At 73.1% G+C, this 54403-nt stretch carries 59 protein-coding genes, 1 pseudogene and 1 riboswitch (2 of these 61 only partly in view); of the genes and pseudogenes, 35 read left to right on the top strand and 25 right to left on the bottom strand.

The window, feature by feature from the left end; genetic code table 11:
• From QP089_RS04510 to QP089_RS04480, 7 genes are all read left to right on the top strand, one after another.
• A protein-coding gene (locus QP089_RS04510; RefSeq protein WP_285909982.1) for a UDP-glucose dehydrogenase family protein crosses the window boundary here: on the top strand, positions 1-420 show its final stretch. Its footprint begins 912 nt before the window's first position; the window shows 420 of its 1332 coding nt (coding positions 913-1332); the start codon falls outside the window, past its left edge; the stop codon is at positions 418-420.
• An 83-nt stretch (positions 421-503) separates the two neighbouring features.
• A riboswitch (guanidine-III (ykkC-III) riboswitch) is annotated at positions 504-571 on the top strand.
• 31 nt (positions 572-602) lie between these two features.
• Positions 603-926 (top strand): DMT family transporter, encoded by a 324-nt coding sequence (locus QP089_RS04505; protein WP_285909981.1) that lies wholly within the window; start codon positions 603-605, stop codon positions 924-926.
• Between the two features lie 110 nt (positions 927-1036).
• Positions 1037-1822 (top strand): sporulation protein, encoded by a 786-nt coding sequence (locus QP089_RS04500; protein ID WP_285909979.1) that lies wholly within the window; start codon positions 1037-1039, stop codon positions 1820-1822.
• 78 nt (positions 1823-1900) lie between these two features.
• Positions 1901-3376 (top strand): hypothetical protein, encoded by a 1476-nt coding sequence (locus QP089_RS04495; protein WP_285909978.1) that lies wholly within the window; start codon positions 1901-1903, stop codon positions 3374-3376.
• A 51-nt stretch (positions 3377-3427) separates the two neighbouring features.
• Complete coding sequence (locus QP089_RS04490) at positions 3428-4183, top strand: SDR family oxidoreductase (protein ID WP_285909977.1); 756 nt, start codon at positions 3428-3430, stop codon at positions 4181-4183.
• 9 nt (positions 4184-4192) lie between these two features.
• The gene (gene sigJ, locus QP089_RS04485; protein WP_285909976.1) at positions 4193-5119 is read left to right on the top strand and encodes an RNA polymerase sigma factor SigJ; all 927 of its coding nucleotides are present in this window, start codon (positions 4193-4195) and stop codon (positions 5117-5119) included.
• 4 nt (positions 5120-5123) lie between these two features.
• The gene (locus QP089_RS04480; RefSeq protein WP_285909975.1) at positions 5124-6281 is read left to right on the top strand and encodes an FAD-dependent oxidoreductase; all 1158 of its coding nucleotides are present in this window, start codon (positions 5124-5126) and stop codon (positions 6279-6281) included.
• Positions 6282-7529: 1248 nt separating this feature from the next.
• Here QP089_RS04480 and QP089_RS04475 read toward each other — a convergent pair.
• Complete coding sequence (locus QP089_RS04475; RefSeq protein WP_285909974.1) at positions 7530-8201, bottom strand: rhomboid family intramembrane serine protease; 672 nt, start codon at positions 8199-8201, stop codon at positions 7530-7532.
• Between the two features lie 107 nt (positions 8202-8308).
• Between QP089_RS04475 and QP089_RS04470 the strand changes: the two genes are divergently transcribed.
• The gene (locus QP089_RS04470) at positions 8309-9235 is read left to right on the top strand and encodes an NADPH:quinone oxidoreductase family protein (RefSeq protein WP_285909973.1); all 927 of its coding nucleotides are present in this window, start codon (positions 8309-8311) and stop codon (positions 9233-9235) included.
• On the opposite strand, the gene QP089_RS04465 is transcribed toward QP089_RS04470, so the two are convergent.
• Positions 9232-9561 carry a WhiB family transcriptional regulator gene (locus QP089_RS04465; RefSeq protein ID WP_285909972.1) on the bottom strand — a complete coding sequence of 110 codons (330 nt, stop codon included), beginning with the start codon at positions 9559-9561 and terminating at the stop codon, positions 9232-9234. The genes QP089_RS04470 and QP089_RS04465 overlap by 4 nt on opposite strands.
• 157 nt (positions 9562-9718) lie before the next feature.
• Between QP089_RS04465 and QP089_RS04460 the strand changes: the two genes are divergently transcribed.
• The 3 genes from QP089_RS04460 to QP089_RS04450 all read left to right on the top strand — a co-directional run bounded on the left by QP089_RS04460 (position 9719) and on the right by QP089_RS04450 (position 12415).
• Complete coding sequence (locus tag QP089_RS04460) at positions 9719-10171, top strand: GNAT family N-acetyltransferase (RefSeq protein WP_285910351.1); 453 nt, start codon at positions 9719-9721, stop codon at positions 10169-10171.
• Between the two features lie 175 nt (positions 10172-10346).
• Positions 10347-11435: an NsdA family TPR-like regulatory protein gene (locus QP089_RS04455; RefSeq protein ID WP_285909971.1), complete on the top strand. Its 1089-nt coding sequence runs from the start codon at positions 10347-10349 to the stop codon at positions 11433-11435.
• Positions 11432-12415: an NsdA family TPR-like regulatory protein gene (locus tag QP089_RS04450; RefSeq protein ID WP_285909970.1), complete on the top strand. Its 984-nt coding sequence runs from the start codon at positions 11432-11434 to the stop codon at positions 12413-12415. The genes QP089_RS04455 and QP089_RS04450 overlap by 4 nt, the downstream gene beginning before the upstream one ends.
• Here the strand turns inward: QP089_RS04450 and QP089_RS04445 are convergent.
• Complete coding sequence (locus tag QP089_RS04445; RefSeq protein WP_285909969.1) at positions 12412-13122, bottom strand: hypothetical protein; 711 nt, start codon at positions 13120-13122, stop codon at positions 12412-12414. The two genes, QP089_RS04450 and QP089_RS04445, sit on opposite strands and share 4 nt — an antisense overlap.
• A gap of 318 nt (positions 13123-13440) precedes the next feature.
• Between QP089_RS04445 and QP089_RS04440 the strand changes: the two genes are divergently transcribed.
• Positions 13441-14070: an HNH endonuclease family protein gene (locus QP089_RS04440; protein ID WP_285909968.1), complete on the top strand. Its 630-nt coding sequence runs from the start codon at positions 13441-13443 to the stop codon at positions 14068-14070.
• Between the two features lie 56 nt (positions 14071-14126).
• Entirely contained in the window at positions 14127-14573 is a 447-nt protein-coding gene (locus QP089_RS04435; protein WP_285909967.1) for a GNAT family N-acetyltransferase, read from the top strand.
• Here QP089_RS04435 and QP089_RS04430 read toward each other — a convergent pair.
• From QP089_RS04430 to QP089_RS04415, 4 genes are read right to left on the bottom strand one after another with little or no spacing between them, the layout of a single operon-like run.
• Entirely contained in the window at positions 14570-15112 is a 543-nt protein-coding gene (locus QP089_RS04430) for a GNAT family N-acetyltransferase (protein ID WP_285909966.1), read from the bottom strand. The two genes, QP089_RS04435 and QP089_RS04430, sit on opposite strands and share 4 nt — an antisense overlap.
• Positions 15113-15151: 39 nt before the next feature.
• A complete protein-coding gene (locus tag QP089_RS04425; protein ID WP_285909965.1) occupies positions 15152-15553 on the bottom strand; it encodes an ester cyclase in 402 nt (133 codons plus the stop codon).
• A 32-nt stretch (positions 15554-15585) separates the two neighbouring features.
• Positions 15586-16245 (bottom strand): TetR/AcrR family transcriptional regulator, encoded by a 660-nt coding sequence (locus tag QP089_RS04420; protein WP_285909964.1) that lies wholly within the window; start codon positions 16243-16245, stop codon positions 15586-15588.
• A gap of 46 nt (positions 16246-16291) precedes the next feature.
• On the bottom strand, positions 16292-17224 hold the full coding sequence (locus QP089_RS04415; protein ID WP_285909962.1) for a zinc-binding dehydrogenase: 933 nt from the start codon (positions 17222-17224) through the stop codon (positions 16292-16294).
• A gap of 95 nt (positions 17225-17319) precedes the next feature.
• On the opposite strand from QP089_RS04415, the gene QP089_RS04410 reads away from it, so the two are divergent.
• Positions 17320-17967: a TetR/AcrR family transcriptional regulator gene (locus QP089_RS04410; protein ID WP_285909961.1), complete on the top strand. Its 648-nt coding sequence runs from the start codon at positions 17320-17322 to the stop codon at positions 17965-17967.
• Here the strand turns inward: QP089_RS04410 and QP089_RS04405 are convergent.
• The gene (locus QP089_RS04405; RefSeq protein WP_285909960.1) at positions 17964-18662 is read right to left on the bottom strand and encodes an HAD family hydrolase; all 699 of its coding nucleotides are present in this window, start codon (positions 18660-18662) and stop codon (positions 17964-17966) included. The genes QP089_RS04410 and QP089_RS04405 overlap by 4 nt on opposite strands.
• A gap of 109 nt (positions 18663-18771) precedes the next feature.
• Between QP089_RS04405 and QP089_RS04400 the strand changes: the two genes are divergently transcribed.
• The gene (locus tag QP089_RS04400; RefSeq protein WP_285909959.1) at positions 18772-20283 is read left to right on the top strand and encodes a CYTH and CHAD domain-containing protein; all 1512 of its coding nucleotides are present in this window, start codon (positions 18772-18774) and stop codon (positions 20281-20283) included.
• A gap of 10 nt (positions 20284-20293) precedes the next feature.
• Here QP089_RS04400 and QP089_RS04395 read toward each other — a convergent pair whose 3' ends face one another.
• The 3 genes from QP089_RS04395 to QP089_RS04385 all read right to left on the bottom strand — a co-directional run bounded on the left by QP089_RS04395 (position 20294) and on the right by QP089_RS04385 (position 24036).
• Positions 20294-21202 carry an NUDIX hydrolase gene (locus QP089_RS04395; protein ID WP_285909958.1) on the bottom strand — a complete coding sequence of 303 codons (909 nt, stop codon included), beginning with the start codon at positions 21200-21202 and terminating at the stop codon, positions 20294-20296.
• Entirely contained in the window at positions 21195-23282 is a 2088-nt protein-coding gene (locus tag QP089_RS04390) for an RNA degradosome polyphosphate kinase (protein ID WP_285909957.1), read from the bottom strand. Before QP089_RS04390 ends, QP089_RS04395 begins: the two co-directional genes overlap by 8 nt.
• A 205-nt stretch (positions 23283-23487) precedes the next feature.
• A complete protein-coding gene (locus QP089_RS04385; protein WP_285909956.1) occupies positions 23488-24036 on the bottom strand; it encodes a hypothetical protein in 549 nt (182 codons plus the stop codon).
• A gap of 194 nt (positions 24037-24230) precedes the next feature.
• On the opposite strand from QP089_RS04385, the gene QP089_RS04380 reads away from it, so the two are divergent.
• Both QP089_RS04380 and QP089_RS04375 read left to right on the top strand, forming a co-directional pair.
• Entirely contained in the window at positions 24231-25769 is a 1539-nt protein-coding gene (locus QP089_RS04380; RefSeq protein ID WP_285909955.1) for a pentapeptide repeat-containing protein, read from the top strand.
• A gap of 84 nt (positions 25770-25853) precedes the next feature.
• Positions 25854-26240, top strand: a complete 387-nt coding sequence (locus QP089_RS04375) for an HMG-box domain-containing protein (RefSeq protein WP_285909953.1) — start codon at positions 25854-25856, stop codon at positions 26238-26240.
• 126 nt (positions 26241-26366) lie between these two features.
• On the opposite strand, the gene QP089_RS04370 is transcribed toward QP089_RS04375, so the two are convergent.
• Complete coding sequence (locus QP089_RS04370) at positions 26367-27542, bottom strand: CU044_5270 family protein (RefSeq protein WP_285909952.1); 1176 nt, start codon at positions 27540-27542, stop codon at positions 26367-26369.
• Complete coding sequence (locus tag QP089_RS04365; RefSeq protein ID WP_285909951.1) at positions 27539-28231, bottom strand: RNA polymerase sigma factor; 693 nt, start codon at positions 28229-28231, stop codon at positions 27539-27541. The genes QP089_RS04370 and QP089_RS04365 overlap by 4 nt, the downstream gene beginning before the upstream one ends.
• Positions 28232-28424: 193 nt before the next feature.
• On the opposite strand from QP089_RS04365, the gene QP089_RS04360 reads away from it, so the two are divergent.
• From QP089_RS04360 to QP089_RS04350, 3 genes are read left to right on the top strand one after another with little or no spacing between them, the layout of a single operon-like run.
• Positions 28425-29624 carry a PP2C family protein-serine/threonine phosphatase gene (locus QP089_RS04360; protein ID WP_285909950.1) on the top strand — a complete coding sequence of 400 codons (1200 nt, stop codon included), beginning with the start codon at positions 28425-28427 and terminating at the stop codon, positions 29622-29624.
• Complete coding sequence (locus QP089_RS04355) at positions 29624-31420, top strand: ATP-binding protein (protein ID WP_285909949.1); 1797 nt, start codon at positions 29624-29626, stop codon at positions 31418-31420. The genes QP089_RS04360 and QP089_RS04355 overlap by 1 nt, the downstream gene beginning before the upstream one ends.
• Positions 31413-31850, top strand: coding sequence for a response regulator (locus QP089_RS04350; RefSeq protein WP_285909947.1), 438 nt, complete (start codon positions 31413-31415; stop codon positions 31848-31850). The genes QP089_RS04355 and QP089_RS04350 overlap by 8 nt, the downstream gene beginning before the upstream one ends.
• On the opposite strand, the gene QP089_RS04345 is transcribed toward QP089_RS04350, so the two are convergent.
• Positions 31847-33127 (bottom strand): PP2C family protein-serine/threonine phosphatase, encoded by a 1281-nt coding sequence (locus QP089_RS04345; RefSeq protein ID WP_285909945.1) that lies wholly within the window; start codon positions 33125-33127, stop codon positions 31847-31849. The genes QP089_RS04350 and QP089_RS04345 overlap by 4 nt on opposite strands.
• A gap of 75 nt (positions 33128-33202) precedes the next feature.
• Here QP089_RS04345 and QP089_RS04340 point away from each other — a divergent pair, with 75 nt between their 5' ends.
• From QP089_RS04340 to QP089_RS04330, 3 genes are all read left to right on the top strand, one after another.
• Positions 33203-33688 (top strand): MarR family transcriptional regulator, encoded by a 486-nt coding sequence (locus QP089_RS04340; protein ID WP_285909944.1) that lies wholly within the window; start codon positions 33203-33205, stop codon positions 33686-33688.
• Positions 33689-33960: 272 nt separating this feature from the next.
• Positions 33961-34779, top strand: a complete 819-nt coding sequence (locus tag QP089_RS04335) for a protein-sorting L,D-transpeptidase LdtCP (RefSeq protein ID WP_285909942.1) — start codon at positions 33961-33963, stop codon at positions 34777-34779.
• Between the two features lie 73 nt (positions 34780-34852).
• The gene (locus tag QP089_RS04330; RefSeq protein ID WP_285909941.1) at positions 34853-35506 is read left to right on the top strand and encodes a choice-of-anchor P domain-containing protein; all 654 of its coding nucleotides are present in this window, start codon (positions 34853-34855) and stop codon (positions 35504-35506) included.
• 77 nt (positions 35507-35583) lie between these two features.
• On the opposite strand, the gene QP089_RS04325 is transcribed toward QP089_RS04330, so the two are convergent.
• The 4 genes and pseudogenes from QP089_RS04325 to QP089_RS49110 all read right to left on the bottom strand — a co-directional run.
• Entirely contained in the window at positions 35584-36018 is a 435-nt protein-coding gene (locus QP089_RS04325; RefSeq protein ID WP_285909940.1) for an ATP-binding protein, read from the bottom strand.
• Between the two features lie 89 nt (positions 36019-36107).
• On the bottom strand, positions 36108-36488 hold the full coding sequence (locus tag QP089_RS04320) for a hypothetical protein (protein ID WP_285909939.1): 381 nt from the start codon (positions 36486-36488) through the stop codon (positions 36108-36110).
• 73 nt (positions 36489-36561) lie between these two features.
• Positions 36562-36870 (bottom strand): 4a-hydroxytetrahydrobiopterin dehydratase, encoded by a 309-nt coding sequence (locus QP089_RS04315; protein WP_285909938.1) that lies wholly within the window; start codon positions 36868-36870, stop codon positions 36562-36564.
• A gap of 74 nt (positions 36871-36944) precedes the next feature.
• Positions 36945-38075 (bottom strand): annotated as a pseudogene (locus QP089_RS49110) (NsdA family TPR-like regulatory protein); the annotation flags it as partial.
• Between the two features lie 202 nt (positions 38076-38277).
• Here QP089_RS49110 and QP089_RS04305 point away from each other — a divergent pair.
• The 4 genes from QP089_RS04305 (at position 38278) to QP089_RS04290 (ending at position 40343) form a co-directional block, all read left to right on the top strand.
• The gene (locus QP089_RS04305) at positions 38278-38523 is read left to right on the top strand and encodes a hypothetical protein (RefSeq protein WP_285909936.1); all 246 of its coding nucleotides are present in this window, start codon (positions 38278-38280) and stop codon (positions 38521-38523) included.
• The gene (locus QP089_RS04300) at positions 38523-38849 is read left to right on the top strand and encodes a hypothetical protein (RefSeq protein ID WP_285909935.1); all 327 of its coding nucleotides are present in this window, start codon (positions 38523-38525) and stop codon (positions 38847-38849) included. Before QP089_RS04305 ends, QP089_RS04300 begins: the two co-directional genes overlap by 1 nt.
• Before the next feature lie 85 nt (positions 38850-38934).
• A complete protein-coding gene (locus QP089_RS04295) occupies positions 38935-39480 on the top strand; it encodes a glycine-rich domain-containing protein (RefSeq protein ID WP_285909934.1) in 546 nt (181 codons plus the stop codon).
• 26 nt (positions 39481-39506) lie between these two features.
• On the top strand, positions 39507-40343 hold the full coding sequence (locus QP089_RS04290) for a phosphotransferase family protein (protein WP_285909933.1): 837 nt from the start codon (positions 39507-39509) through the stop codon (positions 40341-40343).
• Here the strand turns inward: QP089_RS04290 and QP089_RS04285 are convergent.
• Genes QP089_RS04285 through QP089_RS04275 form a run of 3 tightly spaced genes read right to left on the bottom strand, consistent with a single transcriptional unit; the run spans position 40340 to position 42712 of the window.
• Positions 40340-41494: an acyl-CoA dehydrogenase family protein gene (locus QP089_RS04285; RefSeq protein WP_285909932.1), complete on the bottom strand. Its 1155-nt coding sequence runs from the start codon at positions 41492-41494 to the stop codon at positions 40340-40342. The genes QP089_RS04290 and QP089_RS04285 overlap by 4 nt on opposite strands.
• Complete coding sequence (locus QP089_RS04280; protein WP_285909931.1) at positions 41494-42135, bottom strand: carboxymuconolactone decarboxylase family protein; 642 nt, start codon at positions 42133-42135, stop codon at positions 41494-41496. Before QP089_RS04280 ends, QP089_RS04285 begins: the two co-directional genes overlap by 1 nt.
• On the bottom strand, positions 42119-42712 hold the full coding sequence (locus QP089_RS04275; protein WP_285909930.1) for a VOC family protein: 594 nt from the start codon (positions 42710-42712) through the stop codon (positions 42119-42121). The genes QP089_RS04280 and QP089_RS04275 overlap by 17 nt, the downstream gene beginning before the upstream one ends.
• A gap of 185 nt (positions 42713-42897) precedes the next feature.
• On the opposite strand from QP089_RS04275, the gene QP089_RS04270 reads away from it, so the two are divergent.
• The 5 genes from QP089_RS04270 (at position 42898) to QP089_RS04250 (ending at position 47750) form a co-directional block, all read left to right on the top strand.
• Entirely contained in the window at positions 42898-43530 is a 633-nt protein-coding gene (locus QP089_RS04270) for a TetR/AcrR family transcriptional regulator (protein WP_285909929.1), read from the top strand.
• A gap of 10 nt (positions 43531-43540) precedes the next feature.
• Positions 43541-44881 (top strand): phosphotransferase family protein, encoded by a 1341-nt coding sequence (locus tag QP089_RS04265; RefSeq protein WP_285909928.1) that lies wholly within the window; start codon positions 43541-43543, stop codon positions 44879-44881.
• A 68-nt stretch (positions 44882-44949) separates the two neighbouring features.
• The gene (locus QP089_RS04260; RefSeq protein WP_285909926.1) at positions 44950-45894 is read left to right on the top strand and encodes a hypothetical protein; all 945 of its coding nucleotides are present in this window, start codon (positions 44950-44952) and stop codon (positions 45892-45894) included.
• Positions 45836-45997: a hypothetical protein gene (locus tag QP089_RS04255; protein ID WP_285909925.1), complete on the top strand. Its 162-nt coding sequence runs from the start codon at positions 45836-45838 to the stop codon at positions 45995-45997. The genes QP089_RS04260 and QP089_RS04255 overlap by 59 nt, the downstream gene beginning before the upstream one ends.
• A gap of 181 nt (positions 45998-46178) precedes the next feature.
• Complete coding sequence (locus tag QP089_RS04250; RefSeq protein WP_285909924.1) at positions 46179-47750, top strand: purple acid phosphatase family protein; 1572 nt, start codon at positions 46179-46181, stop codon at positions 47748-47750.
• Between the two features lie 74 nt (positions 47751-47824).
• On the opposite strand, the gene QP089_RS04245 is transcribed toward QP089_RS04250, so the two are convergent.
• The 3 genes from QP089_RS04245 to QP089_RS04235 form a co-directional block, all read right to left on the bottom strand.
• Positions 47825-48427, bottom strand: coding sequence for a cysteine hydrolase family protein (locus QP089_RS04245; protein WP_285909923.1), 603 nt, complete (start codon positions 48425-48427; stop codon positions 47825-47827).
• Between the two features lie 79 nt (positions 48428-48506).
• Entirely contained in the window at positions 48507-49481 is a 975-nt protein-coding gene (locus tag QP089_RS04240; RefSeq protein ID WP_285909922.1) for a GlxA family transcriptional regulator, read from the bottom strand.
• A 78-nt stretch (positions 49482-49559) separates the two neighbouring features.
• Complete coding sequence (locus tag QP089_RS04235) at positions 49560-50753, bottom strand: MFS transporter (protein ID WP_285909921.1); 1194 nt, start codon at positions 50751-50753, stop codon at positions 49560-49562.
• Positions 50754-51042: 289 nt separating this feature from the next.
• Here QP089_RS04235 and QP089_RS04230 point away from each other — a divergent pair, with 289 nt between their 5' ends.
• Positions 51043-52251 carry an MBL fold metallo-hydrolase gene (locus QP089_RS04230; protein ID WP_285909920.1) on the top strand — a complete coding sequence of 403 codons (1209 nt, stop codon included), beginning with the start codon at positions 51043-51045 and terminating at the stop codon, positions 52249-52251.
• 75 nt (positions 52252-52326) lie between these two features.
• Here the strand turns inward: QP089_RS04230 and QP089_RS04225 are convergent, their stop codons facing one another.
• Positions 52327-53226 (bottom strand): hydroxymethylglutaryl-CoA lyase, encoded by a 900-nt coding sequence (locus QP089_RS04225; RefSeq protein WP_446474001.1) that lies wholly within the window; start codon positions 53224-53226, stop codon positions 52327-52329.
• A gap of 61 nt (positions 53227-53287) precedes the next feature.
• Here QP089_RS04225 and QP089_RS04220 point away from each other — a divergent pair, with 61 nt between their 5' ends.
• On the top strand, positions 53288-53923 hold the full coding sequence (locus tag QP089_RS04220; RefSeq protein ID WP_285909918.1) for a GntR family transcriptional regulator: 636 nt from the start codon (positions 53288-53290) through the stop codon (positions 53921-53923).
• A protein-coding gene (locus tag QP089_RS04215) for a CaiB/BaiF CoA transferase family protein (RefSeq protein WP_285909916.1) crosses the window boundary here: on the top strand, positions 53920-54403 show its 5' end (the start). The gene runs 707 nt beyond the window's last position; 484 of the gene's 1191 nt are visible here — the first part of the coding sequence; the start codon lies at positions 53920-53922; the stop codon falls past the right edge of the window. Before QP089_RS04220 ends, QP089_RS04215 begins: the two co-directional genes overlap by 4 nt.

Here is a 54403-nt window from a genome sequence, read left to right as displayed (position 1 = left end):
CGGCGCGCCCGCACCGTCGACCTCGTCCGGGAGATGCTCGGCGGCATCTCCGGCAAGCGGATCGCGGCGTGGGGCGCGGCGTTCAAGCCGAACTCCGACGACATCCGCGACGCGCCCGCGCTCGACGTGGCGCGCACCATGCACGGGCTCGGCGGTCACGTGCGGGTGTTCGACCCGGCCGCGCTGGACAACGCGCGGCGCGCCTTCCCCGAGCTGCGCTACGGCGACAGCGCGATCGACGTGGCGCGGGACGCCGAGGTCGTGGTGCTGCTGACCGAGTGGTCGGAGTTCAAGGAGATCGACCCGGACGCGCTCGCGCAGGTCGTCAAGGACAAGCGGATCGTGGACGGCCGGCACGCGCTGGACGCCGACAAGTGGCGCGCCGCCGGCTGGGAGTACCGCGCCCTGGGCCGCTCCTGAGGCCGGCCTTGGGGCCCCGATGTTCCCGCCGGTGAGATGGGCCACCGGCGGGAACACCCCGCCCCGGACCGCCGTTGTCGCGGATGAGGGCCCCGCATGCGGGTCCTCCCGGACGAGGTGCGCCGTACCCGGTGGGCGAAGACGACGCGTGACCGTGCCGTCTCACGCATCCGGGAGTCACCATGGCGTGGATCCTCGTCATCCTCGCGGGCCTGTTCGAGGTCGCGATGGCGCTGTGCCTGAAGGCCAGCAAGAACTTCTCCGAATGGCTGCCGTCCGCCGGGTTCCTCGCGTTCGCGGTGACCAGTTTCGGCCTGCTCAGCGCCGCGCTGCGGTCGCTGGACGTCGGCACCGCGTACGCCGTCTGGGTCGGGATCGGCGCCGTCGGCACCGCGACGCTCGGGATGGTGCTGATGGGCGACCAGGTGTCCGCGGTGAAGATCGGCGCGCTGCTCTGCATCGTCGTCGGCGTCATCGGCCTGAATCTGGCCGGTGGGGGCCACTGACGGCCTGCCCATTCGCCGGACTACCTGCCCTAATGGAACGTAGGCTCCCGTAGTTGCGTCTATCGGACGACGGGAGCACCGGGGGTGCTCGGGATACAGGAGGTCTGACCTTGGTCTTCAAGAAGCTGCGGCAGGCGATGGGCATCGGCGGCCCGTCGATCGAGACGACCCTGCACGACCCGAACACCACTCCGGGCGGCGTCGTCACCGGGGAGGTCGTCATCATCGGCGGCCAGTACAACTCCGACATCAAGGCCGTGAACCTGGCGCTGCGCACCCGGGTCGAGGTCGAGACGAGCGACAGCGAGTACGACACCAACATGGAGTACTCCAAGATGCCGGTCGCGGGCGGCTTCAAGCTGGAGGAGGGGATGCGGCACAGCGTCCCGTTCCAGTTCCCGATCCCGTGGGAGGCGCCGCTCACCCACATGTACGGGCACCAGCTGCACGGCACGACCGTCGGCATCGCCACCGAGCTGGAGGTCGCCGGCGCGCTCGACCCGGGCGACCTCGACCCGATCGCGGTGCACCCGCTGCCGGCGCAGGAGCGCATCCTGGCCGCGTTCTCCAACCTCGGCTTCCACTTCCGCAACGCCGACTGCGAGAAGGGCCGCATCTGGGGCGTCCACCAGGAGCTGCCGTTCTACCAGGAGATCGAGTTCCACCCGCCGCACCAGTACGGGCACGGCATCAAGCAGCTCGAAGTGACGTTCGTGTCGTACCCGCAGTCGATGGAGGTCGTGCTGGAGCTGGACAAGCGCGGCGGCGTCTTCACCGAGGGCCACGACGCGTTCAGCCGGTTCACCGTCGACTACGCGACCGTCGGCCGCACCGACTGGGAGCGCGAGCTGGACGGCTTCCTGCGGGAGGCCGGCCGCCGCCGGGGCTTCTTCTAGAGCCTGACCTGGGGGAACGACGCGGACCCCCGCCGCGGTGTTGATCGCGGAGGGGGTCTCCCCATAGAAAGGGTTCCCGTGTCCCGACCCCGCGGCCCCAGCGAACCCCCCGGCCTCAGCGCCGCCGAACGCCGGCTGTGGGCCGCGTTCCCGACCGGCGAGCGCGTCGTCCTCGGCGACGACCGCCCCGCCGGGCCGCTGCCCGACCGGATCGTCCGCGCCGAGATCATCAGCCGGCTGCTGCTCGGCGCGGCCGAGACCCGCACCGGCCACGTCGCCGCCGTCCGGCTGCGCGGCGCGTACGTAACCGGGCGGCTGGACGTGTCGGGCGGCACCGTCGAGCACGAGCTGCGGCTGGAGCGGTGCCGGCTGGTCGAGGAGCCGCGGTTCTCCAACGCCCGCACCCGCCAGCTGCGGTTCGGCGACTGCCGGATGCCGGGCTTCGACGGCGGCGGGCTCCAGGCCGACGGCTACCTCAGCCTGTCCGGCTCGCAGATCGAGGGCGAGGTGCGGCTGCCGCGCGCGCAGCTGCTCGGCGGGTTCCGGATGAACGGGACGCGGATCACCGCGTCCGCGCCGGACAAGTGGGCGCTGTTCAGCGGCGGGCTCGTCGTCGAGGTCGGGGCGTTCATCCGGGAGGCGGACATCACCGGCGGGGTCCGGTTCGTCGGCGCGAAGATGAGCGGCGGGCTGTTCATGGAGGGCACCGTGCTGTCCAACCCGGGGCGGATCGCGCTGGACGGGCAGAACATGGTGGTCGACAACACCTGCGAGTTCAGCCACGGCTTCCACGCGATCGGGACGGTCCGGCTGCGCAGCGCCCGCTTCAACGGCATCCTGTCGTTCTCCAAGGGCCTGCTCGACTCCGGCGACCCGGCGCGGATGGCGCTGCACGCCAGCCACATGGTCTGCGACGAGCTGCTGCTGTGGCCCGCGGAGAAGATCAAGGGCCGGGTGTCGCTGTCGTACTCGAAGATCGACCTGATCATGGACCATCCGGCGATCTGGCCGGACGAGCTGTTCCTCAACGGCACCACCTACCAGACGCTGCGCGGCGGCGAGTTCAAGGACCGGCTGAGCTGGGTGTCGCGCGACCCCGAGTTCCACCTCCAGCCCTACGAGCAGCTCGCCGCCTGGTACCACGGCATCGGCCACGACGACCTGGCCCGCAAGGTGCAGCTCGCGAAGCTGCGCGCCCGCCGCCGCAAGGTGAACCCGGTCAGCCGCGCGTGGAACCACGTCCTGGACTGGACGGTCGGCTACGGCTACCGGCCGTGGCTGGCGTTCGCGTGGTTCGCGGTCCTGCTCGCCATCGGCACCGCGGTGTTCTCCGTCGACCCCCCGAAGGGCATCAAGCAGCCGGCCGAGCAGCCGCACTTCCACGCGCTCGTCTACGCCCTCGACCTGCTGATCCCCATCGACACGTTCGGGCAGCAGCAGGCGTTCGACCCGCAGAACTGGTCCCGGTGGGTCGCCTACGCGCTGATCGCGACCGGCTGGGTGCTCGCCACCGCGCTCATCGCCGGCGTGACCCGCGTCCTGCGGCCGAACTGATCCGCCGCCCCGCGCCCATCCGGGTGGGGAGATCGAGGAGAATGGGGCCCCATGGGCACGTATCTGATCACGGGGGCGACCGGCGGCATCGGCACCGCGGTCGCGGAGCTGCTGCGCGAGCGCGGCCACGACCTGATCCTCACCGGCCGCTCCTCCGACCGGCTGGACGCGCTGGCCGGCAAGCTGCGCACCGGTGCCGCGCACGCCGCCACCCAGTCCATCGCGATCGCGCCCGGCCCGCCGCCGGCGGCCGCGCGGGGCGCGTCCATCACCACGGTCCGGCTGGACCTCACCGAGCCGCGCCGGATCGAGGCGGTGCTCGCCGGCGCCGAGCTGCCCGACCGGCTGGACGGCGTCGTCCACGCGGCCGGGGTCGTCCACCTGTCGCCGGTCGCCGAGCTGGAGGCGGACGAGTGGATGGACCACCTGTCGGTGAACCTGGTGTCGGCCGCCGAGGTGACCCGGCTGCTGCTGCCCGCGCTGCGCGCCGCCGAGGGCCACGTCGTGTTCGTCAACTCGACCGCCGGGCTGCGCGCCAACCCGGAATGGTCGGCGTACGCGGCCAGCAAGTTCGGGCTGCGCGCCCTCGCCGACTCGCTGCGCGCGGAGGAGCCGTCGCTGCGCGTCACCACCGTCTACCCGGGACGGACGGCCACGGAGATGCAGCGCAAGGTGCGCGCCCAGGAGGGCCATCCCTACGCCGAGGACGACTTCGCCGCGCCCGGCACGGTGGCCCGCGTCCTGGTCGCCGCGCTGGAGACGCCGCGCGACGCGGTCGTGTCCGACGTGACCGTCCGCCCGAACTAGCCTTCGCCGATGACCGCCGGTGAGGACGCCTTCCTGGCCCATCGCGACCTGCTGATGGGGGTCGCCTACCGGGTGCTGGGCAGCGTCGCCGACGCCGAGGACGTCGTCCAGGAGGCGTGGCTGCGCTGGTCGAAGGCCGACGCCGCTCAGGTGGACAATCCGGAGGCGTTCCTCGTCACGGTCACGACCCGGCTCGCCCTCGACCGCCTCCGGCGCCTGCGGACCCGTCGCGAGACGTATGTGGGCGAGTGGCTGCCCGAGCCGTCGCTGACCGCCGACGACGCCGGCGACGCCGCCGACCGGGTCGTCCGGCTGGAGTCGCTGTCGATGGCGCTGCTGGTGGTGATGGAGAGCCTGTCGCCGCTGGAGCGGGCGGTGTTCGTCCTGCGGGAGGTCTTCGCGTTCTCCTACGCCGAGATCGGCGCGGCCCTGGAGAAGAGCGAACCGGCCGTGCGGCAGCTCGCGGCGCGGGCGCGCGGCCATGTGCGCGAGCGCCGCCCGCGCTTCGAGGTCGACCCGGTGGTGTGGCGCGAGGTGACCGACCGGTTCTTCGCCGCCTGCCTGACCGGCGGTCTGGAGGGGCTGATGGACCTGCTGGCCCCGGACGTCCGGCTGATCGCCGACAGCGGCGGCAACGCGGTGGCGCCGCGGCGGGTCGTCACGGGCCGCGAGCAGGTGGCGCGGTTCGTGCTGTCGATCATGCGGCTGCGGCGGTCGTTCACCGACTCGGCCGGCGTCGCGCCGACCGCGCACATCGACTACCGGATGGTCACGGCGAACGGCGGGCCCGCCCTGCAGGTGACGGCCGACGGCCGCCCGTTCGTCCACTTCCAGGTGCAGGCCGCGGACGGGCTGGTCAACGCGTGCTACCTGGTGGTGAATCCGGAGAAGCTCGCGGGCTTCATGTCACAGGACGGACCGGTGCTGCGTCCTTGACGGCATGACGACCACCACCTCGACGATCACCGTCATCGGCGGCGGCCTCGCCGGGCTCACCGCGGCCATCGCCTGCGCCGAAGCCGGCGCGTCCGTCCAGCTGTACGAGGCGCACCGCACCCTCGGCGGGCGTGGCCGGGCCACGCCCCCGCCGTACGTGGCCCACGACGGGGCGCACGTGTTCTATGCCGACGGCCCGCACTACCGGTGGCTGGCCACGCGCGGCTTCGTCAAGGGCCTGGGCTGGCCCTCCCCCGCCGCCCTCGCCGGTGCGCGGTTCCGCGCCGGCGGGCGCCTGCGCCTGATGCCGCCGGTGGCGATGCTGCGCGCCCAGGCCCGCTTCCGGCTCAAGGCCCCCGTGGACGAGGACTTCCACACCTGGGCGTCGCGCCGCTGGGGCGCCGCGACCGCGCGGCACATGGCCAACGCCATCAGCGTCGTCACCTACGACGCCGACACCGGGCGCCTGTCGGCCGCGTTCGTCTGGGACCTGTTCCAGCGGGTGCTCGGCCCGCACGTGCCCGCGATCCGCTGGGTGCGGGGCGGCTGGCAGACGGTCCTGGACCGGATGGCCGCGCACGCCGCCGACCTCGGCGTCAAGATCGAGACCGGCTCCCGCGTCGACGCCCTGCCGGACGGCGGCGGCCCGGTCATCGTCGCCACCGACCTGGCCTCGGCGGGCCGGCTGCTCGGCGAGGACGGCCTCGCGTGGACCAGCGGGCACTGCGTCCTGCTCGACGTCGCCGTCCGGTCCCGGCGCGGCGACCGGACGCTCGTCTTCGACCTCGACGAGGGCGGTTTCCACGAGAGCTACAGCATGCAGGACGACTCGACCGCGCCCCGGGGCGAATCGCTGTACCAGCTCCAGATGCCGGTCCGGGAGGGCGAGTCCCATGAGGAGGCGCACCGGCGCCTCCGCTCGTTCGCGGACTCGCTCCTGCCCGGCTGGCAGGAGCGCGCCACCTTCCACCGGACGGCCACCGCGAAGGGCCGCACGGGCGCGCTCGACCTGCCGGGCCGCACCTGGCAGGACCGTCCCGCGATCGACCGCGGCGACGGCGTCTACCTCGCCGGGGACATGGTCGCCGCGCCGGGGATGCGCGGGGAGATCTCGATCAACAGCGCCGTGACCGCCGCGCGGCTCGCCACCGGACGCGTATAGCTCGTCCTAATTGTTCGTTATCGATGCGCATGAGCCGCTTGTCCGCCTCCGAGGCGGGCAGGCGAGCGACGTGACGCAGAGGTATTCGGACGCCGAGGACGCCGAGGACGCCGAGGACATCGAGGGCGCCGAGGACATCGAGGGCGCCGACCGCCCGGAAGCGCCGCCGCCGCGGCCCCGCCCGCGCGACCGGCGCTGGGCGCGGGCGGCGGCGCTCGTGGCGATCGCGGGACTGCTCGGGTCGGGGCTGTGGCTGCTGCGGTGGTCGGGCGCCGCCTCGACCGCCACGCCCGACACGTTCTGGTACGCGCGCGACGCCCTGAAGTACGCGGGCCGCTCGGAGGCGGACGCCGACCGCACCGCCGCGAAGATCACCTGCGGTGCGATGGCGCGGGGCCATCCGCGCCCGCCGCTGACCCACGCCGAGTGCCTGAGCTACCGGACGAGGCTGCCGCGCGAGGCGCCCGACCGGTTCCAGCGCATCTTCACCTCGCGTCCGGGCTACCCGCTGCTCGCGGCGCCGTTCGTCCGGGTGATGGGCGCGACCGGGCTGGCCGCCGCGACGGCCGCGCTGGGCGTCGCGTGCGGCGTCGCGGTCCTGGTGCTCGCGCTGGCCATCGGGTTCGGCCCCCTCCGGGCGCTGCTGGCGGAGGCCCTGTTCTACCTGCTGCCGACGGGACTGTGGGGCAGCAGGATGCTGGCCGAGGCGCCGATGATGCTGTGCCTGCTGGCCGCGCTGACCGGGACGGTGCTACTGCTGCGCGGGCGCGCGGTGGCGGCGGCGTCGGGGCTGCTGGCGTGCTCCCTCGCGTTGCTGTGCGTCATCAAGCCGGCCAACGGGGTCGCATTGGGCGCCGCCCTCGCCGCCGGAGCGGTGGTGCTGCTGCCGTTCGCCCGGTCGCGGCGGCCGTTCGTCGCCGTCTCGGGCATCGCGGCGGCCGTCGTGGCGGGCAACCTGTGGATCAGCTCCGCGCTCCGCCTGCCCGGCGTCGGCGAGACCCTCCAGGACACCTTCACCCGGCATTTCCGGCAACCGGACGTGCCCGATCCCTGGCACCGGCTCGCCGACGCCGCGCGGATCCTGTGGACCGGCGACATCGGCCCGCGGCTGCTCGACCACCCGCTGATCCCGGCGGCGTTCCTGCTCGCGGCGGCCGGGCTCTTCTTGCGCGTCGGCCGGGACGCGTCCTGGCCGTTGGTCGCCGCCGGGCTGACCGGGGGGCTGGTGGCCTCCATGCACCCGCTGGTCTACGAGTTCGACCGCCTGTCGGTCGTGGTGTGGATCCCCGTCGCCCTCGGCCTGGCCGCGCTGGCCGCATCCCGTCCCGCCGAGCGGCCGCGGCGCAGGAACCACGCGCCGAGCACGCCGCCCACCAGCCCGAACAGGTGCCCCTGCCAGGAGATCGCCGGGTCGCTCGGGACCACGCCGACCAGCATCGTCCCGTAGACGGCGACGACCAACACCGCGATGACGATGTCCAGCGCCCGCCGCTCGAAGATCCCGCGCCCGAGCAGGTACCCGAAGAACCCGAAGATCAGGATGCTGGACCCGAGCGTGTTCGCCGAGCTGAACAGCCACACGCCGAGCCCGCCGACCACGATGATGATCAGGCTCGCGACCAGGAACCTGGCGATCCCCCGCGCCGCCGCGATGAACCCCAGCACCACGAACGGGATCGTGTTGGCCATCAGGTGCGGGAACCCGGCGTGCATGAACGGCGCGGTGAAGATGTCGGGCAGGTCGTCGACGTCGTGCGGCTGGATGCCGAACTGGTCCAGCGCGCCGTTGTCGAGGACGTCGACGCCCTCCAGCACCCACATCAGCACCGTGACCGAGCCGATCAGGACCGCCGCCGACAGCGCGCGCGTGCCGGCCTTGGCGAGCCCGTCGGAGCGTCGCCTGTCGGGGGTGTAGCTCATGTCGCCACCGTATGACCGATCGAACCTGCCGTCACCGGGCTCAACGCGCATATCGCCACAAAGGTGCCCAATGGTGAACGTGATTCGGTTTCCGGCATAGTGGACGGATGCGCGCTGCGATCTGCGCGGAGCTCGGCTCCGTCGCCGTCAAGGACACCACCCCGCCCGAGCCCGGCCCCGGCCAGGTGCTCGTCACCGTCGAGGCGGCGGGCGTCAACTACGTGGACGCCCTGTTCGTCCAGGGCCGGTACCAGATCAAGCCGCCGCTGCCGTTCGTCCCGGGCAGCGAGGTCGCCGGCACCCTCCCGGACGGGACGCGCGTGCTGGCGATGTGCGGCCTCGGCGGGTTCGCGTCGCAGGTGGCCGTCCCGGCCTGCGCCGCCGTCCCCATCCCGGACAAGCTGGACTTCCCGCGAGCCGCGACCTTCACCCAGAGCTACTGCACCGCCCTCTTCGCGCTGCGCGACCGCGCCGCTCTCGCCGCCGGCGAGACGGTGCTCGTCCTCGGCGCCGGCGGCGGCGTGGGCCTCGCGGCCGTCCAGGTGGCGACCGCGCTCGGCGCCCGCGTGCTGGCCGTCGCCTCGTCCGAGGACAAGCGGGCCGCCGCCCTCGCCGCCGGGGCCGAATCCGCCGTCGACGCCACCGACGTCAAGAGCGCGGCCCGCGCCTGGTCGGACGGCGGCGTCGACCTCGTCTACGACCCGGTCGGCGGCGCCCTCGCCGACCCGGCGCTGCGCGCCCTGCGCGAACGCGGCCGCTACGCCGTGATCGGCTTCGCGTCCGGGGACATCCCGTCCCTCCCGCTCAACCAGGTCCTGCTGCGCAACCGCACCGTCGTGGGCGTCGACTGGGGAGCCTGGTCCATGACGCATCCGGCCGAGCAGCGCGCCCTCCTCGACGAGCTGCTCGCCATGGTCGCCGACGGCCGGCTCGACCCGGCGGCCCCGCGCACGGAGCCCCTCGCGTCCGCGCCCGAGGTCCTGGACGACCTGCTCAACCGGCGCGTCGTGGGCAAGGTCGCCCTGCTGCCCTAGGCGGCGGAGGCGTGCTCGGACTCCGAGGCGTCACCGCGGACCACGATGACCGGCAGCCGCCGCCGCGCGGGCGCCTCGGCCGTCCGGCGCAGGTACCGCCGCTCCTCGGGGGTCGTCCCGCCCCAGATGCCGTCCGGCTCGCCCACCCGCAGCGCCCAGGCGAGGCACTCCGCCTTCACCGGGCAGTTCGCGCAGATCGCCTTCGCCGCGTCCATCTGGGCCTGGAGCACCGGCGCGGCGTACCCGATCGGGAAGAACAGGTCGGGGTCGGCGCCGCGGCAGATGGCGTGGTCGCTCCAGTGTTCCTCGTTCTCGTCGTGGTGCATGGCTTTCTCCCTGCGGGGCATGGTGAGGAGGCCACCGGCGGTTCGCTCTGGGGTGGTCTCCACCCAACGTAGTACTACGAACCGTAGTACTACAAGTCGTTGTGAACATTGCAACGTAGCGCCCGGATAACCTGGTGACGTGCAGCGTGATCGAGAAGTGACCTTCCGCGAGGCGATCGCGGATGATCTGCCCCAGATCGTCCGGCTCCTGGCCGACGATCCCCTGGGCGCCACCCGCGAAACACTCGCCGACGAGATCCCCGAGGCCTACGTCACCGCCTTCGCCGCCATCGACGAGGACCCCAACAACCACCTCATCGTGGCGGACGTCGCGGGCACGGTCGCCGGCACGCTGCAGCTCACCTACATCCCCGGCCTCACCTACACCGGCGGCGAGCGCGCCCAGATCGAGGGCGTCCGCATCGCCGCCGACGAGCGCGGCCGCGGCCTCGGCCAGACCATGATCAACTGGGCCATCGACCAGGCCCGCGCCCGCGGCTGCCGCGTCGTCCAGCTCACCACCGACCGCCAGCGCCCCGACGCGATCCGCTTCTACCAGAAGATCGGCTTCCGCCCCTCCCACATGGGCATGAAGTACCACCTGCAGTAACCACCCCAAGCCACCCGCCTGCCGGCTCACAAGGGCGAGGACCTGATCGTCGCCTCGCCCGGTCGCGCATGTTCGTCAAACCGCACCCCGAAGACAGGACCTGACCAGCCCGTCCCGTGTTTCCCTGGACGGGTCGAAGGCGTCCGCCCACGATCTGGCCCGGGGGTGCGTTGCGGTGTCCGAGAAGAAGTGCATCGGCGTGCAGTTGCGGGCGGCGCGGAAGGCGCACGGGCTGACCGTCGCCGACCTGGCCGAACGGTTCCGTGAAGTCGCCTCCGACCGCGTCCGCCTCTTGAGGAGGGGACGGCGCGGCCCGGGGACCTCCGAGGAGGGCGAGCGGCTGGCCTTGGCGGTGCGGAATCCGGCCCGGCTCGACGGCATCGTGATCGACGGGTTGGCGGTCACGCTCGCCAACCAGCGGCGCGTGGAGGACGTGATCGGCTCGCAGGCCGTGCTCGGCACCGCGCAGGCCCACCTGGCGCTGGTGATGCGCCTGCTACGCGAGGCTCCGGACGCCCACGCCGCCCGGCTGCTCGCGCTCGCGTCCGAGGCGTCCCAGTTCAACGGATGGCTGAACACCGCCGTGGACGCGCACGCTGCCGCCGCACCGCTCTACGACCAGGCACTGCGCTTCGGGCTCCAGGCCGGCGACAAGGACCTGGCGGCGACAGCGCTCTCGATGCGCGGCCATCTGGCCTGGGCGAGCGGCGAGTACCGCGACATGGCAAGCCTCTCCGAGACCGCCGCCGGGATGGCGACGGCGGCGGGCACGCGCGCCGTCGCGACCCAGCAGCGCGGCCGGGCACTGGCCCTGCTCGGCGACCGGCAGGGCGCCCTCCGCGCCGTCGGCCGAGCCGAGGACGTCCTCGCCGGGCAAAGGGGCACCGACCCGGACGGCCTCTACTTCTACGGCTCCGCGATGCTCACCATGCAGCGCGGCCTGATCCTCGGGTACCTGGAAGAGCACGCCACCGCCGCCGATCTCCTCACCGACGGCATCCAGGCGATGCCCGAAGGCACCCGCGAATCCGAGTGGGTCGCCTGGTACCGCGTGAAGGCGGCGGCGGCACGGGCGCTGGCGGGCGATCCGGAACACACGGTCGCCGAACTGCGGGCGGCCATCGAGATCCTCGCGACGACGGGCGGCACGAAGACCCTCCGCGACATCGCCCACGTCCACCGCATCTTGAAGACGCGCTACCCGAAGCACCCGGCCGTAGCCGAACTGACCGTCCTCCTCCCTGACACACGGCCAGGGTCATGACGGTCGAGAAGAGGGGTGTCGGCGCGCTGGGTGAGGATGACGAGGTGGACGCGCTGGAGTTGGTGCGGCGGGTGGCGGCGAGTGATGTGGGCGAAGGGACGCTCGTCGCGTTGGAACTGACGGTGGACGAGCTGGCCTCCGCCTACCCGCGGTCGGCGCCGGGCGAGTTGCTCGCGCGGACGCGGCGGCACCTCGGGTACGTGGCGCAGCTCATGGACGCGCGCATGATGCTGGCCGAGCGGCGGCGCCTCGTGGTGGTCGGGGCGTGGCTGTCGCTGCTGGCCGCGACGTGCGACATCGATCTCGGGCGGCGGGCGGCGGCCGTCGCGCGGTTGCGGACGGCCGCGCAGCTCGCCGAGCATGCCAGGCACTCCGAGATCGTCGCGTGGACGCTGGAGACGAGCGCGTGGCAGGCCCTCACCGATGCGGACTACCGGGAGGCCGTCCGGCTGTCGCGGGGCGCGCAGGAGATCGCGCCGCAGGACGGGTCGGCGTTCATCCAGGCGACGGCACAGGAGGGGCGGGCGTGGGCGCGGCTCGGCGCCGGGCGGGAGACGCGGGACGCGCTCGGCCGCGTGGAGCGGCTCGTCTCGCCGCTGGCCATGCCCGAGCGGCCCGAGCACCACTTCCGCTACGACCCGGCGAAGAGCGACGCCTACACCGCGACCACGCTGTCCTGGCTCGGGGATCCGGCGGCCGAGCCGTACGCGCGCGGTGTGCTCGCCCGGCTGGAGACGCCGGTCAGCGGGCCGGCGCGCCCGCGGCGCGCGGCTTCCGCGCGGCTCGATCTGGCGTTGGCGTTGATCGCCGCGGATCAGCCCGAGGAGGCGGCGCACCGGGCGCTGGAGGCCGTGACGAGCGGGCGGCTGGTGCCGTCCAACTACTGGCGGGCGGCGGAGGTTGTGGGGGCGGTCGGCGGGTTGGGCGTGCCGGAGGCGGATGAGCTGGGGGAGGCGTATCGCGTGGTGTGCGGCGATTAGCGGAGGGCGGTGACTATGGCGCGGGCTATGCGCTCCACGTCGCGCTCGGCGGAGACCTCGTCCAGTCCGGTCCCTGTGTCCAACGTCCAAGGGCGCGTGTAGTCGAAACCCTCCCAGTCGATCACCATGTTCACGTTCTTGAAGCGGCAATACAGATACCGGCCGCTCATCGAGTAGTGCGCGGGGTCGGGGGCGGGAATCGCCCGTGCCGCGTTCTCGCGTGATATCTGGAAGCTCATGCATTCGTCCGCGAGGTGCGCAATTTCCTTGATGCGGCCGGTGTCCACCACCTGCCGTCCCTCACGGACGTGGTCATCTGCGAGTTCGTCTCTGACGTAGGCGGCCTTGGCCTTCGCCTTGGAGATGCTCGCCTTCCTGGTCACGTGGACGGTGAGCAGGCGGTTGTGCAGGGAATCGAAGTTCTCCCAGACGAAGTGCAGCTCACGCGTCCGGTCGTTGAACGGGTCGATCCAGTATTTGCCCTTGGCGACGTCGGCCGGGATCGATCCGGAGACCGCGCGGCCGATGTCCGGCATTCGGGTGACGAGGCCCGCAGCGTCCTTCTCCACCAGGGCAGGGGGAGACGCTTTGGAGTGCGGGGAGGCCGGGGACGCGGTGCACGCCTGTATGCCGACCAGGGAAACGAGCCCGAGCAGGGCGGTGCCGAGCGTGCGGTTTCGCTTGGCCCGGACTGTATCGGCATGCACGCGCGGATTCTAGGTGGGGCTTTGCGTTTCCTTCAAGGAGCCTGACCTCAATTGGCAGCGCCGGTGGGGGGTGGGAATGGCGCGTTAATGCGTGGGGCGGGGCAGGTGAATTTTTGTGGCGGGGTGGCGGGTGGGGATGAGGTTGCTGCTGGTGGGGGGTTTGGTCGACAGGTTTCGACCAAGGTGGGGGTGGGTTCTGGGCAATCAGTGACGTTTCACTGAGTTGCCCTGAATGTCACGGTATCGGGGCTGTCGTCCCCGTGTCCTGTTCGGGGAGTCCGGTCCCCGCCGGTGGGCGGCCGCAGAAGGGCATCCTCGATGCGACGTCTGCTCCTGTTCCTGCTGCCGGTGGCATTGCTGGGCGCACTGCTCGTCGCCGTGCAGGCTCCGGCGTCCGCCACTCCGCCGAACATCCCGTCCGCCGACACGGCCCGTACCCGGCTCACAGAGCTGACCGTGGCGGCCGAATCGCATGCCAGTTCCTACGACCGGTCGCTGTTCCCGCACTGGATCACCATTTCCGGTGCCTGCAACACCCGTGAGACGGTCCTCAAGCGCGACGGCACGAACGTGAGCACGGACTCCTCCTGCTACCCGACGTCCGGGTCCTGGTACTCGCCGTACGACGGCGCCACCTGGACGTCCCCCGCCGATCTGGACATCGACCACATGGTCCCGCTCGCCGAGGCGTGGGCGTCGGGCGCCTGGGCCTGGACGACCGCGCACCGCCAGGACTACGCCAACGACCTCGGCGGCCCCGAGCTGTGGGCGGTCACCGACAACGTCAACCAGGCGAAGGGCGACAAGGACCCCGCCGAGTGGCAGCCGTCCCGCACCGCCTTCCGCTGCACGTACGCGCGCGCCTGGGTGCAGGTGAAGTGGTACTACGCCCTCACCGTGGACAGCGCGGAGAAGAGCGCGCTCACCACGATGCTCAACGGCTGCTGACCGGTGCCCGTGGCATCCGTCCGGCGGGCGGATGCCACGGGGTTAGGGTCGGCGGCATGGTTCTTGTGCGTCCGGCGACGCGTGACGATCTGCCCGTGGTTCTGGCGTTGCTGGCGGACGAGGAGAAGGTGGTCGATCCGGCGTCGGTCGTGGTGACGGACGCGTACGAGCGGGCGTTCGCGGCGATCGACGAGGATCCGCGCAACGAGATGCTGGTGATGATCGACGGCGGCACCGTGGTGGGGTGCCTCCAGGCGACCTATATTCCGGGGCTCGGCAAGGGCGGCGTCGAGCGGGCGCTGATCGAGGCGGTGCGGATCCGCGCGGACCGGCGCGGCGGCGGGCTCGGCCGGACGCTGATGGACTGCGCGATCGCAAGGGCGCGCGCACGCGGCTGCGGGCTCGTCCAGCTGATGAGCAACAAGCGGCGCGAGGACGCGCACCGCTTCTATGTATCGCTGGGTTTCGCCCGCAGCCACGAGGGGTTCAAGCTCGCGCTCTAGGCGGTCGGGATCCAGTAGCGGCGCTTGCCGGCGCGGACGTCCTCGAGGACGCCGCCGCAGGCCTCGATGACCTTCCGGGAGCCGAGGTTGTCGACGTCGCAGGTGACGAGGGCCGGGTCGATGCCGAGGCCGTGGGCGTACTGGAGGGTCTCGCGGAGCATGCGGGACGCGTGGCCGCGGCGGCGGGCTGATTTGCGGACGTCGTAGCCGATGTGGCCGCCGACGTCGCGCAGCCATTCGGTGAGCCGGTGGCGGAGCTGGATCCGGCCGAGGAACTCCGGCCCGTCGACCAGCCAGAACGTGGTGGACGGCACGAAGCCGTCGGGGCGCGGCGTCTCCGGCAGCGGCTCGGCGTTGAGGCGGGCGACGTAGGCGGCGAAGGCGTCCGGGACGGTCAGCCCCTCGATGCCGAGTTCGCGCAGGTCGCGGCCGATCTGGCTGCGGTCGTCGGGGTCGCCGCGCCCCTCGTCGCGGAACTCCGCCATCGCCGCGAGGAAGGAGGCGTGGACGCGGGTCGTGGGAGGGACGAGCTCAGGCATGGACAAAGTTCTACAACCCGGGCCCAAGACGGCGCACCCTCAGAGGGCGCCCAGCGACGACATCATGCCGAGCCCGTCGGAGACCGGCCAGTATTCGGCGAAGCGCCCGCCCTCCATGCGGAACAGGTCGTGGCCGGCGAAGGAGATCCGGGTGCCGGGCTCGGCGGTGGCGCCGGGGATCCCGCCCCGGTAGGAGCCGTGGAAGGTCCAGCGGGCGGCCACCAGGTCGCCGTCGACGAGCGGCCCGACGTCCAGCGTGGTGGCGATGTCGGAGAAGTACGCGTGGGACCGGCGGATCTGCTCGGCGGCGCCGTCCGGGCCGTGAACCTCCAGGCCGGGCCAGTGGCCGGCGAAGCCGGGGGTGAGGATCTCGCCGAGGACGCCGTAGTCCCCGGACCACGCGTCGAAGAGCCAGCGCCGGTACAGGGTGAGCGCATCCATGGGTCCATGGTGCGTACGCGTACGCAAAATTGTCAAACGTCCCCGGGCGGCGCGGCGACCAGCGCGCCGACCAGGGACGCCAGGTCGGCGGCGAAGCGGTCGCGGCGGTCGGGCGCGGTCCAGTAGCCGGCCAGCGCGGCGAGGTTGGGGTGGACGGCCGGGTCGACCGCCGCCGGGACGGCGACCTGGTAGGGCGCCCGGCCGCGCGGCGCGTCGGCGCGCTGCAGCAGGTCGCTGAGCAGGAAGCCCCAGACGATCCGGTTGGCGGCGGCGGCCTGCGCGAGGGTCAGCCCGCACGCCCGCCACGCGGCGTAGATCTCCTCCAGCAGCCACACGATCGCGGGCGCCATCAGGTCGCCGCCGGCCAGCACCCCGGCGATCCACGGCCGCTTCGCCAGCTCGTCGTGCTCCCAGGTCAGCAGGGTCAGCAGCCGCTCGCGCGGGTCGGCCGGGAGCTCGGGACGGGGCAGGCCGGCGACGATGCGGTCGAGCACGAGCACCAGCAGCTCGTCCTTGTCGCGGACGTGCCGGTAGATGCTCATCGGCGCGCTGCCCAGCTCGTCGGCGACCTTCCGCATCGACAGCGCGGCGCTGCCCTCGCGGCCGACGATCCGCGCCGCCGCGTCCACGATGCGGTCGCGGGTCAGCCGCGCCGGGCGCCCGCGCCGCCCCGCCCCTTCTTCCCTGCTCACGTCGTGCAGTGTGCCAGGACGCCCGGCCCGCGAAGGGCGGCCGTCATCAGGCGACGTCGAGGACCGCCTTGCCGTGCAGGCGGCGTCCGAGCAGCGCGGCGACGGCCTCGTCCGCCTGCTCCCAGCCGCCGCGCCAGGAGGTGCCGGGGTCGAGATGCCCGGCGGCGACCTGCCCGGCCAGCCAGGTCAGGTCGGAGGCGAGGTCGACGCGGCCGCCGAGCAGGTAGAAGGTGACGAGCGACCGGTCGTGCCGGCCTTCGTTGCCGAAGAGTGCGCCGAACGGGAAGGCCTCCGGCTCGTCGGTGGCGTGGCCGACCGCGACCAGGGTGCCGTGCGGCGCCAGCGTGCCGAACGCGGCGACGAGCTGGGAGCCTCCGACGTTGTCCACGACGCCGTCGACCAGGCCGTCCGTCTGCTCGGGGTGGGCGACCACCTCGTGGGCGCCGAGCGCGCGCAGCGTGTCGCCGTGCGCGGCCGGGTCGCCGGTGGACGCGACGACGCGGGCCCCGCCGCGCCGGGCGAGCTGCACGGCGTACCGGCCGACGCCGCCGGTCGCGCCCGTCACCAGGACGCGCTTGCCCAGCAGCGGGCCGAACTTGCGCAGTGCGCGCAGCGCGCTGGCGCCCGCCACCGGGACCGTGCTGATCGCGCCGAGGTCGGCCCCCGCCGGGACGGTGCCGAGCATGGCGGTGTCGACGGCGCGCAGCTCCGCCCAGGCGCCGTCGAAGCCGACCGTGACCACGGGGGCGTCGGCGGCCGGGCCGGACCCGTCGGCGGCGGCGCGCTCGACCACGCCGGCGGCGTCCCAGCCGAGCACGGCGCCGTCGGGCGCGCCGGCGATGCCGTGCCTGACCTCGCCGAAGTTCAGCGAGGTGGCGCTCACCCGGACGAGCGCCTGGTGCGGCCCGGGGACGGGGTCGGCGGCCTCGCCGAGGCGCAGGCCGGAGGGGGCCGAGTGGTCGATGAGCAGAGCGCGCATGGGTGCCGCCTTTCGCAGGAGAGGTGATCACCATCTTATGCCACTCAGTGGCACAAGCCTGCAAGTGGCGTTCGCCGCCCGGGTACACTCAAGCCATGACCACGGCCTCGTCGCTGCGCGAACGCAAGAAGCAGCGCACCCGCCAGGCGCTGATCGACGCGGCCCTGGACCTGTTCGGCGAGCACGGCTTCGGACGGGTCACGCTGGACGAGGTGTGCGCCGAGGTCGAGGTGTCCAAGCGCACGTTCTTCCGCTACTTCCGCGGCAAGGAGGACGTCGCGATGGCGCCGCTCGAGGACCTGTGGCGCGTCTTCCTCGAAGAGCTGGAGAACGGCCCGGCCGACGGCCGGCCGCTGCTGGGCCTGATGGAGTCGACGCTGCTCACGGCCCTGGACCGGGTTGCGGACGAGGAATGGGCGAGCCGGGCGCTCGCCAGCTATCGCCTGCTCCAGGGGACCCCGTCGATGGACGCGCACGGCCTGCACTTCTGCGAGAGCACCATGCGCTCCGTGCTCGCCGTCCTGCACCGCCGGCTCGACCTGCCCGACGACGCGCGGCCCCGGCTGGCGGGCGACATGATGGTCGCCGCGTGGCGGCACGCCCTCGACGACTGGGCCGCCACGGCGGCGGGCCCGCCCGCGGCGTCCGGCCTCGCGGCCCGCTTCCGCGACGCCATGGCGGCCCTGCCCGGCAGCCTCACGCTCACGGCGTCCCCCCGTCCGGAGGCCGATGCCGCGCGTTAGCCGGCGGTGCCGAGGATGAGGTCGATGACCTGCGCGGTGTCGGTCAGGTCGGGCAGGACGGTGTCGGCGCCCGAAAGCCGCAGCTCGGCGGCCGACGTCGCCCCGGTCGCCACGGCGACGACCCTGGCGCCGCCCTCGTGACCGGCGCGGACGTCGTGCGGGGTGTCGCCGATCAGGACGGTGCTGGACGGCCCGAACCGCTCCCCGTACTTGGCGGCGGTGCGCTCGCGGGCCAGTTCCACCAGCGGCGGCCGTTCGACGCCGTCCATCCCGTAGGCGCCGATCTCCAGGTCAAGGAACGCGTCGAGGCCGAACGCCCGCAGCTTGCAGGCGGCGATCTGCTCCATGTTGCCGGTCAGGACGGACTGGATCACGTCCGGCCGGGCGGCGAGGGCCTCCAGGACGGCGCGCGCGCCGTCGTGCGTCCGCCCCCGGGCCGCCAGTTCGGGCGCGCGCGCCTCGAAGGCGAGGGCGAGCGCGTCGGTGAAGGCCGCGAGGACGTCGGGCGTGGGGTCGATGCCGTGGTGGCGCAGCGTGTCCGTCGTGATCGCGCGGTCGGTGCGGCCCGCCATCGGCGCGACGCGTTCGGGCGGGCGCCCGATGACGCGGTGGAACACCTGCGCGTAGATGTCCACGGACAGGCCGCCCGCGTTGAGGAGGGTGTGGTCGATGTCCCAGAGGACCAGGGTGCGCACGCACGAATCGTAGGCCGCCAGCATTTCCGCTTCCGTTCATCTTGCCGTGAAATGGTGGTCATCCGGGTGTGCCCGCCGCCGTTGGACCCGTCCCCGTAAGGAGCTGATCGTGCCCGAGAGGCATCTGGAGATCGAGCACAAGTACGACGCCGAGGCCGATTTCGTCCTTCCGGAGTTCGGTGGGCTGCCGGGCGTGGCGTCCGCGGAGGAGCCGGAGACCTTCGAGCTGCACGCGACCTACTTCGACACGGCGGATCTCCAGCTGGCGGCGCACGGGATCACGCTGCGGCGGCGGCGCGGCGGAGCGGACGCGGGCTGGCATCTCAAGGTTCCGGCCGGGCCGGAGGGCAAGCAGGAGCTGCGGGCGCCGCTGGGACGGCCGCGGGTCGTCCCGGCGCGGCTCGCGGGGCTGATCGCGGCGTACACGCGGGGCGCCCCGCTGGACCCGGTGGCGACGCTGGAGACGCGGCGGACCGTCGTCCGGCTGTACGACGGGGACGGCACGATGCTCGCGGAGGTCGCCGACGACCTGGTGACCGGCCAGGACGTGCGCGGCGCGGCGGGCGGGCGGGCGCGGCGGTGGCGGGAGATCGAGGTCGAGCTGGGCGACGGGACGGCCGAGCTGCTGAAGGCGGCCGGCAAGCGGCTGCGTAAGGCCGGGGCGCGGCGGTCGAAGTCCTCCTCGAAGCTGGGCCGGCTGCTGGGCGACGCGATCATGCCCTCGGAGGCGGCGCGGGCGCGGGCGGTGTGCCGGGCGCGGCTGGTGGCGGCGATCGACAACGGCAAGGGCCCGGCGACGACGGGCGACGCGGTGATGGCCTACCTCGCCGCGCAGGTCGAGGCCGTCGTGCGGTTCGACCCGAAGGCGCGGCTGGGCGAGGCCGACGCGGTGCACCGGATGCGGATCGCGGTCCGCCGGATCCGCAGCGCGCTGAAGGCGTACCGGCCCGTCCTCGACGAGGAGCGGACCGAGCCGCTCGTGCCGGAGCTGAGATGGCTCACCGGGGTGCTGGGCGAGGTCCGCGACCTCGAAGTGCTGCGGATGCGGTTCCAGGAGCGGCTGGACGGCGCGTCCCCCGCCTGGCTGGACGATCTGGCCCGTCAGGAGAGCACCGCCTACCGGCGGTTGAACGCCGCCCTCAAGGAGCCCCGCTACTTCGCCCTGCTGGACGAGCTGGACCGCCTCATGGCGGAGCCGCCATTGGCGGAGGCCGCCGCACGCAAGGCGCGCAAGGAACTCCCCGAACTGGTGACGCGGTCGTGGGACCGGATGGGACGCGCGTACGCGTCCATCGCGATCGCCGAGGACGCGGAGGTCGCCCGGCACGAGACCCGTAAGGCGGCCAAGCGCGCGCGGTACGCCGCCGAGCTGGCGATGCCGGTGCTGGGGGTGGCGGCCAAGCGGGTGGCGAAGGACGCCAAGCGCATCCAGGAGGTCCTGGGCGGCCACCAGGACGGCGTCATCGCGATGGAGTACCTCAAGGCGGCGGCGGCGCGCACCGGCGACCCGAAGGAGGCCTTCGACCTCGGCGTCCTGTACGGGTGGGAGCGGTGCGCGGCCGAGGCCGCGCGCGACGAGCTGTCGGTGACCTGGTCGCAGACGCTCGGCCCGGCCTTCTGAGCGCCGGGCCCTAGGGGGCGTGGCGCTCCAGCGAGGCCAGCGCGCCGCCGTCGATGTGGGCGACCCAGAACTCCCCCTTGCGGAGGGCCGGGTCGTCCGGCACCTTCTCGCCCAGCTCCCGGCACAGCCCGCTGACCAGCTCGGACACGTTCTCGCCGTGCGTGCAGACGATGGCCGGGGCGCCGTCGTCGAGCAGGCCGAGCAGCCGCTCCCGCGCGCGGTCCGGGCCGGTCTCGCCGACCGTGAACGCGGCGTCGGTGACGACCTCGGCGCGGACGCGGCGCGCGTACGGCAGGACGGTCTCCAGGCAGCGCGCGGTCGCCGAGCTGAACAGCCGCGCCGGGCCGTAGGAGTGCAGCAGCGCGGCCAGCGAGGCGGCCTGGGCGCGGCCGCGGGCGTCGAGGGGGCGCAGCTCGTCGGGCTCGCGCCAGTCGTGCTTCTCCCCCGCCGACCCGTGCCGGACGATCATCAGCGGCCAGGTGCGCGGCGGGCCGTCCAGGAACGCGTGGAGCAGGTCGACGTCGTGCCGGTAGCTCAGCCGCTCCTCGGCCTCCCCGGCGGGCAGCCACGCCAGCTCGTCGACCTCCTCGTTCGGCGTGAACGCGGCCTCGGCGACGGGCCGCGCCGCCCAGTAGTCGACCTGCTTGGGCCGGTCGCCGTGCCGGTACCGCGCGGTCGGCAGGCGCCGGCCGAGGCGCGGCACCAGGCCGGTCTCCTCCTCGATCTCCCGGACGGCGGCGCGCAGCACGTGCTCGCCCCGGTCGAGCTTGCCCTTCGGGAACGACCAGTCGTCGTAGCGCGGGCGGTGCGCCACCGCGAACTCGGGGCCGTCCGGGCCGTCCCGCCACAGCAGGGCGCCCGCGGCGCGGATCGGCGCCGCCGCGCGGATCGGCTCCGCCGTGCCGCCGGCGTCACGCATCGACCGTCCTCCAGCGCCGGCTCCGCACCAGGTGGGTCTGGATGTCCAGCAGCGTCTCGCCGGGGGCGGCCTCGTTGCGCGTCCAGGTGCCGTCGCCGGCCAGCGTCCAGGCGTGCGTGCCCTCGTCCATCGCCCGGTCGAGCAGCGCGATCAGCTCGTCGCGCTGGGTCCGGTCGGTGACCGTGACCAGCGCCTCGACGCGCCGGTCGAGGTTGCGGTGCATCAGGTCGGCGCTGCCGAGCCACACCTCCGGCTGGCCGCCGTTCTCGAACGCGAACACCCGCGAGTGCTCCAGGAACCGGCCGAGGACGCTGCGCACCCGGACCGTCTCCGACAGCCCCGGCACGCCCGGGCGCAGCGCGCAGATGCCGCGCACCCACACGTCCACCGGCACGCCCGCCTGCGACGCCCGGTACAGCGCGTCGATGACCACCTCGTCGACCAGCGAGTTGCACTTGACCCGGATCCGCGCGGGGTGCCCGGCGCGGCGGTTGTCGATCTCGTGCTCGATCCGCTGGACGAGCCCGGACCGCAGGCTGTTCGGCGCGACCAGCAGCCGGTTGTAGTGGCTCTGCCGGGAGTAGCCGGTGAGGTGGTTGAACAGCGCGCTGACGTCCTCGCCGACGTCGGGCGCGCAGGTCAGCAGGCCGAAGTCCTCGTAGAGCCGGGCGGTCTTCGGATGGTAGTTGCCGGTGCCGATGTGGCAGTAGCGGCGCAGCTGCCCGTCGGAGTCCTGCCGGACGACCAGCGCGAGCTTGCAGTGCGTCTTCAGCCCGACGAACCCGTACACGACGTGGCAGCCGGCCGTCTCCAGCTTGCGCGCCCAGGCGATGTTGGCGCGCTCGTCGAAGCGCGCCTTCAGCTCGACGACCACGACGACCTGCTTGCCCGCCTCGGCGGCGCTCATCAGCGCGTCCACGATCGGGGAGTCGCCGGACGTGCGGTACAGCGTCTGCTTGATCGCCAGCACGCCGGGGTCGGCGGCGGCGTCCTCGATCAGCCGCTGCACGGTCGTGGTGAACGAGTCGTAGGGGTGGTGGACGAGCACGTCGCCCTCGCGGATCGCCGAGAAGATGCTGACGTCCTCCGGCAGCGCCTCCTTGGACGGCACGAACGGAGGGTACTTCAGCTCGGGCCGGTCCAGGTCGGCGATGGCGCCGAGCCCGCCGAGGTCGAGCGGGCCGACGACCCGGTAGATCTGGCCCTCCTCGATGGCCAGCTCGGTGGTGAGCAGCTCCAGCACGCCCTCGGAGATCGACTCCTCGACCTCCAGCCGGACGACCGGGCCGAACCGGCGGCGCAGCAGCTCGCGCTCGAGGGCCTGCAGCAGCCCCTCGCTGATGTCGTCGTCGATCTCCAGGTCCTGGTTGCGGGTGACCCGGAACGCGTGGTGCTCGACGACCTCCATCCCGACGAACAGCTGCCCGAGGTGCGCGGCGATCACGTCCTCCAGCGGGGTGAACCGGTCCGGGGACGCCTCGATGAAGCGCGGCAGCAGCGGCGGCACCTTGACCCGGGCGAACATCGTCGCGTCGGTCTCCGGGTCGCGGACGATCACCGCGAGGTTCAGCGACAGCCCGGAGATGTAGGGGAAGGGGTGCGCGGAGTCGACGACGAGCGGGGTGAGCACGGGGTAGATCCGGTCGCGGAACAGCCGGCGCAGCCGCTCCTGCTCGGTCTCGGCCAGCTCGTCCCAGCGCAGTATCTCGATGCCCTCCTGCGCGAGGTCGGGCAGGACCTCCTCGCGGAAGCACGCGGCGTGCCGGCGCATCAGCTGGTGCGCGACCGCGCCGGTGCGCGCCAGCACCTCGCGGGGCTGCCGGCCGCTGGCGGACTGGACGGCCAGGCCGGTCGCCATCCGGCGGGCCAGGCCGGCGACGCGGACCATGAAGAACTCGTCGAGGTTGCTGGAGAAGATCGACAGGAACCGGACGCGCTCCAGCAGCGGCAGCTCCGGATCCTCCGCCAGCTCCAGGACGCGCTGGTTGAAGCGCAACCAGCTCTCCTCCCGGTCGAGGAAGCGGTCGTCGGGCAGCGCTTCGGTGGCACGAGGAAGATGTTGTCCTGGATTGACGGTCATGTCCCCAATTTTCCCTGACCAAGGTGAACAGCGGTGGAACGATGATGTTTCGGCGAAGAGTCAGATACGTCGATCATGCCCGCGGTTCCCGGTGATCACTCGGCGTCCGGCGCCCGGGCGGCGAAGGATCCGGCGGCCACGTACCGGAGCACCCGGCGGTCAGGTGCCGAAGGACCCGGCGGTCAGGTGCCGAAGGATCCGGCGGTCAGGTGCCGAAGGATCCGGCGACCAGGCGGTGGCCCAGCCGCGCCGCCAGGTCGGCGACGAACGCCTCGCTCAGCGGCGGCCAGTTCCAGAACCGCAGCCCCAGCTCGGCGAACGCGCACGGCACCGGCCACCGCCACCCGTTGAAGCCCGTCCGCACCCCGCAGCGCGCGCAGGCCAGCGAGTCCGGGCCGCCGTCCTGCCACTCCTCGACGGCGTCCAGGACGGTCTCGAACGGCAGCCACGCGCCGCAGCGCGGGCACCGGACCCGGTCGTCCTCGCGCATCGTCCCGTAGTAGGCGCCGCGGCCGACGTCGATCTCCATGCCGTTCGGCCACACGTCCGGGAAGCCGGCCGGGTCGCCCATCACCACCGACCCGGCGGCGGGGCCCGGCGCGTGGCCGCCGGAGACGTCGCCGAGCACGCAGTCGGTCCGCCCGGCCACCACGATCCCCGCGTCCACGAGGCGGCGCAGGATCCGGTCCGCCAGTTCCGGCGCGTCGCCGGGACGCGCGTCGAGGTCGGCGATCCAGCGGCTCCGTTCCCCCATGCGCTCACAGTACGTCGGCACGGACAAACCCGAAGAAGAACCAGGGACTTGCGCGAAACCGGTGACGGGCGTGGTAAACGGCCAATCAACGTCCTAGTGTGGCCGTTCCCCTGCGTACAGTAACCATGCGGAAGTAACGACCTGGCCACCGGGAGAGCTTCCCGCCGGAACCCGGTGTAGGTAGAACGGGACGTGTGACCTCTCACGAGCCTTCCCCTCCGCCTGCCACCGCGGTCCTGTGGCCGCGGTGCGCGGCCGTCCACGGATGCACCGGGCGCGCCGCCGGCGGGCTCGGGGGCTGCCCCGCCCACCTCGGGCCCGCCGAGTTCGCGCGGTTCGCGGCCGGGCTGCGCCCCGGCGGCGACCTCGACCTGCGGGGCGTGACGGTCCCCGCGTGGCTGCTGGACGCGGTGCTCGACGCGGTCACCGGCCCGGACGGGCGCCCGCACCTCGGCCGCACCCGGTTCGACGGCGCCGTGCTGCCCTCGCACGCGGTGCTGCGCGGGGCGTGCGTCGAGGGCGACAGCTCGTTCGACGGCGCCTGCTTCCTCGGCGGCGCCTCGTTCTTCGACGCCCGCTTCTTCGGCAACGTCTCCTTCCGCGGCGCGCGGTTCGGCGGCAACGCCTCCTTCCACGAGGCGCGCTTCCACCGGCACGCCTCCTTCGAGGAGGCCGTGTTCACCGGGGACGCCCTGTTCGGCGAGGCCGTCTGGCACGCCGACGCCGCGTTCCGCAAGGCGGTGTTCATCGGCGCCGCCTGCTTCGACCGGGCCCGGTTCGGGCGGGACGCGGCGATGCAGGGCGCCTGCTTCGGCGGCGCCGTCTCGTTCCGGCGCGTCCGCGTCGCCCGGCACGCCCGGTTCGAGCGCACCCGGTTCCGGCGCGGGCTGTGGCTCGGCCCGCTGGCCGCCGGCGGCCGGATCGGGCTCGCGGACGCGACGGCGCGCGGCGGGCTGCGCGTGCACGCCGCGGCGCGGCTGGTGAACGCGCGCGCCGTGACGGTGCACGGCGAGGCCGAGTTCCGGCTGCGGCGCGCCGACCTCGACCTGGAGGGCGCCTGCTTCGACGCGGCGGTGAACGTCCGCTCGCTGCCGCAGCCGATCCAGGGGCTCGCCGAGCCGGAGTCGTGGACCGGTCCCGCGACGGTCCGGGTGGTGTCGCTGCGCCGGGTGGACGCGGCGCACCTGCACCTCGCCGACGTCGATCTCAGCGGGTGCGGGTTCCTCGGGCTCGTCCATCCCGACCGGCTGCGGATCAGCGGCGACTGCCCGTTCGCGACCGTCCCGGGCCGGCGCCGGTGGCGGCTCTTCGGAGGCGGCGGCGCGCGCGCCGTGCTCGCCGACGACCTGGCGCGCGACGCCGGCGACGCCGGGGGCGGCCTGGAGGCCCTCTACCGGGAGCTGGCCCGCGCCACCGCCGGCTCCGACCGCGCCCGGCTCGCGCGCGACTTCCGCTACAGCGCGCTGGAGATGCGCCGGCGCAGCGAGCCGCGCCAGTGGCGGCGCTGGGTCCTGCACGTGCTGTGGATCACCAGCGGGTACGGGCTGCGGGCCGGACGGATGGCCGCCTGGCTCGCGGTCGCGATCGCGCTGGTGTGCTGCGGGCTGCTGTTCGTCCGCCACCAGCATCCCGAGGCGACCGGCCGCACCCGTCCCCACCAGCCCTTTTCCTCGTTCGGACGGCGGTCGGCCCATCCCGCCGCGCGCAAAGGCGCGCGGCCCCTCGCGCCCTGATCCGGACGCGGCCGGGCCGCTGACGGGTGATCGCCAAAAGGGCGCGCCGCCGTTTTGTCAGTGGCACGGGTAATGATTTGTGCTATGAGCAGAGACACTCATCCGGGGGTGCAGTGCCCGCACTGCCATTCCCATCTCGCGCTCGTCCCCGTGCCCGGAAATACCGCCCCCGCCGCAGTGCCGGCCGCAGGGCCCGACACCCCGTCCGCCACCCTGCCCACCACTGCGCCCACCACGGTGCCCGCCACCGGATCCGGCACGCCCCCCGTCCCGCCCGTCACCGCCAAGGAGGAATGGCAGCCGCCGCCCGTCGGCGAGGTCCTCGCCGCCTATGCCGGACGCGTCAAGGACTCCACTACCGCAATGCGCGGCGCGGCCCGCGTCCGCGACAGCCTGAACCGCGCCCGCACCGCCGCCGCGCAGCGCCGGGCCGCCCAGCAAACCGCTCGCCGGACCCCGAAAAGCGCCTGATCACATCCCGATCACGAAGGTTTCGAGCGGAAGCGGCGGAAGGGGCGGCGCGCGGCCCGTCGCGGCCCGGCACCGTCCCCTCCCCAACGCGCGCCCGCTAACCGGCGCCCGCCATTGCCCGGCGCGTCACTTCGGCGCGGAATCCGTCCATTCCATCGCGATCACCGCAGCGGAGCCGAGCACCGTCCCGGCGGGCCGCGGCTCCTTTGCCGACGGCTTCACCAGCACCCGTTCCTCCGCCAGCGCCTTTCCGGTGCGCGGGTCGATCACCAGCAGGTGCCGGACGACCCCGCTCAGCTCCTTCTCCTCCATCCCGATCGCGTTCCCGGTGCGCCCCCTGACGTCGGTGACCTTCCCGACCGACCGGACCGTCTTCAGCCCGGCGAGCATCCGGAACGCCCCCGCCCGCACCTTCGGCGTGACCGGCAGCTCGGTGACCAGGCTGCCCGCGACGCGGAACAGCCACGCGTCCGCCTTCATCGGCACGCTCGACGACTCGGTGTCATGCCCGCCGTACCAGCGCAGCAGCTCCTTCTTCAGCCGCTTCGGGTCGCTCGGCAGACCCTGCAGCTGCTTCATCGACACGTTCCGGCCGAGCCAGTAGACCTTGTCGCCGTCAACGAGCGGGGTGCGGCTCGTCTCCACCGGCCCCGGCCCCGTCGACACCTTCATGGCCTTGTAGCCGCCCTTGCCGCTCGGCTGGATCGCCACCTGGAGCGACAGGGTCGACGGCGATCCCGCGCGCTTCCACGCCGCCTCGTCGGCCTTGGTCGCGGGCGTCACGCCGAGCCGCTGCTGTCGCCCGATTATCTTGCCGCCGGGCTTCGCGGGCGCCCACTCCTCGCCCTTCTCGCTGAGCACGACGCTGTAGCGCTCGCCGCCCGCGCCGGTGGCCATCATCGCGTCGCTGTCGATCACCACCTTGTGCCAGTACGCCCCGGCCGGCTCGGACGTCGCGTCCAGCTTCTCGGCGGCGGCGAGCAGTACCGTCCGGGCGTCCATCGGACGTTCGTCTGGGCCGGCTTGCGGGCCGTGGCCCCGCGTCCCCGGCGCCCCGCCGTCGCCGCCGGACGTGACGGCGACCACGCCCACCGAGGCCGCAGCGACCGCGCCGGCCAGCGCGAGCCCCCACATCGGCCGCACCCGCGCCCGGCGCGGGACGCGCGCCTCCCGCGTCCGGTCACCCGCCGGCGCCGCCATCGCGCGCGCCAGCTCCGCCCGCCGCACCCCCTCGTCGACCGGCGCGTCCGGGCTCAGCTCCGCCGGCCTGGCCTCGCGCAGCGTCCGCAGCACGTCGTTCATGCCCTCTCCCCACTGACGATTCCGATCTGCGGACGTACCGGACGACCCGCCGCCTCCGCCCTCGACCTGCGCGCGGCGCCGTCCGGCCCCGCGCCGCCGGCCGCCGCGGCGCCCGTTTCCGGAAGGCGCGCCGTACCGCCGGCGCCCGTGCCCGGATGCATCGCGGGCGCGCCCGCCTCGGTGCCGGACTCGGCGGCGCGCAGCAGGCGCTTGCGGGCCCGGTGCAGCCGGACGCGCAGCGCGGCCGGCGAGCAGCCGACGACGCGGGCCGCCTCGCGCGGGCTCAGCCCCTGCCAGGCGACGAGGATCAGGATCTCCCGGTCGCCCTCGGGGATCTCCGCCATCGCCCGGACCACCGCGAGCCGTTCGGCCACGTCCTCGGCCACGTCGCCGGCGGGACGCGGCGCCCAGCGGGCCAGCTCGGCCGTGAACGCCTCCCGCCGCGCCTCGGCGCGGTGCCCGTCGCGCAGCACGTTCCGCGCGACGCCGAGCAGCCACGGCAGCGCCGGGTCGGGGACGTCGGCGAACCGCCGCCACGCCACGGCGAACGTCTCGCTCACCACCTCGTCCGCGATCTGGCGCCCGGCGCGCGCGGCGGCGTACGCCCACACGCGCTGCCGGCAGGCGTCGTACATCGCGGTGAAGCGTCTGTCGTCGGGGACCCCGTCACGGGGGGCTGGGTCTGCCACCGCGTGCTCCTCCGTCCGTCCTGGTGTGTCCATCACCAGGAAGTGGCCCGGGGATGACGATCGTTACCGCGCTACTGGAACACCCCATAGTGTGCGTCTCGGTCCTGCCACCGCCGGACTGCCCTTAATATTTGCTCGAAGGCAACCAACGCCGCCTCACCGCAGGGGCCTCCCGGGGCGAAGGAGCTGATAGATGACCGCGATGCACAATCGCGGTGCCGAACGCCTTCCGGGGGTGGCGGGCTCGCCGCATCTCCTGCTGGTCGAGGACGACCCGGGTGACGCGTTCCTGTTCGAGGAACTGCTCACCGAGGTCCAGCCGAACGTGCAGATCACCGTCGCCCGGACGCTGGCCGAGGCGCTGGAGAGCCTGCGCCCCGAGGTGCAGTGCGTGATCGTCGACCTGTCGCTGCCGGACGCCTCCGGGCTGGACGCGCTGCGCCAGGTGATCGCCCGCGCCCCCACCACCGCCGTGCTCGTGCTGACCGGGCTCGCCGACGCCCACGTCGGCGTGCAGGCGGTCGCCGCCGGCGCCCAGGACTACCTCGTCAAGCAGGACGTCGACGGCGCCCTGCTCGGCCGCGCCATCAGCTACGCGATCGAGCGCAAGCGGGCCGACGAGTCCGAGCGGCAACTGGTCGAGGCGCGCGCCGTGGGCCGCGAGAACGCGCGGCTGGAGCGCGGGCTGCTGCCCGTCCCGATCCTCACCGACGACTCGCTGCGGCACCTCACCCGGTACCGGCCGGGCCGCGACCGGGCGCTGCTCGGCGGCGACTTCCACGACACCGTGCAGACCGAGGACGGCACCGTGCACGCGGTGATCGGCGACGTCAGCGGGCACGGCGCCGACGAGGCGTCCCTCGGGGTGCGGCTGCGCATGGCGTGGCGGACGCTGGTGCTGGCCGGGCACACCGGCGGGAACCTGCTGTCCACGCTCGACGCCGTCCTGGAGCACGAGCGCTGGGGCGAGGAGATCTTCACGACCCTGTGCATGTTCACGATCACGCCGGACCGCCGCACCGCCCGGCTGCACCGCGCCGGGCACCCGTGCCCGCTGCTGTTCGACCCGTCCGGCGTGCGGGCCCTGCCGGACGGCCCGCACGGACCCGCGCTCGGGCTCATCCCCGGCGCGGACTGGCCGGCCGAGGAGCTCGAGCTCGGCGACACCTGGGGGATCATGCTCTACACCGACGGTCTGATCGAGGGCTGCGTCGGCGACGACGGCGAGCGCCTCGACCTGTCCGGACTGGAGAAGCTCGCGCAGGCCGCGCATGCCCGCGGCGAGCGCGGGGACGTGCTGGTGGACGGATTGATCGCGGAGGCGGAGCGGCTGAACGGAGACGTGCTGTCCGACGACCTGGCGGTGCTGCTGCTGAGCCGGGGTGAGCTGTGATGGCGGCCCCCGAGGAGAAGCCCCGCGAAGCGGCCCCCGAAGACGAGGCCAAGGCCGGCGTCGACGAGACCGGGGCCGGGCGAGATGAGGCCGAGGCGAAGGACAAGCCCGAACCGGGCGAGTCCAAGAGCGACGAGACCGGGACCAAGGACGCCGAGACCGAGGACAGCGAGACCGAGGATGGCGAGGCGGAGGACGAGGGCCCCGAGCTGCTCGCGCCGCCGCTGGTGCCGCCCGACGCCGAGCTGCCCAAGCCGCAGGGCATCCGCCGCGTCCGGCTCGTGCAGATCTACCGGATCGGGTCCGTCGTCCTCGGCGTCCTGCTGATCGCGGCGTGCGCGGTGGCCGGGTCGGCGCTGTACCAGGCAGGCAAGGCGCGCGGCACGCTGGTGAACCGGGTCGACCCGGTCGCGCTGGAGCAGTACAAGCTGTCCTCGGCGATCGCCGCGCAGGACACCGCGATCCGCCGCTACACCGAGGAGGGCGGCCCGGACCGGCTCGCCGAGTACCGGACGGCGATCGCGCAGGAGGCGACGTCCGCCGCGACGATGCGGACGCTGCTGGCCGGCGTCCCGGGCGGTGACCGGGTGGTCCGCCTCGTCGACCAGGTGACCGCCAGCTCGCGGGAATGGCGCGTGCGGTTCGCCGACCGGATCGCGGCCGAGCGCGGCGGCGGCGGGCTGAGCGGCGGCCGCAGCCGGCAGGCCGGCGGGCTGTTCGACCGCGCCCGCAACGGCATGACGCCCCTGCAGGGCGGCATCACCGCCCTGCACAAGCGGGCCGCCCACCGGCTGCAGGTCCGCGCGAACACCGCGCTGTGGTCGGTCGGCGCGGCCCTCGCGGTCGCCGCGCTGGCGGTGCTGCTGCTGGCCCTGGTGATCCGGCGGACGGTCGTGCGGCCCGTCGCGTCGCTGGGCGAGCAGGTCCGCGCGGTGGCGCAGGGCGACTTCGCGCACCGGCTGGACGTCTCCGGCCCGGCCGAGATCAACGAGCTGGCCGTGATCATCGACGCGATGCGGCGGCGGATCATCGAGGAGTGGCGGACCAGCACCGAGCGGGCCGTCCTGCTGGACGAGCAGGCCGGCGAGCTGCGCCGCTCCAACGCCGAGCTGGAGCAGTTCGCCTACGTCGCCAGCCACGACCTCCAGGAGCCGCTGCGCAAGGTGGCGAGCTTCTGCCAGATGCTCGACCGCCGGTACGGCGACCAGCTGGACGAGCGCGGCCGGCAGTACATCGTGTTCGCCGTGGACGGCGCCAAGCGGATGCAGGCCCTCATCAGCGACCTGCTCGGCTTCTCCCGCGTCGGCCGCCTGGCCCGTCCCGAGGACGCGATCGACCTGAACGAGGTCGCCGGCCAGGCGCTGGACAACCTCGGCTCGCTGGTCGAGGAGACCGGCGCGCAGGTCGAGATCGGCGACCTGCCCACGGTGCCCGGCGAGCGCACCCAGCTCACCCAGCTGTTCCAGAACCTCGTCGGCAACGCGATCAAGTTCCGCCGCCCGGACGTCGCGCCCCGCGTCGCCATCGACGTCCGGCGGGAGGGAGACGAGTGGCTGTTCACCTGCGCCGACAACGGGATCGGCATCGAACCCCGGTACGCTGACCGCATCTTCCTCATCTTCCAGCGGCTGCATCCGCGTGACGAGTACACCGGCACCGGCATCGGCCTGGCGCTGTGCAAGAAGATCGTCGAGTACCACGGGGGCCGCATCTGGCTCGACGAGGACGAGCGCGGCGAGAACGACCCCGGCACCACCTTCCACTGGACCCTTCCCATCGGAGACGACAATGATTGACGGGCCGCGTCCCATCGAGGTGCTGCTGGTCGAGGACGACCCGGGCGACGTGCTGCTGACCACCGAGGCCTTCGAGCACAACAAGGTCGCCAACACGCTGCACGTCGTCGACGACGGCGAGCAGGCGATGGCGTTCCTGCGCCGCGAGGGCGAGTACGCCGAGGCGCCCCGCCCCGACCTGGTGCTGCTGGACCTGAACCTGCCGCGCAAGGACGGCCGCGAGGTGCTCTCGGAGGTCAAGGCCGACGAGAACCTGCGCAGCATCCCGGTCGTCGTGCTGACCACGTCCGAGGCCGACGAGGACATCCTGCGCAGCTACCACCTGCACGCCAACGCCTACGTCACCAAGCCGGTCGACTTCGAGCAGTTCGTGTCGGTGGTCCGCCGGATCGACGACTTCTTCGTGACGGTCGTCAAGCTCCCCCGCTAGTCCCCGGAGCCCGCCGCGCCGGCCCCGCGGTCTTCGACGGCCCCGCCGTCCTCGGCCTCGCCGTCGCCCGCCTCGCCGTCCCAGTCGACGCAGACGATCACCGCGTCGTCGGCCGGCTCGCCGCCCTCGTGGTAGGCGACGAAGCGCCGGACCAGGGCGCGGACGGCCTCCGGCGGCTGCTGCAGCCGTGTGTCGCGCAGCGCCTGCAGGAGCCCGACCGGCCCGTACGGCTCGCCCCCCGGCGACAGCGCCGCGTGCACCCCGTCGCTGACGACGACCAGCCGGTCGCCGCGCTCGGCGGTGAACTCCTCGACGGAGTAGCGGCTGTCGCCGAACATCCCGAGCGGCAGCTGCTCGTCGAACTCGATCGCCTCGGTGAGGTTGCCGCGCATCCGGTACAGCTTCGGCGACCCCGCGTCCACCACCCGGACCCGCCCCGACGCCAGCTCGAACTCCATCAGCAGCGTCCCGACGCTCCGCTCGCCCCGGTGCAGCGCGTACACCGACTGGTCGGCGAGCACGGCCTGCTCGGCGAGGTCGGCGCCGGACCGGCGCGCGTTGCGCAGCGCGCTGACCGCCAGATGGGTGAGCGTCGCGGCGGTCGTGCCCGTTCCCATCCCGTTGCTGACCGTCAGCGTCAGCCGGTCGCCGGACACCGTCCAGTCGAAGTTGTCGCCCCACACCGCGTAGGCGGGCTCGAGCTGGCCGGCGAGCCGGAACCCGGCGGCGTCGCGCGACAGCGGGGGCAGCAGGTCCCACTGCATCTCGGCGGCCACCGTGAGCCGCGTGCGCCGCCGGACCCGCCGGTACCGGTCCGTGGCGAAGTCGGCGATCTTCAGCGCGCGAGCGAGGGCCTGCGCCGCCGGGAGGAGCCATTCCGGCTCCGGTCCCCCGGTGCCGGCCTCGCCGGGGCGGCGGACGGTCAGCACGCCGAGCCGCTCGCCCTGCACGGTGAGCGGGAGGTGGACGAAGTCGGCGCCGACGCCTCCGGACCGTTCCCGGATCGGCTGCTGCCCGGCGAACGCGCGGCCGGGGCCGGTGTTGTCCAGCGCGACGTCCTCGCCGCCGGGGTCGCGGCCGAACACCTCGGCGAGGTCCCGCACGACCGGGACGAGGTACGCCTGCCGGTAGTCGACCAGCAGCACCTCGGCGCGCGCGCCGGGCCACTGCCGGGCCAGTTCCCCGGTCACCGCACTGGCCAGCCCGTCCGGCGGGGCGGCCCAGATCGCCTTCTCTATCGCCTCGAACGCTTCGCCGCGTCCGGATGGGGAATGCATCGGGTCCCTCATCTCGCCCGGGGGCGCCACCGGCCCGGGATGCCGTCTGGAATGTCGTGTGTAACAGTGGAGGGCATGGTGGACACGTCGGGTGATGATGCGGACCGGTCCGCTGCCGTCCTCGACGACGCCGCGTTCACGCTGATGGGCGTATGGTCGCACGCGCACAACGCGCCGGACGTGCCGGTCCCGTCGACGCAGCTCAGGGCGCTTTTCATCCTGGAGCGCGGGCCGGTCAACATCAGCAGCCTGGCCGCCGGGCTGGACGCGCTGGTGTCCTCGGCGAGCCGGCTGTGCGACCGGCTGGAGGCGGCCGGCCTGCTGATCCGCGACCCGGGCCGGGACCGCCGCGAGGTCACCGTCCGGCTCACCGCGGACGGGCAGGCGCTGCTGGACCGGCTGCGCGTCCGGCGGCGCGCGGACCTCGCCGGGGTGCTGGACGCGATGCCGGCCCCGGCGCGGGCCGCGCTGCTGTGGGGCCTCGCGGAGTTCCGCGCCGCGGCGGCCGGGCGCGACACCGACGGCGACGGTGACGGCGGCTCGTTCCCCATGCTGGCCTGACCTTCCTTCCCCCCGGGTCCCATCATCTCCGCGCCGTCCCCGCGCGGCCCCCAAAATCCTACAATTGCCAAATCTCCCGTTAAACGGAAAACAGACGGCAATTATTCGGTCACCCGCCCGGACGCGCCGGGCTCTTTTTCGGCGTTTACCCAACACGCGCCGTGACCACTACTAGCATCCGGCCCCATGGCGAATGACAATGCCCTTCCCGAGCGCGCCGCCTTTCCGGGCCGGCCCGGCCGGAATGCCGGAAATGCTGCGGGGAGGCCGAGATGACCGAACGCCGCTCCCGCGCCGTTCTGGCGGCGGGCGCGCTCGCGGCGGGTGCGGGGCTGCTGCTCGGCGGCTGCGGGCCCTCGCCGGCCGGCACCGCGTCCGCGAAGGACGGCGCCAAGCGGGCCGCGCCGCCGGCACAGGCCCCGGCGGGCGGCACCGACGCTCCTGAGGCCACCACGTTCGCCCGCCTCAAGGGCGTCCCGCGCGACACCGCGCCGGGCGGCGCCACCGGCGGGCTCGTCGTCCATCCCGCCAAGCCCGTCCCCGTGCTCGACAAGCCCGGCGGGCGGACGGTCGCCACGCTGCCCGCCCAGGAACTGGGCGGCCCGACCTGGGTGCCGGTGGTGCAGAGCTCCGGGGACTGGCGGCGCGTCCTGCTGCCCAGCCGGCCCAACCGGGCGAGCGGCTGGATCTCCGGCACCGCCGACGGCCTGCTCACCGCGCACACGCCCTACACCGTCAGGGTCGACCTGTCGCAGCGCCGGCTCACCCTGCTGAAGTCGGGCAAGCCCGCCGGCTCCTGGAAGGTCGCGGTCGGCGGCGCCAAAACGCCGACGCCGGCCGGACGCACCTTCGTGCTCGCCAACCTCGCTCCCGCCAAGAAGACGCCCAGCCCGCTGGTGCTGCCGCTCGGCACGCACTCGGCCACCCTGGACACCTTCGGCGGCGGGCCCGGCACCGTCGCCCTGCACGGCTGGCCCGACCGCTCCGTGTTCGGCAAGGCCGTCACGCACGGCTGCGTGCGCGTGCCCCAGGACGCGCTGCAGTCCCTCGCCAAGGTCCCGCTCGGAAGCCTCGTGTTCATCAACGAGTGACGCCTCACCGCGCGGCCGCCGCCCAGCGCGGCCGCCCCGTCCACCCGGACCCACACACGATCGGAGACGATCCATGCACGCCTTCAGACGCATGACCACCGCCGGCCTGCTCGCCGCCGGCCTCACCGCCGCCGCCGTCCCCGCCGCAGGGGCCGCCCTGGCCGCGCCGTCCGACCCGGTCGGGTCCGCCTACGGGCTGGCCGTCACGGGCCCGCTCGGCGCGGTCCCGCCGGTGCCCGCCGTCTCGTCCGAGCGCGGCGCCGCGCACAAGAGCCTGCTGCGCGAGGACCGCACCAAGCTCGTCCGGGCCTCCGCGCTGGACGTCGACGCGACACCGGCGAACGCCCGCTCCAACGTCTCCCACCTGGCCGTCCCGACCGCCAAGCTCGCGGCGGACGCGGTGACCGCGACCTGCCGTGACGGCCGCGGCGGCGCGCACCTGACGCAGGCGGTCGTCGCGGGCAAGCGGCTGGACGCCACGCCGCCGCCGAACACGACCATCCCGGTGGACGTCGAGGGCGTCGGCCGCACCTCGCTCGTCCTGAACAAGCAGCAGCCGATGCCGGACGGGCGGCTCGCCGTCACCGCCATGCAGCTGAACCTGCCCGGCGGCAAGGGCGCCGTGCGGGTCGCGTCCGCCACCTGCGGCCGCGCCGCCGCGCAGCGTCCCGCCGAGGCGCCGGCGCCGAAGCCGGTCAAGCACCACGACCTGGCGGTCACCGGCTGACCGTCCCGGAAGCGAACGGCCCGGCGGTGTCCGCACACCGCCGGGCCTTCGCGCGAATGGCGCGGGTCGATTCCGCGTCAGCCGGCGAACGATTTCTCGAAATGCACGATCGCCCCGTTCCGCTGGACGCGATCGAGCACGTGGACTTCCTCGGTGAACGCCCGCATCAACTGCAGCCCCCGCCCGTGCTCGGCGCCCGGCGGCGCCAGCGGCGCGTCCCAGCCGGACGGCGTCCGCGGCGCGTCGGCGCCCTCGGTCATGGTCACCACGGCGCCCCCGTCGATGACCTCCACGACGCACTTGGCGCCGTCCATCCGGGCCCTGACCTCGTAGTCCTTGCCCGCCGTGGCGTGCTGGATCACGTTCGCGCACGCCTCGCCCAGCGCCAGCGCGATGTCGGCGCGGACCTCCGGCGGGACGCCGAGGCCGCGCAGTGAGGCGTCGAGCGTATGCCTGACCAGCGGAGCGCTCTCGGCGCTCCTCGGCAGGGTCATCTCGAGGACGACCTCCATACCATGCGCCTCCGTTCCCTCGCTAGTGGCAAGAATTCCCAATACCGCACATCGGAAACTCCGCCCACCGGCGGGGTCGCGGAAGAGGTTCAGCCTTCCTCAACGCTTCCGGCCAGTTCGCGCGCCTCCGCGGCCTGCGCCTCGTTCAGCCCGCGGTAGTCGGCGCGCCGGTGCTGCTCCTCCTGCTCGTCGATCCACCGGGCGTGCGCCTCCCAGGCGGCCTGCTTGCTGATCCCCAGCGCGGCGCCGATCTGCGACCACGACGCGCCCGCCTCCCGCGCCGACCGCACCGCGAGCTGCCGCCCGTACACGGCCTTGCGCGCGATGACCTCACCGAGCGCGAGCATCTCCAGCGTCTCCTCGCGCAGCAGCGGGACATCGCCCATCGCGTCCCGCACCCACAGCTCGTTGTGCCGCGCGGTCGCCGACAGCAGCGTGAACTCTTTCTCGAACCCGTCAGGACTGACCATGCCCCCACCCTCCCGTCAACCCACCCTGACGTCAAGCCCACCTGACGACCAGTGGGACGTGATCGCCTTGCGATCAGATGGGTTCGGCTCCATGCCCGGCTGCGATGGCGTCGATGTGGTGGGCCAGTTCGAAGTCTTTGGCGGTCAGGCGGTGTCCGGCGTCGTGGGTGGTGATGTCGAAGCGGATGCGTTGCCAGGTGATGTGGATGTCGGGATGGTGGCCGATTTCGCGGGCCTTGGCCGCCACGTACATCGCCAGGTGGACAGTCTCGTGGTAGCTGTGCCGGTAGGTACGGGTGATGGCGTTGCCGGTGCGTTCCCAGCCGGGGAGGTCCGCCAGGCGGGCGGCGATCTCGTCGTCGGTGAGCGGTTCGGGGGCCATGGGCGTCTCCTCGTCAGGTGATGGCGCCGATGATCTCGACCAGTTCGCGGCCCTGGGCACTGTGGTTCCAGCGTGCGGCGTGCGCGGGCAGGGCGCTCAGCTCGGCGCGCAGCCGGGCGGAGCCTGTTTTGCCCGCAGGCGGTGGCGGCGGCCTGGGCGATCGCGACGACTCGTTCGGGGTCGGGTGAGGCGGCTGCGGCGAGGGATTTGGCCTGGCGGGCGCGGAACACGCCGGAGTCTCGTCGGTAGTCGGTGGGCTGGTCGCTGAGGACGCGGTCCCATGCCGTCGCGGCGTCGTCGTGGTCACCGGCGCGGCCGTAGGCGGTGGCCCGTTGGGCGTCGGTGTAGTGCGGTGTGCGGCGGCAGGCGTTGGCCCAGGGGTAGTCGTCGTCGATGCGGAGGATCAGGGCTTCTGCGCGGTCGAACGCGCGGTCGGCGCTCGTGCGGTCGCCGGTCATCGCGTGTCCGTGGCCGAGGTGGACCAAGGCCAGAACACGGACCTTCGCGCACAGGCGAGCCTCGTCGGTCAGGGCAGCGTTGGCGTAGTCGATGACGGCGCCAGGGTCGCCTTCGTCGATGGCGTGCATCGCCTTGTTGGTGAGGGCGTAGCTGACGAGCTGGGGATTGCCGGAGCGGTGCGCCATTTCCAGTGCGGCGGTCCGCCAGTACCCGGATTGTTCCAGTGCGGCGGCGTCCTGGTAGAGCCAGCCGAGTAGTTCGGCGTAGGCGACGCCCATCTCCAGCAGTTCGTGTCGGACGGGGGTGTCAGCGGCGTGGACCAGGTGCCGGATCAGGTCGGTCTGCGCGGTGACGGTCGGGATGAGCATGTGCGGGCCGAGCCAGGTGTCGGCGCGGTAGTGGCCGAGGAGTTGCTGGCGGAAGTACTCCACCAGCTCAGGATTGACGGGTCCGCTCTGGCCGATGCGGCCGAGGGCGCCCGCTGTGACGCCTGCGATGCCCATCTCCAGGACTTGACGGCGGCGGATCACGATCGTGTCGTTGCGTTTCTCGGGGCGCAGGACACGGAGTTCTCCGCCCGCGTCGAGCAGCTCGTCCAGCCGATCGACGAGTTCGGGCGATGGACGCTTGTGCCCGTTGGCGACCTTCGACAGGTGTCCGTTGTCGCAGGGAACCAGGGCCGCCAGCTTGCGCTGGCTGATGTGCCGCTCGTTCATGAGCTGCCGCAGTTTCTCGCCGAAAGTCATCGCTGCCATTAGTACCCGTTTCGCCCCGGGATGCGGTGCTGTCCGGCGCTGTCCATCGAAGTGGACAGCGGACACCGCCTTTCACGCTAACGGCGGATGCGCTGTTTTGGAGTGCGAAAGGTGTCCCCGGACACATGAAACGGCCCCGGCCGGCGGGCGAACGCCGGTGGTCCCGGGGCCTGACCGGAAACGAGGTCCGGCTGTGAGAACGGTATCCGACTCGATGATCTCCTCAAGGGTGGTGACGGTGGACGGCATCCCGGCCGTCGCCTCGGCGCAGCCCGTCCGCCCGGCGTCCTGGTTCCCGCCGAACGTCATGCACTGGCGCGGCGAGGCCACCGGTTCCTGGTGGGCCATGACCCCGAGGGGCGGCCACCTGATCGAGGCGCCCACCGAGGAGGCGCTCGCCTACGAAGTCCACCGGATCATGGCCGGTGCGACGGTCTGATGCCCGACACCACCAGTGCAGACGACCCCCGCGATCTGACGCCCGCCGCCCACCTGGACGCGCTCGCGCGGGCCCTGGCCGACGCGGGGTGGTCGTCCACCGCGCGCTACGACCGGATCCCCGCGCTCATGCATGTGTTCGCCCGCGACATGCCCGGCTTTGGAGAGAGCGTCCGCGTCACAACAGGCACGGACGGGACGCCGTGGTTCCTGTCCTCCACGGGCGACCTGCTGGCGCCCTGCCAAGACCCGGCCAGTGCGACCACGAAGATCACCGCGATCCTCGCCCCACTGCTGACCGTCGTCCGCCCCCCAAGTAGCGGTTGACGCCTCCCCCTCGATCATCGTGGCCCCGGTCAACAGGCGCGCGCCGGAGCCAACGAGCCGACCCGCAGGCGCGCCGGAGGTGAACATGACCACCACGCTGGACCGCGTCACCGGCACCGGGAAGGACCCGCGGGAGCTGATCCCCGCCAAGGCGTTCGCGCTCTTGGTGGAGGACTTCCGCAACGCCACCCATGCCGGCCACGACTACTGCACCCGCGCAGTCGGGCAGAACCTGGTGTTCCTCAAGGCCGTCGGGAACATCCGCCGAGCCGAGCGACAGGACCCTCGCAACTACGTCCGCATCGTCCCGACCCCGCCCGTCGACCAGGCGTGGCACCTGAGCCTGCAGCGGACCGAGGTGTACGTTCCGATGAGCGTCACCTTCGCCGAATCGTTCATCCACCACCGCCCCGTCATGGACGACGACATCCGCTCGGGCGCCGCACTGGCCCGCACCATCCCCCGGCTCCACGCCACCGGTTACTACGTGGACCCGGAGTTCTGGGACGGTGAGGCCGGCACCAGTTGCTGCCCGCCCGAGTGCAACGACCAGGGCGGCCGCGACTGGCGATCCCTGGTGGACTGGAGCGGCTTCCTGCCACTGGACACCGCGCTCGCCATCCGCCTCTGATCGAACCCAGCCAGAAAGGGCAGCGCGTGCGCACCGACTGGACCGACCTGCCTGAGGACCTGCGGAACCGGATCGCAGTGAAGACGGGCTCGATCGCCCGCATCGATCCTGCGCCCACGGGCAACCACGCGGACATCGCGTCCACCCTGCACACCGCGACCGGGCGGGTCTTCGTCAAGGCCGCCCGCAAGCTGGACGACAGGGACGGTCCCGAGGTCATGTCGCTGCGCCGCGAAGCCTCCGTCAACCCCGCCGTGTCCGAGTTCGCTCCCCGGCTCCGCTGGCAGATCGAAGCCGGGGAGTGGCTCGCACTCGGATTCGAGCACGTCCAAGGACGTCCCGCCGACTTCTCCGCCGGGTCACCGGACTTGGAGACCCTCGCGAGAACCATCCACGCCATCCACGACGCACCATGCCCCGACGTGGCGATGCTGGCCGCCGAACGCCGCTGGCAACGGTTCGTCGACGACCCCGCCCCGCTCGCCGTCGGCGGCGTCCTGCTGCACACCGACCTCAACCAGGACAACTTCGTCATCACCACCGACGGCCGTGCGCACGTCGTGGACTGGGCCTTCGCCACGCGCGGCGCGCCCTGGCTGGAACTCGTCCTGCTCATCCCCTGGCTGCTCAAAGCAGGACACCACCCCCAGGCCGCCGAAGAATGGGTCGCCCAGTTCCGCGCCTGGGCCGAGGCCGACGCCACCGACATCGACACATTCACAGCCGCGTTCGCCCAGCAATGGCGAGCAGCCAGCGAACGACGCAACGACGCCTGGATCACCCGGCACGCAGACCTGACCGGACGCTGGGCGGACTACCGGCTGAAGACTCGGTCGATGACCAATGTGGGGCAGGGGGCTTAGGTCACGGCTTTGAGGATTCGGCGGGCGGTGCTTTGGATGTGGACCTCGTCGGGGCCGTCGTAGAGGCGGGCTTCGCGGGCGTGGCGGTACATGCGCGACAGCGGGAGGTCGTCGGTGAGGCCGGCGGCGCCGTGCACCTGGATGGCGCGGTCGACGACGTTGTGCAGCATCCGGGCGCCGACCACCTTGATCGCGCCGATCTCGATGCGGGCTTGGTCGCCCGCGTCGATCTGCTCGGCGGCCTGGAGGGTGAGCAGGCGGGCCGCCTGGATCTCGGTGTAGGAGTCGAACACGTGCTGCTGCATCAGCTGCTTCGCCGACAGCGGCTCGCCGAACGCGACGCGGGTGCCGAGGCGGGCGCACATCAGCTCGAACGCGCGCTGGGCCTGGCCGAGCCAGCGCATGCAGTGGAAGATCCGGCCGGGGCCGAGACGGTCCTGGGCGATGACGAAACCGTGGCCGCGCGGGCCGAGCAGGTTGTCGGCGGGCACCCGGACGTCCTCGTAGGCGACCTCGTAATGGCCGCCGTTCAGGCCAAGGACGGGCGTCTCGCGGACGATCCGGTATCCCGGCGTGTCCGTCGGGACGACGATCATGCTGAACGCGCGGTGCGGGGCCGTGCCCTCGGGCTCGGTGCGGCACATCACGGTGGTGTAGGCGGCCTGAGCGGCGCCCGTGGTGAACCACTTGCGGCCGGTGATGACCCATTCGTCGCCGTCCAGGACGGCCCGGGTCTGGAGCTGCGTCGGGTCGGAGCCGGCGTGGTCGGGTTCGGTCATCGCGAAGCTCGGGGACACCTCGCCCGCGACCATCGGGGCGAGATAGCGCTCGCGCCAGCGGGGGCTCGCGTACTTGTGCAGCATCAGCGAGTCCTGGAGCGTGAACGTGCCGAGGGCGAGCTGCCCCCATTCGCTGCGTCCCTGGACTTCGTTGACGTAGACGTAATCGAGGAAAGGCAGGCCCCCGCCGCCCAATTCCTTGGGATGCCCGAGCGCCCATAGCCCTTCTTTCTTCGCCTCGTCGCGGAGGCGGAGAAGGGTGTCGCGGTCACCGGAATTGAGGGCGGGTTCGGCCGGCTCCACACGTTCGGTCATGAACGCGTGGACGGCGTCGCGGACGTCCCGCACCCGGTCCGGGACGGGGAACAGCATCAGGCGCCGCCGGTGAGGTCGGCGGAGATGTCGCGGGTGCCGTAACCCTCGGGAGCGGCGACCTCGACGATGGGCTCGGGACGGTCGTCGAATTCCAGCCGCAGCGCCCGGGACATCGTCGCGTGCATCTCGTACATGCAGGTGATGTAGGTGAGCTGCAGGATCTCCTTGTCGGAGAGATGCTTCTGCAGGATCTCGAACACCCGGTCGGGAACGCGCCCGCCGTCCAGGACGAGCCCGTCGGTGTAGGCGAGGACGGCGCGCTCCAGTTCGGAATAGCAGTCGGCGGTCTGCCAGTGCGGAATGGACTCGATCCGCTCCTCCGACATTCCGAGCGCCCGCATCTGCTTGCAGTGCTGGGAGAACACGAACTGGCTGCCGCGCGCCCAGCCGGCCCGGCACTGCCCGAGCTCGCGCAGCACCGGGTCGAGGGAGGCGTTGCGGTACAGGGCGAAGCCGCGGACGGCGTGCCGGAACACGTCCGGGTCCTGGGCGAACACCGTCCACCAGTCGCCGGGCGAGCCGGTCGCGGTGCCGTGGTCGACGGCCGGGTCCCGGTCGGGCGCGAAAAGGTGGTCGTAGAAGAACAGGATGCGCTCGTCGGTGACCTCGGCGCGGGGGACCTCACGCAGACGCGGCATTGCTCTTCTCCCTGTCGGCGGTGCTGGCGGCGGTGCGGTCGGCGGCGGTCTTCGGCTCGTGCGAGACGTCGGACTCGTCGAAGGCGCGCGTCCAGCAGGCGAATTCGAGCAGGATCCCGTCGGGGTCCTGGAAGTAGAACGAGCGGACGAACACGCCCTCGTTGAATTCGGGCGCGACGCCCCACTCGCTGTCGTCGTGGTTGAGGATCGGGCTGACCTCGACGCCCTTCTCCTTCAGCCGCGTCCGGTACTCCTCGAACTTCTCCACCGGGACGTGGAACGCGACGTGGTTCATCGACCCGACGGCGCTGAGCAGCTCGCCCTGCTCGGGACGGGACTTCGGCGCGGAGATGCCGGGCACGGCGTCCGGCGCGTCCGGGAACCAGAAGAACGCGACGCAGTCGCCGCCGCCGCAGTCGAAGAAGAAGTGCTGGCCCATTCCGGCGGGCAGGTCGAGGGTCTTGATCAGCGGCATGCCGAGGACGCCGGAGTAGAAGTCGATGGTCCGCTGCATGTCGGACGAGACGAGCGCGAGATGGTTGATTCCGCCGAGTTCGAACTCGGTGTTCACGGCCATGGGGACCTCCCTTTTCAGGACGGGACGGCGGGAGCGCCGCGGCGGCTGCCGGTCCGGGACGTACCCCCGGAAGTTGACTTGACAGTCATATCAAGTTGCCCGATGCTCGGATACTGTTCCCGCGGACGACGGGTTGTCAAGCCCCGCGCGACGGGCGGGCGGCCCCCGGCGGAAGGACCAGGGCGATGGCGGAGACGGGTGCCGGGGAGGGCCCGCAGGCGCCGCTGACCGAGCGCGGCGCCCGCACCAGGGAGCGCCTCCTCACCGCGGCCCGCGAGGTCTTCGAGGAGCGCGGCTTCCTCGACACCCGGGTCGCGCACATCGCCCGGCACGCGAAGGTCGCCTACGGCTCCTTCTACACCTACTTCCCGTCCAAGGAGGCCGTGTTCCTCGAGGTCGCCGACCGGCTGTTCGAGGACATGACGCGGCACTCCTTCGCCCCCGCCGCCGGCCCCGAGCCCGCCGACCGGGTCCGCCGCGCCAACCGCTCCTACTACGAGGCGTACCGGCGCAACGCCAAGATGATGGCGATCATCGAGCAGGTCGCCACGTTCAACGTGGAGTTCCAGGAGATGCGGCGCAAGCACCGCGCCGAGTCGGTCGGACGGTCCGCGCGGGCGATCGAGCGCTGGCAGCGGGCCGGGCTCGTCGACAAGGACCTCGACCCGGAGATGACCGCCCGCGCGCTCGCCGCGATGGTCGACCACTCGCTGTACCTGTGGCTCGTCCAGGGCGACGACCCGTCCGACACCGAACGGCTGCTGGACACCCTCGACGCCCTCAACCTCCGGGCCCTCGGCCTGCGCCCCACCCCCTGAAGGAGGCCCCGTGCACGAGGAACCCGCGGCGTCGCGGCCGGACGCGCTGGCGCGAGCGCTCGCCGCCCGGCTGGGCGCGGACGTGACGGACCTGCACCGGCTCTCCGGCGGCGCGAGCCGCGAGACCTGGTCGTTCGACGCGGACGGCCGCGCGCTCATCCTGCGCCGCGACCCGCCGGGCTCGCCCGACCCGGGCGCGATGGCGCGCGAGGCGGCGCTGCTGGCGTCCGCCGCCCGCGCCGGCGTGCCGGTCCCGGCCCTGGCCGACCACGGGGACGACCTGGCCGGCGCGCCCTTCATGCTCATGGAGCGGCTGTCCGGCGAGACGATCCCGCGCCGGCTGCTGCGCGACGAGGCGTTCGCCGCGGTCCGCCCGCGGCTGGCCCGCGACCTCGGCGGCGTCCTCGCCCGCCTGCACACGATGGCGCCCGTCCCCGGCCTGCCCGAGGACGACCCGCTCGCCGCGATCACCGCCTACTACGAGGCGTTCGGCGAGCCGCGCCCGGCCGTCGAGCTGGCGCTGCGCTGGCTGCGCGAGCACCGCCCGCCCGCGTCCGGGCGCCGCGCGGTCGTGCACGGCGACTTCCGCAACGGCAACCTGATGATCGCGCCGGACGGCGTCACCGGCGTCCTGGACTGGGAGCTCACCCACCTCGGCGACCCCGCCGAGGACCTCGGCTGGCTGTGCGTGAAGGCGTGGCGGTTCGGCTCCCCGCATCCCGCCGGCGGCTTCGGCTCCCGCGACGACCTGCTCGCCGGTTACGCCGACGCGGGCGGCACTCCGCCGTCCCGCGACGAGCTGCACTGGTGGGAGGTGTACGGCACACTCCGCTGGACGATCCTCTGCCGCCACCAGGGCGAACGCTTCCTCAGCGGCTCCGACACGTCCATCGAGTACGCCGTGCTGGGGCGGAAGGTCTGCGAGCAGGAGCACGACGTCCTGCTCGCGCTCGGCCTGACGTCACCGGTGACCGTCCCGGACCCGCTCGCCGACGCGTCGCCGCAGCACTCGCCGCCGCACGACCGTCCCGGCGCGTCCGCGCTCATCGACGCCGTCGGCGCGTTCCTGCTGGAGGCCGAGCAGCCCGACGAGCGGCTGCGCTTCCACGCCCGCGTGGCCGCGTCCGCCCTGCGCATCGCGCGCCGCGAGCTCCTGCTGGGCGAGGCCCACAAGGCCGCCCACGCCGCCCGCCTGCGCAAACTCGGCTGCGAGACCGACGCCGACCTGGCGGCCGCCATCCGCGAAGGCGCCCTCGACGACCGCCGCGAGGAGGTGGTCGAGGCGATCCGCGCCGCGATCGTCGACAAGCTCACGGTGGTCAACCCCCGCCATCTCGCCCTCCCCGCCTGACGCGCGAGGTTTTCCACATTCGGCTATCCCCTTGTGGACGGCTGATCGGCTCGTGGAGGATTTTCGGCGTGACGCCACGAGTGGTGCTCGATCCCGACATCCCCGAGGGGGCGCGCGAGGTCCTCGCGGCCAACGCGCGCCTGCTGCCGCATCCGTCGGCGCCGCCGCCCCGCCCGCGTTTCGGCGGGCGGGGCTTCTCCACGGCCGTGCTGGCCGCGTCCCAGGCGCCGATCTGGGTCTACCTGCCCGTCCTCGCCTGCTGGCAGTACGGGAAGCGGGCGAAGATCGCCGGCGTCGTCGCCGAGGCCGCGGTCATCGCCCCCATTGCCATCTGGGGCTTCTACGGGCTGGCCTTCAACCTCCTGTGGGGCGTCCCGCTCCAGCTCATCGCCTTCATCGCCGTCTTCGTCCGGTCGGGCGAACCGGAACTGCCGAAACTGATCCGCCGCCATAAGGACGGCTACGTCCGCCCCGAAGAGCTCAACGGCCCCGCGCCCGCCCTCCTCGACCGTGCGCAGGCGGCCGTCGACGCGGTGATCCGGTCCGAGGTCAACCGGGAGGGCCTTCTGGACGAGGTGCGGAACACGGTGACCCTGCCCCGGCAGCTCTGGGACATCGCGCAGACGCTCGCCGAACTGTCCCGCCTGAACGCCGACCAGGCGCAGAAGACGATGGGGCTCAGCACACCGCGCGTCGTCGAGGCGCTGCGCCCCCAGCGCAAGGCGCTGAACCTGGCGACCGAGTCCGTCATCAAGCGCGTCGAGGCGCTCGAACGCTATGCCGCGCGCACACGGTCCGCGGACGAGGCGCTGCTCGAACTGCGCGCCCTCCGGAACCTGGCCGAAGGCACCGACGCCTACCGCGACCTGCTGGCCCGCACGGTCCGCGACGACCTGGCCATCGCCGAGATCGACGACCTGGCCGAGCGGGCACGGCAGATCGAGGAGGCCCTCCATGACAGCGTCGAACAAGCCCGCAGGGCCGGGCTCTCCCTGGTACCCCGGGCGAGCTGACCCCCGCCCCGCCTACCGGATGCCGGTCGGGATCACCGTCCTCGGCGCCGCCATCCTGACGATCCAGATCCTCTTCTGGATCTTCGCCCTGGTCTCCGGGTGACGTCCCGCCCCGGCCTCGCGAGACGGCCACAACGTGCGCGGTCAGAACCTGCGCGGCCGCGACCTGCGCGCCCTCGCCCAACGGTGGTCTTTTCGCCGGAGGCCGTACGCCCCGCGTTCATGTCGCGTACGTCCGCGCGCACGCATCGTTCGCCACCCTAACGACCGTGAACACTCCTCGCATGGGCATCCCCCAGCGCCTCGCCGAGCGCATGAGCATGGCGGAGCAGCACGAATACCTGCAGTCGAAGTTCTCCCGCCGCGGCCTGCTGCGCGGCGGCGCGGTCGCGGCGGGCGGCCTCGCCGCGGGCGGGCTGCTCACCGGCACCGCCCGCGCGTCGGCCCCGGCCGCCCTCCCCCTCCTCGCCCCGTCCCCCGAGCACGTCGACGGCTCGCTGGTGGCGCCGATCGGCCGGCACCTGGCGTTCGGCGCCGACCCGCGGACCGAGATGACCGTGTCCTGGCAGGTCCCCGTCGCGGTGAAGAAGCCGTTCCTGCGCATCGGCACGCACCCGTGGAACCTGTCGCACCGCATCGCGGCGGAGGTCCGCAGCCTCTACACCCCGGCCGGGGTGGGCTCCAGCCCCGACTTCACCCAGTACTACCTGCACGTCCGGCTCACCGGGCTGCACCCCGGCACGACCTACTACTACGGCGTCGGGCACGACGGCTTCGACCCGGCCAGCTCGCACCTCGCCGGGACGGTCGGGACGTTCACCACGGCCCCGGCGCGGCCGTCGAAGTTCACCTTCACCGCGTTCGGCGACCAGGGCGTCAGCTACCACGCGCTGGCCAACGACAGCCTGATCCTGGGGCAGAACCCGGCGTTCCACCTGCACGCGGGCGACATCTGCTACGCCGACCCGTCCGGGTCGGGCCAGACGAGCGACAGCTTCGACGTCCGGGTGTGGGACCAGTTCCTCGCCCAGACCGAGACGGTCGCCAAGCAGGTGCCGTGGATGGTCGGGTACGGCAACCACGACATGGAGGCCTGGTACTCGCCCAACGGGTACGGGGGCGAGGAGGCGCGCTTCCAGCTCCCCGGGAACGGTCCAGACCCGAAGAACCTGCCGGGCGTGTACTCGTTCGTGTACGGCAACACCGCCGTCATCTCGCTGGACGCCAACGACGTCTCCTACGAGATCCCCGCCAACCAGGGCCTGTCCAAGGGGAAGCAGACGGCGTGGCTGGAGGCGCAGCTGAAGTCGCTGCGCGCCCGGCGCGGCGTCGACTTCATCGTGGTGTTCTTCCACCACTGCGCGTTCTCCACCACCAACCAGCACGCCTCCGAGGGCGGCGCCCGCGACGCGTGGGTGCCGCTATTCGAGAAGTACCAGGTCGACCTGGTGGTGAACGGGCACAACCACGTCTACGAGCGCACCGACGCCATCAAGGGCAACGCGGTCGGCAAGCAGGTGCCGATCGGCGGCACGGCCCGTCCGGAGAGCGACGGCGTCGTCTACGTGACGGCGGGCGGCGCGGGCAGGAGCCTCTACAGCTTCCCGGTGCCGGACTCCTACGAGGGCCACGAGAAGCCGCTGGACTCCGTGGCCTCCTACGTCTGGGACAAGGACCGCAACAAGGTCCCCGAGACGGTGCACTGGTCGCGGGTGCGGTTCACCGGTTACTCGTTCATCCGGGTCGACGTGGCCCCGGCGACGCGCGGGCGGACCTCGACGCTGTCGGTGCGGGCGCTGGCCGAGAACGGCACGGAGATCGACCGGTTCGCGATCGCCCGTCCATCGCGCGCCTGACGCGCCCCGGTGGCCCACCGGCCGGCGGGCGGAACCGGGGTAGGTTCCGCCCGCGGCGGCTCGGCGGGACGGGGTCAGTCGGGCAGGTCGGCGACGCGCGGGGCGACCAGGCCGAACAGGTCGCCGATCGTGGTGAGGGCGGACGCGTGCAGGGCGCCGGCCGGGATCGGCGCGCCGTCCGGGCCCGCCAGCGGCCGCGTCGCGCACGCCTCGGCGACGACGGTGGGCCGGTAGCCGAGGTTGAACGCGCCCTGGGCGGTGAACTGCACGCACATGTGGGTCATGAAGCCCGCGAGCACCAGGTCCGGCCCGGCGTCCAGGCGGCGCAGCACGTCCAGCAGGTCGGTCTCGTGGAAGGCGTTGGGGTAGCCCTTCACGACGACCGGCTCGCCGTCGCGGGGCGCGACGCGGGAGTCGATCCGCCCGATCTCGGCGCGGATGTCGTACGGGCTGCCCTCGCCGCCGTCGTTGACGACGTGGACCACCGGCGTCCCGGCGGCGCGGGCGCGGCCGAGCAGCCGGGCGCCCGCGTCCAGGGCCGGGTCGGCGCCGGGCAGCGCCATGACGCCGGTCCGGTAGGTGTTCTGGAAGTCGATCAGGACGAGGGTGCTGGTGGACAGCGCGGGCAGCGTCCCGTCCAGGCCGATCACCTGGCGCAGCGTGGTGGAAACGGTCATCTCAATCCTCCTGTGATGGTGAAAATCGGGCAGCATGCATCGCCGGCCCGACCGGGCCGGAGTTCAGGGGTTGCGCAGGTCAGGCGGCTGTGCGGAACCGCCGCCGGTAGGCCGCGGGTGTGGTGCCGAGCCGCCGTCTGAAGGCGCGGTGCAGCGTCTCGACCGAGCCGAGGCCGCACGCGCCCGCGACCCGGTCGAGCGGCTCGTCGGTGCCCTCCAGCAGCCGCCGCGCCGCCTCCACCCGCGCCGCCTCGACGAAGGCGGCCGGGGTGGTGCCGGTCTCCTTGCGGAAGACCCGGGTGAAGTGGCGTTCGCTGAGGCTCATCCGGTCGGCGAGCGCCGCCGCCGACAGGTCGGCGGCCGGGTTCGCGGTGATCCACGCCCGCAGCTCGTCGAGGTCGCGGCGCTCGGCCGGGGCCTGCCAGAGCGGGACGCTGAACTGGCTCTGCCCGCCCTGCCGCTTGAGATACATCACCAGCTGCCGGGCGACGGCGAGGGCGAGCCGCTCGCCGTGGTCCTCGGCGACGAGGGCGAGCGCGAGGTCCATGCAGGCGCTGATGCCCGCGCCCGTCCAGACGTTGCCCGACCGGACGTAGATCGGGTCGGGGTCCACGACGACGTCGGGGTGGTCGGCCGCGAGCCGGTCCGCGGTGGCCCAGTGGGTGGTGGCCGTCCGGCCCGCCAGCAGGCCCGCCGCGGCGAGCAGGTGCGCGCCGACGCACACCGAGGCGACGCGGCGGGCGTGCGGGGCGGTCGCGGCGATCCAGCCGACCAGGTCCGGGTCGATCACCGGGGCGCCGGCGCGGTCCACCGCGCCCGGCACCACCAGGGTGTCGACCCGGTCACCGACCTCGGCGAACGTCAGGTCGGTGGCGACCCGGACGCCGGCGCCGGTGCGCACCTGGCCGCCGTCCGGCCCGGCGAGCAGCACCCGGTAGGGCGTCCCGCCGGACATCTCCCGGTTCGCGAGCGCGAACACCTCCGCGGGCCCGGTGACGTCGAGCAGGTCGACGTCCGGGAACACGGCGACGACGACACGGTGCGGAGCGGACATGACCCCATTGTCACCGGTGCGGGGCCATGTCCGCCACGACGAGGTTCTGTCACATCCGGACGCCGGGGGTGGCGCCGCTCAGGCGGTGACGGGCACCTCGGCGAGCGCGCGGCGCTCGCCGGCCTCGCGGAGCCAGACCGCGGTGGCCAGCGCGGCGACGAGCGAGGCGGCAGCGCACAGCACCAGGCCGACGGAGAACCCGTGCGACAGCGCGTTGAGAGCCGCCTCGGCGGGCGCGCCCGGGATCCCGAGGACGGCGAACGGACCGCCCTTGTCGAGGCGGCGCGCGCCGAACCGCCGCATCATGCGCGGCAGGACGGGGCCGAGCAGGCACGGCACGCCCTGAAGGACGACGAAGAAGACCGCCGCGTGGACGCCCGTCTTGTGCTGGAGCGCCCCGATCCGGATGCTCAGCGCGTAGACGCTGCCGAGGAAGGAGAACATCCCGATGACGGCCGCCGCCGCGGCGGCGGAGAAGGCCGGGATCCGGAACACCGCAAGGTGCAGCATCGGCTCCGGCACCTTGCGCTCGACCAGCACGAACGCGACGAGGCCCGTGACGCCGACGACCAGCGCGACGATGGTGCGCGGCGACGTCCAGGACACCCCGGCGCCCTCCACGATCCCGTACAGCAGCGCGAACATGCCGACGGCGATGGACGCCTGCCCCGGCCAGTCCAGCGACCGTCCCTCGGGCGACTTCGACTCCCGCGCGAACACCGCTGTCACCAGCAGGCTGGCCAGCGCGAGCGGCGCGACGAGATAGAACGAGGCGTGCCAGGAGACGTTCTCGGCGAGCGCCCCGCTCACGACGACGCCGAGCATGGTGCCGAGCGACATGCTGAGCGTCCAGGTGGCGACGCCGCGCGAGCGCTCCTCGGCCGTCGACGCGCCGGCCACGGCGATGGCCAGCGAGGTCGGGATCAGCGCGCCCGCCCCGATGCCGGCCAGCGCCTGCCCGGCCCACAGCTGGTGGACGCCGTGCGCGGACCCGGACACCAGCGCGCCGGCCGCGAGCACCACGGTGCCCGCCATCAGGACGCGCTTGCGTCCCAGCAGGTCGCCGAGCACGCCGAACGACAGCTCGAGGATGGCGGTCGGCAGCAGGAACGCCGACGTCACCCAGGCGAGCGCGACGCCGTCGGCGCCGAGCGACTCCTGGATGGTCCCGTTGATGGGCGCCGGGACGACGTTGGCGATCTGCGAGACCATGATGGCCAGGCAGGCGGCGGCGAGCGTCCCGAGGGCGGAACGCCTGGAGGGTGGATTCACAGGGCGTGCTCCTTCGACGTGAGCGGTTCTCCGCTCCGCGGTGACCCTAATGTGACGGCGGTTACCCCATTTGAGAAATAGATTCGCTGGATGGTTGTCATTCAGCCGACGGATACACGGTGCCGCCACGCGACTCCGGGACGCCGGTATCCGTCCCGTCGATGACCGTCATCCGGGATACCGATCACTCGTGCCCTTTTGCCGCGACCGCGCCGTCTGCTTCCTTTGGTGACACCCCTCTGACCTGAGCGAACGCCAGGCATCGTCGAGTCGGCCGAAGGTTGTCCCCTTGTGCACCTGCGCATCCCACACCCCTGCTGAAGGCCACACCGAAGCGCCCGCGCCTTCGTCCGAGACCGAGACCGCGACCGCGACGTCCGGTCGCCGGGCGGTCCTCAGGGCCGCCGTTCTCGGCGGCGGCGCGGCGGCCCTCGCCGGCCTCGCCCCGTCCGCCGCGCAAGCCGCGCAGGCCGCGCCCGGTGGGCGCCGGCCCGGCCATCGCGGCACCGAGCTGTTCCTGCTGGGCACCGCCGCCGGGCCGCCGCCGCTCGCGGCCCGGACCGGCATCGCGTCCGCGCTGGTCGTCAACGGCCGCACCTACGTGATCGACGCCGGACGGGCGGCCGTCACCCAGTTCATGCGGGCCGGGCTGTCGATGCCGTCCCTCGCCGGGATCTTCGTGACGCACCTGCACGCCGACCACACCGTGGACCTGTTCTCGTTCCCGCTGCTCAGCGCCGGTGTCGTGGGCAAGCAGGGATTCCAGAAGCCGATCGAGGTGTACGGGCCCGGCTCGGCGGGACGGCTGCCGGCGGGTCCGCCGCCCGGGTCCCACTGGGTCGAGGCGGACGATCCCGTCCCCGGCATCGCCGAAGTGCTGCGCCTGTCGAACGCGGCGTTCGCCTACTCCACGAACGGGTTCATCGCCGAGCACATGGGCAGCGACCCGGCCGACTACGTCCGGGTCCACGAGATCCAGCCGCCCGCGTCGGCGGGGGCGAGCGCGTCCGCCACCGCGCCGCGGATGGACCCGTTCCCGGTGATGGAGAACGACGACCTCAAGGTCACCGCGATCCTCGTCCCGCACGGGCCGGTGTTCCCCGCGCTCGCCTACCGGATCGAGACCGAGGACGGCGTGATCGTCTTCTCCGGCGACACCGCCCGGACACCCAACATCCCGCGGCTGGCCGACGACGCCGACGTCCTCGTGCACGAGGCCTACCATCGGGACGCGGTGGCCGCGATCGGCTATCCCCCGGCGGTCGTCGAGCACATCGGCGCCGTCCACACCGAGGTGGGAGAGCTGGGCGCGGTCGGCGTCGAGTCGGGGGCGCGGCACATCGTGATCAGCCACATCTCGCCGGCCGACCCGTCGATCCTCTCGGACGCCGCGTGGCAGAAGGCCGCCGACCGCAGCGCCCGGAAGGCCCGCTACAGCGGCCGCATCACGCTGGGCCGCGACCTCGACCGTTTCGACGTCGCCAAACCCCGCCGATAACTCGTTGAGTTGCGGCGAGTCGTTGTTATGCGGCCCGCCATAACAACGACTCGCCGCAAGTCAACGCGAGGGGCGTCAGCCGAAGGGGCCGGCGCGGCCTAGGAGGGCGGGGGCTGGTTTGCCGAGGAGGTCGGCGAGCCAGGTGCCGGTCGCGGCGACGGCGTCCATGTCGATGCCGGTCTCGACGCCGCTGCGGTGGAGGGCGTAGAGGAGGTCCTCTGTGGCGATGTTGCCGGTGGCGGCGGGCGCGAACGGGCAGCCGCCGAAGCCGCCGGTGCTGGCGTCGAGGGTAGGCACGCCCAGGTCGACGGCCGTGAGGGCGTTGGCGTAGCCGGTGTTGCGCGTGTTGTGGAAGTGGAAGCGCAGCGGGGTGCCGGGTGCGGCCGCGCGGACGCGGGCCGTCAGGTCGCGGACCTGGGCGGGGACGCCGACGCCGATCGTGTCGGCGATCGCGATCTCGGCGGCGCCGGCGGCGTGCGCGCGGCGGGCGATCTCGGCGACGCGCTCCGGCGGCGTCTCGCCCTCGAACGGGCAGCCGAACGCGACGGCGATCGTGACGCCGGCGGGGACGTCCGCGTCGCGCGCGGCGGCGGCGATGCCGTCCCAGGCGTCGAGCATTTCGGCCATCGTCCGGCCCTGGTTGCGGACGCTGAACGTGTCGGACGCGACGAGCACGACGTTCACCTCGTCCACCCCCGCTTCGAGGGCGCGGTCGAGGCCGCGCCGGTTGAGGACGAGGCCGCTGTAGGAGACGCCGTCGCGGCGCGGGACCCCGGCCATGACCTCTTCGGCGCCCGCCATCTGCGGCACGCGCTTGGGGTTGACGAACGAGACGGCCTCGATGCGGCGGGCCCCGGCGTCCACGCAGCGGGAGATGAAGGCGATCTTGTCGTCCGGGGTGAGCGGGCGGGCTTCGTTCTGCAGCCCGTCGCGCGGCCCCACTTCCAGGACTGTTGTATGCAACCCGGCCTCCATCTTGCGAGCTTCGACCCTTCTGCGACTATATTGCATGCAATCAGCTCAGAGAGGGGGTGCGATGGCGCGGGCGACGGACGCCGCGTACGACGCGGTGCGGCGGATGATCCTCTCCGGTGAGGCGGCGGCGGGCAGCCGGCTCGGCGAGGCGGAGCTGGCCGAGACGCTGGGGCTGTCGCGCACGCCCGTCCGCGAGGCGTTGCAGCGGCTCGGGGCGGACGGCCTGGTCGAGGTGCTGCCGCACCGGGGGGCGCGGGTCGTCCGGTGGACGCGGCGGGACCTGGAGGAGATCTTCGAGCTGCGGTCGCTGCTGGAGCCGTACGCGGCGGCGCGCGCGGCCCGCCTGGCGCCGGACCGGGACGCCCTCTCCGACCTGCTGGGCCAGTGCGACGCGATGGAGCGTGCCGCGGCCGACGGCGACCTCACCCGGGTCGCGCAGCTGAACGCGCTGTTCCACGCCGCCGTCATCGAGGCGTCGCAGAACCGGCGGCTGCCGGCGATGCTGACGTCGGTCATGCACGCCCCGCTGATCATCGGGACGTTCCGCCGCTACGACGCCGGCGCGATGGCCCGCAGCATGAACCACCACCGCGAGCTGGTCGCCGCGCTGGCCGCCCGCGACCCCGACTGGGCCGAATCGGTGATGCGCGCCCACATCCGCGCCGCCGCGGCCAACCTGACGGAGGACGAACGATGACCGGTGCGCTCGGCGACCTGCGGGTCGTGGAGATGGGCCAGCTGCTGGCGGGCCCGTTCTGCGGGCAGCTGCTCGGCGACTTCGGCGCCGAGGTCGTCAAGATCGAGCCGCCGGGGTCCGGGGACCCGATGCGCGAGTGGGGGCGGGAGAAACCGCACGGCATGTCGCTGTGGTGGCCGATCCTCGCGCGCAACAAGAAGTCGGTGACGCTGAACCTGCGCACGCCGGAGGGCCAGGCGCTCGCCCGGCGGATCATCGCGCAGGCGGACGTGCTGGTGGAGAACTTCCGTCCCGGCACCCTCGAACGCTGGGGCCTGGCACCCGCCGACCTCCACCGGGAGAACCCGCGGCTGATCATCACCCGGGTCACCGGCTACGGGCAGGACGGCCCCTACGCGCCGCGCGCCGGTTTCGGTTCGATCGGCGAGGCGATGGGGGGCATCCGATACGTCACCGGCGATCCCGACAAGCCGCCGTCCC

The sequence above is a fragment of the Actinomadura opuntiae genome (assembly GCF_030283205.1).
Classification (GTDB): Bacteria; Actinomycetota; Actinomycetes; order Streptosporangiales; family Streptosporangiaceae; genus Spirillospora.
The sequence above is the reverse complement of the archived record's forward strand: the minus strand, read 5'-3'. Positions and strand labels throughout refer to the sequence as shown.

Excerpts from the sequence above, each read along its gene's own strand:
- QP089_RS04410 (WP_285909961.1), top strand. The coding sequence starts at position 17,320 with ATGACCACGGCCTCGTCGCTGCGCGAACGCAAGAAGCAGCGCACCCGC.
- QP089_RS04355 (WP_285909949.1), top strand. The coding sequence starts at position 29,624 with ATGGCGGCCCCCGAGGAGAAGCCCCGCGAAGCGGCCCCCGAAGACGAG.
- QP089_RS04225 (WP_446474001.1), bottom strand. The coding sequence starts at position 53,226 with ATGGAGGCCGGGTTGCATACAACAGTCCTGGAAGTGGGGCCGCGCGAC.
- QP089_RS04300 (WP_285909935.1), top strand. The coding sequence starts at position 38,523 with ATGCCCGACACCACCAGTGCAGACGACCCCCGCGATCTGACGCCCGCC.
- QP089_RS04395 (WP_285909958.1), bottom strand. The coding sequence starts at position 21,202 with ATGCGTGACGCCGGCGGCACGGCGGAGCCGATCCGCGCGGCGGCGCCG.
- QP089_RS04430 (WP_285909966.1), bottom strand. The coding sequence starts at position 15,112 with ATGCCTGAGCTCGTCCCTCCCACGACCCGCGTCCACGCCTCCTTCCTC.
- QP089_RS04435 (WP_285909967.1), top strand. The coding sequence starts at position 14,127 with ATGGTTCTTGTGCGTCCGGCGACGCGTGACGATCTGCCCGTGGTTCTG.
- QP089_RS04440 (WP_285909968.1), top strand. The coding sequence starts at position 13,441 with ATGCGACGTCTGCTCCTGTTCCTGCTGCCGGTGGCATTGCTGGGCGCA.
- QP089_RS04295 (WP_285909934.1), top strand. The coding sequence starts at position 38,935 with ATGACCACCACGCTGGACCGCGTCACCGGCACCGGGAAGGACCCGCGG.
- QP089_RS04450 (WP_285909970.1), top strand. The coding sequence starts at position 11,432 with ATGACGGTCGAGAAGAGGGGTGTCGGCGCGCTGGGTGAGGATGACGAG.
- QP089_RS04415 (WP_285909962.1), bottom strand. The coding sequence starts at position 17,224 with ATGCGCGCTCTGCTCATCGACCACTCGGCCCCCTCCGGCCTGCGCCTC.
- QP089_RS04425 (WP_285909965.1), bottom strand. The coding sequence starts at position 15,553 with ATGGATGCGCTCACCCTGTACCGGCGCTGGCTCTTCGACGCGTGGTCC.
- QP089_RS04275 (WP_285909930.1), bottom strand. The coding sequence starts at position 42,712 with ATGGCCGTGAACACCGAGTTCGAACTCGGCGGAATCAACCATCTCGCG.
- QP089_RS04255 (WP_285909925.1), top strand. The coding sequence starts at position 45,836 with ATGACAGCGTCGAACAAGCCCGCAGGGCCGGGCTCTCCCTGGTACCCC.
- QP089_RS04250 (WP_285909924.1), top strand. The coding sequence starts at position 46,179 with ATGGGCATCCCCCAGCGCCTCGCCGAGCGCATGAGCATGGCGGAGCAG.
- QP089_RS04340 (WP_285909944.1), top strand. The coding sequence starts at position 33,203 with ATGGTGGACACGTCGGGTGATGATGCGGACCGGTCCGCTGCCGTCCTC.
- QP089_RS04245 (WP_285909923.1), bottom strand. The coding sequence starts at position 48,427 with ATGACCGTTTCCACCACGCTGCGCCAGGTGATCGGCCTGGACGGGACG.
- QP089_RS04280 (WP_285909931.1), bottom strand. The coding sequence starts at position 42,135 with ATGCCGCGTCTGCGTGAGGTCCCCCGCGCCGAGGTCACCGACGAGCGC.
- QP089_RS04475 (WP_285909974.1), bottom strand. The coding sequence starts at position 8,201 with ATGAGCTACACCCCCGACAGGCGACGCTCCGACGGGCTCGCCAAGGCC.
- QP089_RS04320 (WP_285909939.1), bottom strand. The coding sequence starts at position 36,488 with ATGGTCAGTCCTGACGGGTTCGAGAAAGAGTTCACGCTGCTGTCGGCG.
- QP089_RS04390 (WP_285909957.1), bottom strand. The coding sequence starts at position 23,282 with ATGACCGTCAATCCAGGACAACATCTTCCTCGTGCCACCGAAGCGCTG.
- QP089_RS04350 (WP_285909947.1), top strand. The coding sequence starts at position 31,413 with ATGATTGACGGGCCGCGTCCCATCGAGGTGCTGCTGGTCGAGGACGAC.
- QP089_RS04385 (WP_285909956.1), bottom strand. The coding sequence starts at position 24,036 with ATGGGGGAACGGAGCCGCTGGATCGCCGACCTCGACGCGCGTCCCGGC.
- QP089_RS04490 (WP_285909977.1), top strand. The coding sequence starts at position 3,428 with ATGGGCACGTATCTGATCACGGGGGCGACCGGCGGCATCGGCACCGCG.
- sigJ (WP_285909976.1), top strand. The coding sequence starts at position 4,193 with ATGACCGCCGGTGAGGACGCCTTCCTGGCCCATCGCGACCTGCTGATG.
- QP089_RS04240 (WP_285909922.1), bottom strand. The coding sequence starts at position 49,481 with ATGTCCGCTCCGCACCGTGTCGTCGTCGCCGTGTTCCCGGACGTCGAC.
- QP089_RS04505 (WP_285909981.1), top strand. The coding sequence starts at position 603 with ATGGCGTGGATCCTCGTCATCCTCGCGGGCCTGTTCGAGGTCGCGATG.
- QP089_RS04465 (WP_285909972.1), bottom strand. The coding sequence starts at position 9,561 with ATGCACCACGACGAGAACGAGGAACACTGGAGCGACCACGCCATCTGC.
- QP089_RS04370 (WP_285909952.1), bottom strand. The coding sequence starts at position 27,542 with ATGAACGACGTGCTGCGGACGCTGCGCGAGGCCAGGCCGGCGGAGCTG.
- QP089_RS04345 (WP_285909945.1), bottom strand. The coding sequence starts at position 33,127 with ATGCATTCCCCATCCGGACGCGGCGAAGCGTTCGAGGCGATAGAGAAG.
- QP089_RS04470 (WP_285909973.1), top strand. The coding sequence starts at position 8,309 with ATGCGCGCTGCGATCTGCGCGGAGCTCGGCTCCGTCGCCGTCAAGGAC.
- QP089_RS04325 (WP_285909940.1), bottom strand. The coding sequence starts at position 36,018 with ATGGAGGTCGTCCTCGAGATGACCCTGCCGAGGAGCGCCGAGAGCGCT.
- QP089_RS04285 (WP_285909932.1), bottom strand. The coding sequence starts at position 41,494 with ATGCTGTTCCCCGTCCCGGACCGGGTGCGGGACGTCCGCGACGCCGTC.
- QP089_RS04315 (WP_285909938.1), bottom strand. The coding sequence starts at position 36,870 with ATGGCCCCCGAACCGCTCACCGACGACGAGATCGCCGCCCGCCTGGCG.
- QP089_RS04270 (WP_285909929.1), top strand. The coding sequence starts at position 42,898 with ATGGCGGAGACGGGTGCCGGGGAGGGCCCGCAGGCGCCGCTGACCGAG.
- QP089_RS04480 (WP_285909975.1), top strand. The coding sequence starts at position 5,124 with ATGACGACCACCACCTCGACGATCACCGTCATCGGCGGCGGCCTCGCC.
- QP089_RS04360 (WP_285909950.1), top strand. The coding sequence starts at position 28,425 with ATGACCGCGATGCACAATCGCGGTGCCGAACGCCTTCCGGGGGTGGCG.
- QP089_RS04375 (WP_285909953.1), top strand. The coding sequence starts at position 25,854 with ATGAGCAGAGACACTCATCCGGGGGTGCAGTGCCCGCACTGCCATTCC.
- QP089_RS04335 (WP_285909942.1), top strand. The coding sequence starts at position 33,961 with ATGACCGAACGCCGCTCCCGCGCCGTTCTGGCGGCGGGCGCGCTCGCG.
- QP089_RS04220 (WP_285909918.1), top strand. The coding sequence starts at position 53,288 with ATGGCGCGGGCGACGGACGCCGCGTACGACGCGGTGCGGCGGATGATC.
- QP089_RS04330 (WP_285909941.1), top strand. The coding sequence starts at position 34,853 with ATGCACGCCTTCAGACGCATGACCACCGCCGGCCTGCTCGCCGCCGGC.